This is a genomic window from Staphylococcus sp. EG-SA-15, from assembly GCF_017151895.1.
In the GTDB taxonomy this organism is placed as follows: domain Bacteria; phylum Bacillota; class Bacilli; order Staphylococcales; family Staphylococcaceae; genus Staphylococcus; species Staphylococcus aureus.
In genome coordinates this window covers 1-57,671 of sequence record NZ_JACVZN010000005.1, presented here as the reverse complement: position 1 = coordinate 57,671, position 57,671 = coordinate 1, and the positions used below count along the sequence as shown (strand labels likewise).

Below are 57,671 nucleotides of genomic sequence, written 5' to 3'. Positions count from 1 at the left end.
CAAAAGAAATAATCCAGAACGTGTTGAAATGAAGAAATTCTGTTCACGTGAAAACAAACAAACTTTACACCGTGAAACAAAATAATCATTAAAATTAAATTTAAATTAACAATAAAAAAGGTGAAATCTCAAAATAAGAGGTTTCACCTTTTTAATTATGCACACGTATGAAATGATAAAAGAATTTCAATTGAAATAATAAATTTTAGAATTGTCGCATAATTCATCATGACAACATAATGACATGTATTGTTATTAACGATATAATAGAATTGAATAAAGTGGGTGATAATGTGACTAAAAATGAGATTAGAAAATACATTTTACATAAAATGAAGAATTTTAATAAAGCTGAAAAGCGAAAAGCAGACACATGGTTAAGAAATCAATTTTTTGCAACTGAAGAATACAAAGAAGCAAACGCAATTGCGCTAGTTCTTTCTTTTAATCATGAAGTAGATACTTTTTCTATTATTGAACAAGCCTTAATGGATCATAAACGTATTTTTGTACCGAAAATGGATTATTTAAATCATCAAATGACTTTTAAAGAAATATTTAATCTCAAAGATATTGATGTCGATAATAAGGGGATTTACTATCCAACTTCAAAAGGTGAAACAACGAATAACCTAGATTTAATTGTTGTTCCTGGTGTTGGATTTCAAGACGATGGATATAGAATTGGGTATGGTGGTGGCTATTACGACAGGTTTTTAGCTAATTATCAGACAAAGACAATAAGCTTATTATACGATTTTCAAATAACATCATTTGAACCGGAATCATTCGATCAACCAGTCGATAAATTGATTATATATCAATCAGCATAGTGGAGGACTAAATGAACATAGACAAACAATTTTGGAAAACAATATATTATTGGATTAGGTACTTGAATTTTGATATTGTCAGTAGGGAAAAAGATGACCAAGAAATTTGGTTAGCCCATAAAAGAAAAAAACAAGTAGTCATTTTTAAACAACATATCAAGTCTACCCAAGAAATACGTTTTGACAAAGCGAAAGTGCTTGAACACAAAGATGAAATAGCAAATTTTATTTCTTTCGAACCACAAAGTTTTGAATTTTATTATTTTACAGAATCGGAATTTTCAGAAGAACAATTAAATGAAGTTTCGCCAATTAGAATTAAATTCAATGTTATAAGACACACAAAAGATTTGATAAAGCATATGCCGAATATATTTTTGGCTAGACTTATTTCAGAAGATAATGATAAAAAGACATATATGTTCTATAAACGCAAAGTATTAACCGATAACTTTTTAGATAAATATATGCAGAAATTTTCACCGGCAACATACACAATAATATTTGTAAATGTCTTAATATGGTTATGTATGATTTTATATTTAAATAATTTTTCGGATGTAAAATTATTAGATGTTGGCGGGTTAGTGCATTTTAATGTCGTACATGGTGAATGGTATCGAATTGTTACATCGATGTTTTTACATTTTAGTTTTGAACATATACTTATGAATATGCTTTCATTATTTATTTTTGGTAAAATAGTCGAAGCAATTATTGGTTCATGGCGGATGTTAACTGTATACTTTATTGCAGGGTTGTTTGGAAACTTTGTATCACTATCATTTAATACGACTACAATTTCAGTTGGGGCTAGTGGTGCTATATTTGGTCTGATTGGATCAATTTTTGCGATGATGTATGTTTCAAAAACATTTAACAAAAAAATGTTGGGACAGTTATTAATTGCATTAGTGATATTAGTTGGTGTTTCTCTGTTTATGTCAAATATAAATATTGTGGCGCATATTGGAGGATTCATTGGTGGTTTATTAATAACTTTAATTGGCTATTACTATAAAGTGAATCGTAATATTTTTTGGATTTTACTAATTGGTATGCTTGTTATATTTATTGCACTTCAAATTAGAATTTTTACAATTAAAGAAGATAATATTTATAATAAATTGATCAAAGATGATATGACTAGTGGTAATTATGATAATGCTCAAAATATTGTGAAGCAGACAATAAATAAAAATTATGCCGATGATCAAACATATTATTTAAGTGGTATGATTATGGCTACTATCAATTCTAAGTCTGAAGGTATGACAGAATGGGAGCGAGGACTTAGAATGTTTCCTAAATCAGGTTTATTAAATTTTGAGTTAGCGATAGCAAATCGTTCATTAAATGATGATGAAAAAGCATTAAAATATGTGCGTAAAGCATTAAATGCAGACCCTAAAAATACAGATTATATTAACTTAGAAAAAGAGTTGACTAAATCAAATGAGTCGAAAAATAAATAACTTTTATGATGTACAACAGTTATTGAAAAGTTACGGATTTCTAATATATTTTAAAAATCCAGAAGATATGTACGAAATGATTCAACAGGAGATTTCATCATTGTATCAATATGAACTGTTATCTAAGGAAGAATATTTGAAATGTACGTTGATAATTAATCAGAGAAGGAATGAACAGAAATGACAAAAATTATTTTAGCAGCTGATGTAGGCGGGACGACTTGTAAATTAGGTATTTTCACACCTGAATTAGAACAATTACATAAATGGTCTATTCACACTGATACATCTGATAGTACAGGATATACACTTTTGAAAGGAATTTATGATTCGTTTGTTGAAAAAGTAAATGAAAATAATTATAATTTTTCAAATGTACTTGGCGTAGGTATTGGTGTACCAGGTCCTGTTGACTTTGAAAAAGGTACAGTAAATGGAGCAGTAAACTTATATTGGCCAGAAAAAGTTAATGTACGTGAGATTTTTGAACAATTCGTTGATTGTCCAGTGTATGTAGATAATGATGCTAACATAGCTGCTTTAGGGGAGAAACACAAAGGTGCTGGTGAAGGTGCCGATGATGTTGTTGCCATCACACTTGGTACAGGTCTAGGTGGAGGAATTATTTCAAATGGTGAAATCGTACATGGTCATAATGGCTCTGGCGCAGAAATAGGTCATTTTAGAGCAGACTTCGATCAACGATTTAAATGTAATTGTGGTCGTTCTGGATGTATTGAAACAGTTGCTTCAGCGACAGGCGTTGTTAACTTAGTTAACTTCTACTATCCGAAGTTGACGTTTAGATCTTCTATATTAGAATTGATTAAAGAAAATAAGGTTACAGCAAAAGCTGTTTTTGATGCGGCAAAAGCTGGTGACCAATTCTGTATTTTCATTACTGAAAAGGTTGCAAACTATATTGGATATTTATGTAGTATTATTAGTATTACAAGTAATCCGAAATATATCGTTCTAGGTGGAGGAATGTCTACTGCAGGACCTATTTTAATTGAAAATATTAAAACAGAATATCATAATTTAACATTTGCACCTGCTCAATTTGAAACTGAAATTGTACAAGCGAAATTAGGTAATGATGCAGGTATTACAGGAGCAGCAGGATTAATCAAGACCTATGTATTAGATAAAGAGGGGGTAAAATAATGGCTATTGTTGATGTGGTTGTTATTCCAGTTGGAACGGAAGGTCCGAGTGTTAGTAAATATATTGCAGATATTCAGAAAAAACTTCAAGAATATAAAGCAATGGGTAAAATTGATTTTCAATTAACACCAATGAATACTCTAATTGAAGGTGAATTAAGCGATGTATTAGAAGTTGTGCAAGTGATACATGAATTACCTTTTGATAAAGGTTTAAGTAGAGTTTGTACAAATATCCGTATTGATGACCGACGAGACAAATCTAGAAAAATGAATGATAAACTAACATCAGTACAAAAACATTTAGAAAATAGTGGTGAAAACCTATGAGGATTTCAAGCTTAACTTTAGGCTTAGTTGATACTAATACGTATTTCATCGAAAATGACAAAGCTGTTATTCTGATTGACCCTTCAGGTGAAAGTGAAAAAATTATTAAAAAATTAAACCAAATAAATAAACCGTTAAAAGCTATTTTATTAACACATGCACACTTTGATCATATCGGAGCAGTCGATGATATAGTTGATCGATTCGATGTCCCGGTTTATATGCATGAAGCAGAGTTTGATTTTCTAAAAGATCCCGTTAAAAATGGGGCAGATAAATTTAAGCAATATGGATTACCAATTATTACAAGTAAGGTAACTCCTGAAAAGTTAAACGAAGGTAGCACAGAAATAGAAGGATTTAAGTTTAATGTGTTACACACACCTGGACATTCACCAGGAAGTTTAACATATGTGTTCGATGAATTCGCAGTTGTTGGAGATACATTATTTAATAATGGAATCGGACGTACAGATTTATATAAAGGTGATTATGAAACGCTAGTTGATTCTATTCAAGATAAAATATTTGAATTAGAAGGCGATTTACCTTTATTCCCTGGACATGGTCCATATACGACGGTTGATGATGAACAATTAAATCCATTTTTACACGGTTAAATTGAAGTAATAAAAACACCTCCTACGTGATTATATGTAGGAGGTGTTTTTTTGAAGATTCTATTTCAAGAAATAATTAATAAAGCGATAGAAATGAAAGCGAGTGATGTACATTTTATTCCAGTTAAAAATGAAGTAAGTATTAAATTTAGAATTAATGATAACTTGGAGCAGTATGAACAAATTGGGAATAGCATTTATCAAAAGTTATTAGTTTATATGAAGTTTCAAGCTGGGCTTGATGTTTCTACACAGCAAGTCGCACAGAGCGGTCGATATAGTTACCATTTCAATAAAATATATTTTTTGAGAATATCAACTTTACCATTGTCACTTGGCCAAGAAAGTTGTGTTATCAGAATTGTACCTCAATTTTTTCAACAACAGAAATCAACTTATAAATTCAATGATTTTAAACACCTCATGAATAAGAAACAAGGATTACTATTGTTTAGTGGGCCAACTGGTTCAGGAAAGAGTACATTAATGTATCAAATGGTCTCATACGCGAATAAAGCCTTGAATTTAAATGTAATTTCTATAGAGGATCCTGTAGAGATGCAAATTCCTGGTATCGTCCAAATTAATGTGAATGATAAAGCTGGCATTAACTATGTAAATTCGTTTAAAGCTATTTTAAGATGTGATCCTGATGTTATTTTAATAGGTGAAATCAGAGATAAAGATGTTGCCAAGTGTGTTATACAGGCTAGTTTAAGTGGTCACCTTGTTCTGACTACATTGCATGCAACTGATTGTAAAGGTGCTATTTTAAGGCTATTAGAAATGGGCATTTCTGTACAAGAATTGATACAGGCAACTAACTTAATTATAAACCAACGACTTGTAACTACTATTAAGCAACAGCGACAATTAGTATGTGAAATTCTATCTCAGCAACAACTCCGATATTTCTTTTCCCATAATCATTCATTACCATCATCATTTAAGAACTTAGAAGATAAACTTGATGATATGACAAAAGCAGGTGTCATTTGTGAAACTACAATGGATAAATACATTTAAACTACATTCTAAGAAGCGACAATTAAGTAAGGCCCAACAAATCGACTTACTTTCAAATTTATGTAATTTGTTGAAATATGGTTTCACTCTGTATCAAAGTTTTCAATTTTTAAATCTTCAAATGACATATAAAAATAAGCAATTAGGTACCACCATTCTAAGTGAAATTTCAAATGGTGCACCATGCAATCAAATATTATCACTGATAGGTTATAGCGATACTATCGTCATGCAAGTATATTTGGCAGAAAGATTTGGCAATATTATAGACGTTCTAGAAGAAACCGTAAATTATATGAAAGTGAATAGAAAGTCAGAACAACGATTGTTAAAGACACTGCAATACCCCTTAATACTAGTTTCTATCTTTATTGCTATGATTATTATATTAAACCTCACAGTAATTCCACAGTTTCAACAATTATATACTTCTATGAATATTCAACTATCTTCTTTTCAAAAAACATTGTCTTTTTTCATTACCAGCTTACCTACTATAATTGTAGTAATGCTCATAATAGTATCTATGTTGGCTATTATTATGAAATTAATTTATAACAATTTAAATATGCTCAATAAGATAAACTTTGTGATGAAACTACCGCTAATATCAGGCTATTTCCAATTATTTAAAACTTATTTTGTAACTAATGAATTAGTGTTGTTTTATAAAAATGGTATTACACTTCAATCAATAGTAGACGTTTATATTAACCATAGTAGTGATCCATTTAGACAGTTTCTAGGTAAATACTTATTAACTTATTCAGAAATGGGATATGGTTTGCCTCAAATTTTAGAAAAACTAAAATGCTTTAAGCCTCAATTAATTAAGTTTGTGCTACAAGGTGAAAAGAGAGGGAAGCTAGAAGTAGAACTAAAGTTATATTCGCAAATATTAGTAAAACAAATAGAAGATAAAGCGATAAAACAGACTCAGTTTTTACAGCCTATTTTATTTTTGATTTTAGGTTTATTTATTGTCGCAATTTATTTAGTAATTATGTTACCAATGTTTCAAATGATGCAAAGTATAAAATAATGGAGGTTAATATATGTTTAAATTTCTTAAGAAAACTCAAGCGTTTACATTGATAGAGATGCTATTAGTGTTATTAATCATCAGTTTATTATTAATTTTAATCATTCCAAATATTGCTAAACAAACTGCTCACATACAATCAACAGGTTGTAATGCACAGGTAAAAATGGTTAATAGTCAAATTGAAGCGTATGCATTGAAACATAATAGAAATCCATCGTCTATTGAAGACTTAATTGCAGATGGTTTTATAAAAGAAGCACAAAAGACATGTAAATCAGGAGAGACAATAACAATTAGTAATGGAGAAGCAGTTGCAAATTAGAAAGCAGTCAGCATTTACTATGATTGAGATGCTTGTGGTAATGATGTTAATCAGTATATTTCTACTTTTGACAATGACATCTAAAGGATTAAGCAATCTTAGAGTAATAGATGATGAGGCAAATATCATTTCTTTTATTACTGAATTGAATTATATTAAGTCGCAAGCTATAGCAAATCAAGGATATATCAATGTTAGATTTTATGAAAACAGTGACACTATTAAAGTAATAGAGAATAATAAAATACGATTTCTAAAATTAAAAGTAGGCAAAATAATTAATGTTGCAAAAGTTGATATTATTGCCTTTGATAAAAAAGGGAATATCAATAAATTTGGTAGTATAACAATTGACAATAACAATTCAATTTATAGAATAATATTCCATATTGAAAAAGGAAGAATTCGTTATGAAAAGCTATAAGTGTAAAGGATCATTCTTAATAGATAGTATGGCTGGATTTTTGCTAATTGGATTGATTACATTACTATTGATACCAATGATGAATCAAATGCAAGCGAGTATAAACCATAAACTACAAACAATTGATGCTTCTAAAGTAATTTTGACGACTGTATCTAAAATTAATAAAGAAGAACTTAAGAAGGGGGTAACTATAGGGAAGTATGATATTAAGCAAAGTGACCAACAAATTTGTGCTATTTCAAAAAATACCACTTCTTATCAAAAGACATGTATACAGTATTAATGTCAAAGCTTTTTCGCTCATTGAAATGTTAGTAGCGATGATGGTTATAAGTATAACTTTACTAATTGTTCCAGACTTAATTAGACTTAGCAAAACTTTTCTAATTGAAAGTAGGGAATTAACAAATGTAGATTTCGAATTTTTCTCAAGAGATATTCTAGAGGATTTTAAAGGAGTAGATAGAAACGATATTGAAATTAGGCAACAGCGTATCATTTTACATAAAGGTGAAGAAATGATCGAATACAAATTAATAAATAATAAAATTATTAAAGTTGTAAATGACAGAGGAAATATAACAATGATTAATAATGTTACAGCATTTACTGTAAATATCTACTATAAATCCATTATTAAAATAACGATAACAGTTAAAGTCGGTACAAATGTGCAGACTAAAACTATTTATGTATAACTTACTAGTATTTAAATGAGTACTATTAAAAAGGATGTGAAATAATTTATTAATTTTGATTTATATAAAGAAAAAGGATATGTTACGCCGTTCTTATTGATGCTAACAGCAATTTATTTTTCCATTTTCACTTTTTATATCAGTCAATATAGTTTAAAATTAAAGACATTATATAATATAGAAACTGACTATAACTATAAGATTGTTTTGTTATTGAAAGAAGGGAAAACGCATGAATCATGATAAATCACCAATAATTTTAATTGGTTTCATGGGTACCGGTAAATCTACGATTGGTAAATACGTTGCAGATGAGCAAAATTTATCATTTATTGATATAGATTCATATATCGAAGAAAAGTATAAGTTAACAATACCAGAAATATTTAGTAAACATGGTGAACAATATTTCAGGAATTTAGAGTTCACATGTTTGCAAGAATGTATTAACACTGCAGATATAATTGCTACTGGTGGTGGTATTATTGAAAGTGAAGAGGCATTTAATTTTTTGAAAAATCAAAAAAACATTATTTGGTTAGATTGTAATATTGATATTATATATAGTCGAATCAATGATGACCCACATCGACCTAATGCAAATAATAAGACAATCACGCAGTTAAATGACTTGTATTGCTCACGGATTTTAAGATATAATGAAATCGCATTCAAGAAATTTGATAGTCATTTGCTATCAATTTCAGAAATATATTATGAATTGCTAAATTTAATAAAAGCGAGTGATCAGTATTAGAGAGAATAGAGTATTAAGACTCTATCGCCGAAGGTGCAAGTAATTTATTACGAAACTCTCAGGCAAAAGGATAATACTGTAACGCGTTCCTGAATTGGTGATTTATAAACAGGGTAGCGATTGCTATCCTGTTTTTATAATTTTAAGGGGGTATTTCAATGTCAAGTGATTTAAAACAAACACCTTTATATCAAAATTATGTTGATAGAGGTGCAAAAATTGTGGAATTCGGAGGATGGGCGATGCCTGTTCAATTTTCAAGTATTAAAGAGGAGCATAATGCTGTTCGATACGAAATTGGCCTGTTTGATGTTAGTCATATGGGTGAAATTGAAGTAACAGGTAAAGATGCTAGTCAGTTTGTGCAATATTTATTATCAAATGATACTGATAATTTAACTACTTCAAAAGCATTATATACTGCTTTATGTAATGAAGAAGGCGGTATTATTGATGATTTAGTAATATATAAATTAGCTGACGACAATTATTTATTAGTTGTTAATGCTGCTAATACTGAAAAAGATTTTAATTGGATTTTAAAACACAAAGAGAAATTTGATGTTAAAGTACAAAATGTATCAAACCAATATGGTCAATTAGCAATACAAGGACCAAAAGCTAGAGATTTAATTAATCAATTAGTTGATGAAGATGTAACTGAAATGAAAATGTTTGAATTTAAACAGGGTGTCAAATTATTTGGAGCAAACGTCATTTTATCTCAGTCAGGTTACACAGGTGAAGATGGGTTTGAAATTTATTGTAATATCGATGATACTGAAAAAATTTGGGATGGTTTATTAGAGTATAATGTTATGCCATGTGGGTTAGGCGCTCGTGATACATTAAGATTAGAGGCTGGATTGCCATTACATGGACAAGATTTAACTGAATCAATTACACCATATGAAGGTGGTATCGCTTTTGCAAGTAAACCATTAATTGATGCTGATTTTATTGGTAAATCTGTATTAAAAGATCAAAAAGAAAATGGTGCACCAAGAAGAACAGTGGGATTAGAATTACTTGAAAAAGGAATTGCAAGAACTGGTTATGAAGTTATGGATTTAGATGGAAATATTATTGGAGAAGTAACTTCAGGAACACAGTCTCCATCATCAGGAAAATCAATTGCACTTGCAATGATAAAAAGAGATGAGTTTGAAATGGGTAGAGAGTTGCTTGTTCAAGTTCGTAAGCGTCAATTAAAAGCGAAAATTGTTAAGAAAAATCAAATTGATAAATAATTAAAAAGGGGTGTGCATTGTGAGTCATCGTTATATACCTTTAACTGAAAAAGACAAGCAAGAAATGTTACAAACAATTGGTGCAAAATCTATAGGAGAATTATTCGGTGATGTACCAAGTGACATTTTATTAAATAGAGATTTAAATATTGCTGAAGGCGAAGCGGAAACAACGTTACTTAGAAGATTAAATCGCATTGCAAGCAAGAATATCACTAAAGAAACGCATACATCATTTTTGGGTGCTGGTGTTTATGATCATTACGCGCCATCAGTTGTGGATGCTATGATTTCAAGATCAGAATTTTACACAGCATATACGCCATATCAACCGGAAATTTCTCAAGGTGAATTACAAGCCATTTTTGAGTTCCAAACTTTAATTTGTGAATTAACAGATATGGATGTAGCAAATTCTTCTATGTATGATGGGATGACTAGCTTTGCTGAAGCATGTATCTTAGCATTTAGTCAAACAAAGAAAAATAAAATTGTAGTCTCAAAAGGTTTACATTATCAAGCATTACAAGTACTTCATACTTATGCTAAGACGCGTAAGGAATTCGAAGTAGTGGAAATCGATTTAGATGGCACTGTTACAGATTTGAAAAAATTAGAAGCAGCAGTGGATGATGAAACAGCAGCTGTTGCAGTACAATATCCAAACTTCTACGGTTCAATTGAAGATCTTGAAAAGATTCATAGCTTTATTGAAGATAAAAAAGCATTATTTATCGTATATGCAAATCCATTAGCATTGGGATTACTTACACCTCCAGGTTCATTTGGTGCAGATATTGTTGTAGGTGATACTCAGCCATTCGGAATTCCTGCTCAATTCGGTGGGCCACATTGTGGATATTTTGCAACGACGAAAAAGTTAATGCGTAAAGTGCCAGGTAGATTAGTCGGTCAAACACAAGATGATGAAGGTAATCGTGGCTTTGTATTAACATTACAAGCACGTGAACAACATATTCGACGTGATAAAGCGACATCTAATATTTGTTCTAACCAAGCATTAAATGCTCTAGCGTCATCAATTGCAATGTCAGCACTTGGTAAACAAGGTATCTATGATATTGCAGTTCAAAATATAGAACATGCTAACTATGCTAAACAGCAATTTATTAAAAAAGGTTTTGAAGTATTAGATGGTACATCTTTCAATGAGTTTGTAGTCAAATTTGACAAACCAATTCAACAAGTTAACGAGGAATTAGTGAAGTACAATATTATCGGTGGTTTTGATTTAGGTGTTGTTTCAGACGACTTTAAAAATCACATGTTAATAGCTGTAACTGAATTAAGAACAAAAGATGAAATCGATACATTTGTAGAAAAGGCTGGTGAGTTAAATGACTAGTAAATCAAGTCCATTAATTTTTGAAAGATCTCGTGAAGGCAGATATGCATATTCATTACCAAAAAGTGATATTAAAACAAATTCTGTTGAGTCATTGTTAGATGATAAATTTATTCGTAAAAACAAAGCGGAGTTTCCTGAAGTTGCTGAACTAGACTTAGTACGTCATTATACTGAACTTTCAAATAAAAATTTCGGTGTAGACAACGGATTTTATCCATTGGGTTCATGTACGATGAAGTATAACCCTAAAATTAATGAAAAGGTTGCTAGAATACCAGGATTTAGTGAATCACATCCATTACAAGATGAAGATCAAGTTCAAGGTTCATTAGAAATTATTTATAGTTTGCAAGAAGAATTAAAAGAAATTACTGGTATGGATGAGGTGACATTACAACCAGCTGCTGGCGCACATGGTGAATGGACTGCATTGATGATATTTAAAGCTTACCATGAGAATAATGGTGAAGGTCATCGTGATGAAGTCATTGTGCCAGATTCTGCGCATGGTACGAATCCAGCCTCAGCTTCATTTGCAGGATTTAAATCAGTTACTGTAAAATCAAACGAACGTGGCGAAGTTGATATTGATGACTTGAAACGTGTTGTAAATGAAAATACAGCAGCTATTATGTTAACTAATCCAAACACTTTAGGTATTTTCGAAAAAAATATTATGGAAATCCGTGAAATCGTCCATAATGCTGGTGGTCTATTATATTATGATGGTGCGAATTTAAACGCTATTATGGACAAAGTTCGCCCAGGAGATATGGGATTTGATGCTGTTCATTTAAACTTGCATAAAACATTTACTGGTCCACATGGTGGTGGCGGTCCTGGTTCAGGTCCAGTCGGTGTAGTAAAAGAACTAGCAAGTTACTTACCAAAGCCAATGGTTATTAAAGATGGCGACAAATTTAAATATGATAATGACATTAAAAATTCTATCGGACGTGTAAAACCATTTTATGGTAACTTTGGTATTTACTTAAGAGCTTATACGTATATTCGAACTATGGGAGCAACTGGACTTAAAGAGGTTTCTGAAGCAGCGGTTCTTAATGCGAATTATATTAAAGCACGTTTATCTGAACACTTTGAAATACCTTATAAACAATATTGTAAACACGAGTTTGTGTTAAGTGGTGTGCGTCAAAAAGAATTTGGTGTACGTACTTTAGACATGGCTAAGCGATTATTAGATTTCGGTGTACATCCACCAACAATATACTTCCCATTAAATGTTGAAGAAGGTATGATGATTGAACCGACTGAGACAGAGTCTAAAGAAACACTTGATTATTTTATCGATACATTAATTAGTATTGCTGAAGAAGCTAAAAATGATCCTGATAAAGTGCTAGAAGCACCACATACAACTGTGATTGATCGATTAGACGAAGCTACAGCTGCTCGTAAACCAATATTAAAGTTTGAAAATCTTAAACAGGAAAAATAAAGTATTAAACACATATTCCGAGAATTATTATTCTAACTTTGTATGAAGATTTAAGGATAATGGTTTCAAAATCAATTGAAAAAGACAATTTCTATTTGAACAAGAAAACTAAACCGAAGTAATAACTCTTAGGGTTTGGTATTATTCTTTCATAGAAATTGTCTTTTCATTTTTTAGATTGCGGTAATTGAATCGTATTGAAAATGAGCTGAACTTTCTTTATTATGCTGAAACTAAGTTTAATGATTAGTGAAGCTAGAGAAATATAGTAACAGACTTTGTTAAAAAATTAAAATCTGAGTATTGTTATTGATGATCAATTAACACTCAGATTTTATTAAATCGTATATTAAATTTACAAAACTATTTTTTAGACTTTATTTTTCCAGTCCATTTTTTATAGCCGCCTTTTAACATATAGATATCTGTATATCCATTTTTTTTCAAAATACGAGCGGCTCTATAGCTAGCAATCCCATTGGCATCACATAAGTATACCGGTTGGTCTTTTCTTAATCCTTGGAATCGTTGCCTGAACATTGTCATAGGAATATTGCGAGACCCATTAATGTGACCGTAGTCATAGTCAACTTTCTCTCTAACATCGATGACTTGAGCTTTTCTAATCCCATTATGGAATTCATTTTGATCTAATTCTTTAACAGCTCGCTTGTTAAGAATTTGTTGAACAATCATATAAGCAATAATTGCTATAACTAAAATTATTGCGATGTACAAACTAGCACTCATCTTGCATCCTCCCTAATTAAACGATAATATAATTATAAGACTGTTAGGTCAAATTATCAAAATATTTCACTAAAGAATTGCAATTATTATTCATTTAGTTAAATTGATTAATTAGCGAATCAAATATTATACATTTTGCTGATAGGAGTTCTTGAATATGACTGAAACTTGGAATTTTATTAATACAGGAAGTAAAGACCCATATTATAATATGGCAATGGATGAAGCGTTATTAAATTTTGTCTCTAGAGGTGAAATTGATCCAGTTATACGTTTTTACACATGGAATCCTGCAACATTATCAATAGGGTATTTCCAAAGGCTACAAAAAGAAATTGATATTGATAAGGTTAAAGAGAAAGGTTTTGGTCTCGTAAGGCGTCAAACTGGTGGCCGTGGGGTGCTACATGATAAAGAGTTAACTTACAGTGTGATTGTGCCTGAATCGCATCCGAATATGCCTTCTACAGTTACAGAAGCGTACAGAGTGATTTCACAAGGATTATTAGAAGGATTTAAAAACTTAGGATTTAATACTTATTTTGCGGTACCTAAAACGCCTGAAGAGCGTCAAAAATTAAAACAACCTCGAAGTTCAGTGTGTTTTGATGCACCAAGTTGGTATGAGCTAGTTGTTGAAGGCCGTAAGATTGCTGGGAGTGCTCAAACGAGACAAAAGGGCGTAATCCTCCAACACGGTTCGATTTTACAAGATATTGATATTGATGAACTGTTTGATATGTTTATTTATAAAAATGAAAGATTAAAATTAAAAATGAAAGAGGCATTCGTTGAAAAAGCAGTTGCCATCAATGATATTTCAGATAAACACATTACTATTAGTCAAATGGAAGAAGCTTTCGAGAAAGGTTTTAAGAAAGGTTTAAATATAGAATTAAAGCCACTTGAATTAACAGAAGCTCAATTGGCAGAAGTGGAAGAATTAACTGAAAAATATCGTTCAGATGAATGGATGTTTAGAAAGTAGTTTTTAGAATAAAAAATGGAAGCACGTAGACTATTTTACCTACAAGTGCTTCCGTTTTTTTATCTATTTTCTTCTTTGATTTCTTTTATACTTACGCATTGCTTTGCGATATTTGCGTTGGTCTTCAGTTAAGATGAAGAAATAATAAATCAGATAAATAATACCAGCTATTACAGCAAAGCTGATTAACATTCTGACGATTGAAAAAATAAAGGCATCTAGATTCATTACTAATCCAATCGCAGCAATAATAAGTACAAGATAAAATATTATATTACGCATTAAAAGACTCCTATCATGATTTTGCATTTAAGTTTAATTTTGACAACGCTTGTTGTCCTTTTGTAAGTTGTTTTTTATCTTTATTTTGGTAGCCATTTTTAATATCATCAAATGCATGATTCAAATCAGAGTTTAATTTATCGATATTTTTAGACGTTTTTTTATTATCATCACTAAGTGATAAACCATCGATAGCATCTTTGTATGAAGTGTGAGCACTTTGAATATCATTAGAAATTTGATTTAATTTCGATTGAACATTCTTATCGCCTTTGTTTTTACTTACATCCTTCTCAATATCGTTATAGGATTTCAAAGCTTTAGCAACTTTGTCGTAGTATGTTGATGTAACATTCATCAATTTAATTTTCGTATTATTAGATGCAGTTTTTTTACTGTTTTCTTTATCCTTTTCAAGCCCTTTAATTTTAGATTTAGAATCACTAATTTGTTGATTAAGTTCTTGAATATCTAGTTTGAGTTGATGATTATCTTCTCTTAAATCTGTTGTTTTTTCTTCTAATGGTGCTAAATTTTGTGATCCACATCCAGCTAACAATAATGTTGCGCCAACAATTGAAACCAATTTTTTCATTACTATCTCCCTAAAATCAATATCTATTATTTTTTATCCTTATTATGATATTATTTTAATGTATAAAGTTGAAATGCACAAACGTTTCACTAGGAGGTAATAAGATGAGCAGAATAACACAAGTGCATCGTATTTTAGAACAAAAACATTTAGATGCGATTATCATTCTTTCGGATTACAATAGAAGATATTTATCAGGTTTTACTGGTACCAGTGGAGCACTTATCATATCTAAAGATAAACAATATTTGATAACAGACTTTAGATATATTGATCAAGCAACTAAGCAGGCGCCAAATTATGAAATTATTAATCGTAAATCTACTATTATTGGTGAGATTAAAGAATTGCTACACCAAGAAAATTTTGAAAATGTAGGTTTTGAGGGGCATCATGTAAGTTATGATACATACCTTGAATTAAATAAAAGCCGTATATCATTAATAAGCATTTCTAATACTGTAGATAAAATTAGAGACGTCAAAGATGCTGACGAAATTGCTTTAATTCAAAAAGCAGCTAATATTGTTGATGAAACATATGAATATATTTTAACTGTTGTAAAAGCAGGCATGACTGAAAAAGAATTAAAGGCAATATTAGAAAGCAAAATGCTAGAATTAGGAGCAGATGGACCATCATTCGATACGATTGTAGCATCTGGTCATAGAGGTGCATTACCACATGGTGTTGCAAGTGATAAAATTATTGAAAAAGGCGACATGATTACATTAGATTTTGGCGCGTATTATAACGGCTATTGTTCAGATATTACTAGAACATTTGCTATTGGAGAACCAGATCCTAAACTGAAAGAAATATATCAAATAGTACTTGAATCTCAAATGAAAGCAATTAATGAGATTAGACCTGGCATGACTGGTGCAGAAGCTGATGCCATTTCAAGAAACTATTTAGAGTCAAAAGGGTATGGAAAAGAATTTGGACATTCACTAGGACATGGTATTGGTTTAGAAATCCATGAAGGGCCAATGCTGGCTCGTACGATACAAGATAAACTTCAAGTTAACAACTGTGTTACAGTAGAACCTGGTGTTTATATAGAAGGTTTGGGCGGTATAAGAATAGAAGATGATATTTTAATTACAGAAAATGGTTGTCAAGTCTTTACTAAATGCACAAAAGACCTTATAGTTTTAACATAAGCGTGTAAAATGAGGAGGAAACTGAATGATTTCGGTTAATGATTTTAAAACAGGTTTAACAATTTCTGTTGATAACGCTATTTGGAAAGTTATAGACTTCCAACATGTAAAGCCTGGTAAAGGTTCAGCATTCGTTCGTTCAAAATTACGTAATTTAAGAACTGGTGCAATTCAAGAGAAAACGTTTAGAGCTGGTGAAAAAGTTGAACCAGCAATGATTGAAAATCGTCGCATGCAATATTTATATGCTGACGGAGATAATCATGTATTTATGGATAATGAAAGCTTTGAACAAACAGAACTTTCAAGTGATTACTTAAAAGAAGAATTGAATTACTTAAAAGAAGGTATGGAAGTACAAATTCAAACATACGAAGGTGAAACTATCGGTGTTGAATTACCTAAAACTGTTGAATTAACAGTAACTGAAACAGAACCTGGTATTAAAGGTGATACTGCAACTGGTGCCACTAAATCGGCAACTGTTGAAACTGGTTATACATTAAATGTACCTTTATTTGTAAACGAAGGTGACGTTTTAATTATCAACACTGGTGATGGAAGCTACATTTCAAGAGGATAATCTCTAATTTGTTAACAAATAGCTTGTATTCACTATACTGATTTAACGTAAGATATTCTAAATAAGTCTCATAAAGCTATTGCCTAAAATGATTATAGGTTATATGCTGATATGAGGCTTTTTATTTTTAAAATAATTTTTAAAATATAAAACGAATCGTCTAATTGGTAGTGAAAAAACATAGACATGAGTAAAGGTATATATCTACATATCATATTGTTGAGGATAAAACATAATAGCTAATAAAAATAACATTGATATGTTTAACTGAATGCATAAAATTTTTAATCAAGAGTTAAGATGAGTCAATGTTAAGTAATAAATACACAAGTGTTTTTAATTTAAAATGTGGTTTTATTATAACTTTGGGATAGACTTATAATGTCGCCAGCAATATGAACATGCTTGAATTGAAGAGTTGTCTCAAGTAAAATAGACGGGTAGATGAAAACAAACTGAAGGAGTCAGTAATAATGAACTTTAAAGAAATCAAAGAATTAATTGAAATTCTGGATAAATCAACTTTAACGGAAATCAATATTGAAGATACTAAAGGCAAAGTGACGCTTAAGAAAGAAAAAGAAACTGAGATTATCACGCCACAAATCTCACAAATGCCAGTTGAAGCTGCGGCAATGCCTATGCCTCAAGCACAATCAACTGATAGCAATAAAACTGAAGCTCCAAAGCCAACTTCAGATAATCACAAAACAATTAATGCACCTATGGTAGGTACATTTTACAAATCGCCATCTCCAGACGAAGAAGCATATGTGCAAGTTGGGGACACTGTTTCAAATGAAACAACAGTGTGTATTTTAGAGGCAATGAAACTATTTAATGAAATTCAAGCAGAAATTTCAGGTGAAATTGTTGAAATCTTAGTAGAAGACGGACAAATGGTAGAGTATGGCCAACCGTTATTTAAGGTGAAATAATGAAAAAGGTTTTAATTGCAAACCGCGGTGAAATCGCAGTTAGGATTATTCGCGCTTGTCGTGATTTAGGCATCCAAACTGTTGCAATCTATTCTGAAGGGGATAAAGATGCGCTACATACTCAAATTGCTGATGAAGCATATTGCGTAGGTCCCACTTTGTCTAAAGATTCATATTTAAATATTCCGAACATCTTATCTATTGCAACTTCTACAGGTTGTGATGGCGTTCATCCGGGTTATGGCTTTTTAGCTGAAAATGCTGATTTTGCAGAATTATGCGAAGCATGCCAATTGAAGTTCATTGGACCAAGTTATCAATCTATCCAAAAAATGGGTATCAAAGATGTTGCTAAGGCAGAAATGATCAAAGCCAATGTTCCAGTTGTTCCTGGTAGTGACGGTTTAATGAAAGACGTCTCAGAAGCTAAGAAAATCGCTAAGAAAATTGGCTATCCGGTCATCATTAAAGCTACTGCTGGTGGTGGCGGAAAAGGTATCCGTGTTGCTCGTGATGAAAAAGAACTTGAAACTGGCTTCCGAATGACAGAACAAGAAGCTCAAACTGCATTTGGTAATGGTGGACTTTATATGGAGAAATTCATCGAAAACTTCCGCCATATTGAAATCCAAATTGTTGGGGACAGCTATGGTAATGTAATTCATTTAGGAGAACGTGATTGTACAATTCAAAGACGTATGCAGAAATTAGTGGAAGAAGCACCTTCCCCAATTTTAGATGATGAAACACGTCGTGAAATGGGAAATGCCGCAGTTCGTGCAGCGAAAGCTGTAAATTATGAAAATGCGGGAACAATTGAGTTTATATATGATTTAAATGATAATAAATTTTATTTTATGGAAATGAATACACGTATTCAAGTAGAACATCCTGTAACTGAAATGGTAACAGGAATTGATTTAGTTAAATTACAATTACAAGTTGCTATGGGTGACGTGTTACCGTATAAACAAGAAGATATTAAATTAACAGGACACGCAATTGAATTTAGAATTAATGCTGAAAATCCTTACAAGAACTTTATGCCATCACCAGGTAAAATTGAGCAATATCTTGCACCAGGTGGATATGGTGTTCGAATAGAGTCAGCATGTTATACTAATTATACGATACCGCCATATTATGATTCGATGGTAGCGAAATTAATCATACATGAACCGACACGAGATGAAGCGATTATGGCTGGCATTCGTGCACTAAGTGAATTTGTGGTTCTTGGTATTGATACAACTATTCCATTCCATATTAAATTATTGAATAACGATATATTTAGAAGCGGTAAATTTAATACAAACTTTTTAGAGCAAAATAGCATTATGAATGATGAAGGTTAATAGGAGGTCAATCCATGGTCAAAGTAACTGATTATTCAAATTCAAAATTAGGTAAAGTAGAAATAGCGCCAGAAGTGCTATCTGTTATTGCAAGTATAGCTACTTCGGAAGTCGAAGGCATCACTGGCCATTTTGCTGAATTAAAAGAAACAAATTTAGAAAAAGTTAGTCGTAAAAATTTAAGCCGTGATTTAAAAATCGAGAGTAAAGAAGATGGCATATATATAGATGTATATTGTGCATTAAAACATGGTGTTAATATTTCAAAAACTGCAAACAAAATTCAAACGTCAATTTTTAATTCAATTTCTAATATGACAGCGATAGAACCTAAGCAAATTAATATTCACATTACACAAATCGTTATTGAAAAGTAATGTCATACCTAATTCAGTAATTAAATAAAGAAAAATACAAACGTTTGAAGGAGTTAAAAATGAGTCGTAAAGAATCCCGAGTGCAAGCTTTTCAAACTTTATTTCAATTAGAAATGAAGGACAGTGATTTAACGATAAATGAAGCGATAAGCTTTATTAAAGACGATAATCCAGATTTAGACTTCGAATTTATTCATTGGCTAGTTTCTGGCGTTAAAGATCACGAACCTGTATTAGACGAGACAATTAGTCCTTATTTAAAAGATTGGACTATTGCACGTTTATTAAAAACGGATCGTATTATTTTAAGAATGGCAACATATGAAATATTACACAGTGATACACCTGCTAAAGTCGTAATGAATGAAGCAGTTGAATTAACAAAACAATTCAGTGATGATGATCATTATAAATTTATAAATGGTGTATTGAGTAATATAAAAAATAAAATTGAGTGATGTTATATGTCAGATTATTTAAGTGTTTCAGCTTTAACGAAATATATTAAATATAAATTTGATCAAGATCCACATCTCCAATCTGTATTGATTAAAGGTGAGCTTTCAAATTTTAAAAAGCATTCAAGTGGTCATTTATACTTTAATGTGAAAGATAAAGAGAGCGTTATAAGTGCCATGATGTTCAAAGGTAGTGCTTCTAAATTAAACTTCGAACCTAAAGAAGGAGATGAAGTCTTATTAGAAGCACGTGTTTCTGTTTTTGAACGTCGTGGAAACTATCAAATTTATGTAAATAAAATGCAATTAGATGGTATAGGGAACTTATATCAAAAATTAGAAGCATTAAAGAAAAAATTAACTGAAGAAGGTTGTTTTGATAAAGCGAATAAGAAATCAATACCTAAGTTTCCTAAAAAAATTGCAGTTTTAACAGCGAGTACAGGTGCCGCAATTCGAGATATCCATTCAACGATAAATAGTCGTTTTCCATTAGCTGAACAAATACAAATTAGTACTTTGGTTCAAGGTGAAAAAGCAAAAGACGACATTATTGAAAAAATTGAATATGCAGATAGTTTAGGTGTAGATACCATTATTGTAGGTCGAGGTGGTGGATCCATAGAAGATTTATGGAATTTCAACGAAGAAGCTGTCGTCCGTGCAATATATAATTGTAAGACACCGATTATATCAGCAGTAGGTCATGAAACAGACTTTACATTAAGTGATTTTGCTGCAGACATCAGAGCTGCGACTCCAACTCAAGCTGCTGTTATTGCAACACCAGACCAATATGAATTGCTGCAACAAATACAGCAATATCAGTTTACATTGACTCGTTTCATCAAGAAACATTTAGAACAACAACGTAAACATGTTGAACATTTGTCATCGTATTACAAGTTTAAACAACCAACTTTATTGTATGATCAACAGATACAACGTCGAGATGATTTAGAAAAGAGACTGAAACAACAAATTCAGGCAACTTTTGAACAACAGAGACATCGATTAATGCTGTTGCAACAACGTTATAATTTAAAAGCATTACTAAGTAGTGTTAATCAAGAACAACAAAATAATCTTCAATTGACAAACCAACTTGTTAAATTATTGAATTCTAAGATATTAAGTTATAAAAATGATTTGAAAAATAAAGTAGAAAACTTAAACAATTTAAGTCCAACTAATACAATGTTGCGTGGATATGCAATTGTTAATAAAAAAGACGAAGTCATTACGAGTACTAAAGATTTAACAGAAAATGATCAATTGACGTTAACAATGAAAGATGGCTTAGTAGATGCAAAAGTTACGAAAGTAAGGTGTAATAATGACTAAAGAAACGCAAAGTTTTGAAGAAATGATGCAAGAATTAGAGCAAATTGTTCAAAAATTAGATAATGAAACAGTATCTTTAGAGGAATCATTAGATTTATATCAACGTGGTATGAAACTATCAGCAGCTTGTGACACAACTTTAAAAAATGCCGAAAAAAAGGTGAATGACTTAATAAAAGAAGAAGCTGAGGATGTAAAAAATGACGAATCTACCGATGAATAAATTAATAGATGAAGTCAATAATGAATTATCGGTTGCGATAAATAAATCAGTAATGGATACTCAGCTAGAAGAAAGTATGTTGTATTCATTAAATGCTGGAGGTAAACGCATCCGACCAGTTCTGTTATTACTCACTTTAGATTCACTAAATACCGAGTATGAGTTAGGTATGAAGAGCGCAATTGCACTAGAAATGATTCATACATATTCACTTATTCATGATGACCTACCAGCGATGGATAATGATGATTATCGACGAGGAAAATTAACAAATCATAAAGTATATGGTGAGTGGACTGCGATATTAGCAGGTGATGCTTTATTAACTAAAGCATTTGAACTTATTTCAAGTGATGATAGATTAACTGATGAAGTAAAAATAAAAGTTCTACAACGGCTGTCAATAGCAAGTGGTCATGTTGGAATGGTCGGCGGTCAAATGTTAGATATGCAAAGCGAAGGCCAACCAATTGATCTTGAAACTTTGGAAATGATACACAAAACAAAAACAGGAGCATTATTAACTTTTGCGGTTATGAGTGCAGCAGATATCGCTAATGTCGATGATACAACTAAAGAACATTTAGAAAGTTATAGTTATCATTTAGGTATGATGTTCCAGATTAAAGATGATTTATTAGACTGCTATGGTGATGAAGCAAAGTTAGGTAAAAAAGTGGGCAGCGATCTTGAAAATAATAAAAGTACGTACGTGAGTTTATTAGGGAAAGATGGCGCAGAAGATAAATTGACTTATCATAGAGACGCAGCAGTGGATGAACTAACGCAAATTGATGAACAATTCAATACAAAACACTTATTAGAAATCGTTGATTTATTTTATAGCAGGGATCACTAAAAGCAAATATATCGATTAGCAACAATTGTAAAGTTTGAAATGTCTCAAAAGGCATATTCAACTGACGTTGTTTGTTAATCGATTTTTCTCATGTTGAAACTTAAAATTATGTTGAAGACTTTCATTTAAAAAATAGAATTTTCAATTTCTATACGACAATATTCGTATCTGTGATATCAATGTGATTTTAATTAAATATGTTCAAACAATTGACGCTTATTAAATCTAATAATTAGCAAGTTTATTACACATATATTCATTTTTATACATATTTTAAGCAATTGTTATGCGTAATATGAAAAATATTTATAAATAGATAACCAAGATAGATAAACCATGTTTACCCTTTTTACGTAAAGGTGTTTAGTAGTCGTAAATCAGTGCATGTGTTAAAATAAATGTATAAATATTCGTAATCAGAGGTGTTTACTGTGCCCAAAAAATCGGTTAGGCATATAAAAATTAGAGAAATTATTTCAAATGAACAGATAGAGACACAAGATGAATTAGTTAAACGATTAAACGATTATGATTTAAATGTCACTCAAGCAACTGTTTCTCGTGATATTAAAGAACTACAACTTATTAAAGTACCTATACCTTCAGGTCAATATGTTTATAGTTTACCAAATGATAGAAAATTCCATCCTTTAGAAAAATTGGGACGTTATTTAATGGATTCCTTTGTTAATATAGATGGTACTGATAATTTACTTGTTCTAAAAACATTACCTGGTAATGCACAATCTATTGGAGCTATATTAGACCAAATCAATTGGGAAGAAGTACTAGGCACAATTTGTGGTGATGATACTTGTTTAATTATTTGTCGAAGCAAAGAGGCAAGTGATGAAATCAAGTCAAGAATTTTCAATTTGTTATAAGGATGCGATGAGTTTATGTTACAAACCTTATCAATCAAGCAATTTGCTATTATTGAAGAATTAGAAATTCAATTTTCTGATGGTTTAACTGTTTTAAGTGGTGAAACGGGTTCAGGTAAGTCAATTATTATAGATGCAATTGGACAATTAATTGGAATGAGAGCTTCATCTGATTTTGTAAGACATGGTGAAAAAAAGGCTGTCATCGAAGGTATATTTGATATTGACGAGAGTAAAGATGCTATACATATATTGAAAAATATGGATATTGATGTAGATGAAGATTTTTTATTAGTTAAACGGGAAATTTTCAGCTCTGGTAAAAGTCTTTGTAAAATTAATAATCAAACAGTTACTTTACAAGATTTACGAAAAGTTATGCAAGAATTATTAGATATTCATGGCCAACATGAAACGCAGTCTTTGTTGAAACAAAAATACCATTTAACATTATTGGATAATTACGCAGAATCACGTTATCAAGATTTGTTGGATAAATATCACCAAACTTTTCAAAATTATAAAGCCAAAAAGCAAGAGTTAGAAGATTTAGAATCAGCAGACCAAGCATTGCTACAGCGTTTAGATTTAATGAAATTCCAATTAGAAGAATTGTCTGAAGCACATCTAAAAGAAGGCGAAATAGAGCAACTTGAAATAGATATTAAACGCATTCAAAACTCTGAAAAATTAAGCTTAGCGCTTAATAACGCACATATGACATTAACGGATGAAAATGCTATCACTGATCGTTTATATGAACTAAGCAACCATTTGTTAACAATAAACGATATAGTTCCAAACAAATATGACAAATTAAAAGAAGATATTGATCAATTTTACTACATTTTAGAAGATGCAAAACATGAGTTATATGATGAAATGGCTAATACAGAATTCGACGAACAAGTGTTAAACGAGTATGAATCTCGTATGAATTTGCTGAATAATTTAAAACGTAAATATGGAAAAGATATTTCAGAATTAATCGCATATCAAGAAAAGCTTAATAATGAAATCAATAAAATTGAAAACTATGAACAAAGTACATCGCAGTTACGAGAAGAAATAAATGCATTGTATAATCAAGTTATAGAGGTTGGACAAGCGTTATCAAAGCAGCGTCGTATAGTCGCTAGGGAGTTAAGAGACCACATTGTATCGGAAATTCAAAACTTACAAATGAAAGACGCAAATCTTGAGATTTCATTTAAAAAATTAGAAGAACCGAATATTGATGGAATCGAATTTGTAGAATTTTTAATCAGTCCAAATAAAGGGGAACCATTAAAAAGTTTAAATAAAATTGCGTCAGGTGGAGAACTTTCTAGAATTATGTTAGCGTTAAAAAGTATTTTTGTTAAATCGAGAGGTCAAACTGCAATTTTATTCGATGAGGTTGACTCAGGTGTATCTGGACAAGCTGCACAAAAAATGGCAGAGAAAATGCGAGATATAGCAGAATATATACAAGTTATTTGTATCTCTCACTTACCACAAGTTGCATCGATGAGCGACCATCATTTATTAATTTCGAAATCATCAAAAGATGATCGTACAACAACACAAGTTCAAGAGTTAATTAGCGATGATAAAGTAGATGAAATTGCACGAATGATTTCAGGTGCAAGTGTTACTGATTTAACTCGAGAAAATGCAAGAGAAATGATACAACACAATCAAAGACGTAGATAATTTCCAAAGTGTGTTGAATACTCATTTATGGATTTATTTATGTGCATTCAAACTAAATAGACAATCATGTAAAATAGGTAATTAATGGACATGAAAACTATGTATTAATAAATTTTCAATGGATATATATCATTAGTTAGGAGTAAGAACATGTCAGAGAAACAATATGATTTAGTCGTTCTCGGTGGAGGTACTGCAGGATATGTTGCTGCGATACGTGCGTCTCAATTAGGTAAAAAAGTGGCAATAGTAGAACGACAACTATTAGGAGGTACTTGTCTCCATAAAGGTTGTATTCCTACTAAATCGCTGCTTAAATCTGCTGAAGTATTTCAAACAGTAAAACAGGCAGCAATGTTTGGCGTTGATGTCAAAGATGCTAATGTTAATTTTGAAAATATGTTGGCACGAAAAGAAGACATTATTAATCAAATGTATCAAGGTGTAAAGCATTTAATGCAACACAATCACATTGACATTTATAATGGCACGGGACGTATTCTAGGTACATCTATATTTTCACCTCAAAGTGGCACAATTTCTGTCGAATATGAAGATGGTGAATCAGACTTATTACCCAACCAATTTGTATTAATTGCAACTGGTTCTTCGCCTGCAGAGTTGCCATTCTTATCATTTGATCATGATAAAATTTTATCTAGCGATGATATATTATCATTAAAGACGTTACCATCAAGTATTGGTATTATTGGTGGTGGTGTTATCGGAATGGAATTTGCATCATTGATGATAGATTTAGGTGTTGACGTAACAGTTATAGAAGCAGGTGAAAGAATTTTACCAACTGAAAGTAAACAAGCTTCACAACTATTAAAAAAATCATTGTCAGCACGTGGTGTTAAATTCTATGAGGGAATAAAACTTTCTGAAAATGATATAAATGTTAACGAAGATGGTGTTACGTTTGAAATTTCCTCAGACATAATTAAAGTAGATAAAGTGTTGCTATCGATTGGTAGAAAACCTAACACATCAGATATTGGTTTAAACAACACTAAAATAAAACTTTCAACATCAGGACATATTTTAACGAACGAATTTCAACAAACTGAAGATAAACATATTTATGCAGCTGGTGATTGTATAGGAAAATTACAATTGGCACATGTTGGATCAAAAGAAGGTGTTGTGGCTGTTGATCATATGTTTGAGGGGAACCCAATCCCAGTAAACTATAACATGATGCCTAAGTGTATTTATTCACAACCTGAAATTGCTTCTATCGGTTTAAACATTGAACAAGCAAAGGCAGAGGGAATGAAAGTTAAAAGTTTTAAAGTACCATTTAAAGCAATTGGTAAAGCAGTGATTGATAGCCATGACACAAACGAAGGGTATAGCGAAATGGTGATTGATCAATCAACTGAAGAAATTGTGGGTATTAATATGATTGGTCCACATGTAACAGAATTGATTAATGAGGCATCACTGTTACAGTTCATGAATGGCTCGGCATTAGAATTAGGACTAACAACACACGCACATCCTTCCATCTCTGAAGTGTTGATGGAATTAGGATTGAAAGCAGAAAGTAGAGCTATTCACGTATAAATAGGAGGATTTAACATGATTGATTATAAATCATTAGGCCTTAGCGAAGAAGACCTAAAAGTAATATATAAATGGATGGATTTAGGTAGAAAAATAGATGAAAGACTGTGGTTATTGAACCGTGCAGGTAAAATTCCATTTGTTGTAAGTGGTCAAGGACAAGAAGCAACTCAGATTGGGATGGCATACGCATTAGAAGAAGGTGATATTACAGCGCCTTATTATAGAGATCTAGCTTTCGTTACTTATATGGGTATCTCAGCGTATGATACGTTTTTATCAGCGTTTGGAAAGAAAGACGATGTTAACTCTGGTGGAAAACAAATGCCATCACACTTTAGTAGTAGAGCTAAGAATATTTTGTCTCAAAGTTCACCGGTAGCAACTCAAATACCCCATGCTGTTGGTGCTGCTTTAGCTTTAAAAATGGATGGTAAGAAGAAAATTGCAACAGCAACTGTTGGTGAAGGTAGCTCAAACCAAGGTGACTTCCATGAAGGTTTAAACTTCGCGGGTGTACACAAACTTCCTTTTGTATGTGTCATTATAAATAATAAATATGCAATTTCAGTACCTGATTCATTACAATACGCAGCTGAAAAATTATCGGATAGAGCACTTGGTTACGGTATACATGGTGAACAAGTAGATGGTAATGATCCATTAGCAATGTATAAAGCGATGAAAGAAGCAAGAGATCGAGCTATTTCTGGTCAAGGTTCAACTTTGATTGAAGCAGTAACAAGTCGTATGACAGCTCATTCATCAGATGATGACGACCAATATCGTACGAAAGAAGAGCGTGAAGCGCTTAAAAAAGCAGACTGCAATGAAAAGTTCAAAAAAGAGTTGCTTTCAGCTGGCATTATCGATGATGCTTGGTTGGCAGAAATAGAAGCGGAGCATAAAGACATCATCAATAAAGCGACAAAGGCTGCTGAAGACGCGCCATATCCAAGTGTCGAAGAAGCCTATGCATTTGTGTACGAAGAAGGGAGTCTTAACTAATGGCTAAATTATCTTATTTAGAGGCGATACGCCAGGCACAAGACTTAGCATTACAACAAAATAAAGATGTGTTTATTCTTGGTGAAGATGTTGGTAGAAAAGGTGGCGTATTTGGTACTACTCAAGGACTGCAACAAAAATATGGTGAAGACAGAGTTATCGATACGCCATTAGCTGAGTCAAATATTGTTGGAACTGCCATTGGTGCAGCTATGGTAGGTAAAAGACCAATTGCAGAAATTCAATTTGCAGATTTTATTTTACCTGCGACAAATCAAATTATTAGTGAAGCTGCGAAAATGCGTTATCGTTCAAATAATGATTGGCAATGCCCATTAACGATTCGTGCACCATTTGGTGGCGGTGTTCACGGAGGACTATATCATTCACAAAGTATTGAAAGTATATTTGCTTCATCGCCAGGTTTAACAATTGTTATTCCTTCCACACCGTATGATGCTAAAGGGCTTTTATTATCATCTATCGAATCAAATGATCCAGTATTGTACTTTGAGCATAAAAAAGCTTATCGTTTCTTAAAGGAAGAAGTGCCAGAAGAATATTACACTGTACCTTTAGGAAAAGCAGATGTGAAACGTGAAGGTGAAGATTTAACAGTATTTTGTTATGGATTAATGGTCAATTATTGTTTACAAGCAGCGGATATTTTAGCTGCAGACGGTATCAATGTTGAAGTCGTTGATTTACGAACTGTTTATCCATTAGATAAAGAAACAATTATTGATCGTGCTAAACATACAGGTAAAGTTTTACTTGTAACTGAAGATAATTTAGAAGGTAGTATTATGTCAGAAGTGTCAGCGATTATTGCAGAGCATTGCTTGTTCGATTTAGATGCACCAATCATGCGTTTAGCTGCTCCAGATGTACCATCTATGCCATTTTCTCCTGTATTAGAAAATGAAATTATGATGAATCCAGAAAAAATCTTAAATAAAATGCGTGAATTAGCAGAATTCTAGGGAGGGAAAGTCATGGAAATAACAATGCCTAAGTTAGGTGAGAGTGTTCATGAAGGCACCATTGAACAATGGTTAGTTTCTGTTGGTGATCATATTGATGAATATGAACCATTATGTGAAGTTATTACAGATAAAGTGACAGCTGAAGTCCCTTCCACGATATCAGGAACAATTACAGAAATTTTAGTTGAAGCGGGGCAGACAGTAGCTATTGATACAATTATCTGTAAAATTGAAACTGCTGATGAAAAGACAAATGAAACAACTGAAGAGATACAAGCAAAAGTGGATGAGCATACTCAGAAATCTACTAAAAAAGCTAGTGCAACAGTGGAACAGACATCTACTGCTAAACAAAATCAACCACGTAATAATGGTCGCTTTTCACCTGTTGTATTTAAACTCGCTTCAGAGCATGACATTGATTTATCACAAGTTGTAGGTAGTGGATTTGAAGGTCGTGTAACTAAGAAGGATATAATGTCAGTTATTGAAAATGGTGGTACCACAGCTCAATCTGACAAACAAGTTCAAACAAAATCAACATCAGTAGATACATCAAGTAACCAATCATCTGAAGACAATAGTGAAAACAGCACAATACCAGTAAATGGTGTGCGTAAAGCAATTGCGCAAAATATGGTTAATAGTGTAACAGAGATTCCACATGCATGGATGATGATTGAAGTAGATGCTACAAATCTTGTGAATACGAGAAATCATTATAAAAACAGCTTTAAAAATAAAGAAGGATATAATCTAACGTTCTTTGCTTTCTTTGTAAAAGCTGTAGCAGATGCTTTAAAAGCATATCCTTTATTAAATAGTAGCTGGCAAGGAAATGAAATTGTCTTACATAAAGACATTAATATTTCAATTGCTGTTGCTGATGAAAATAAATTATACGTACCTGTGATTAAGCATGCAGACGAAAAGTCAATCAAAGGTATAGCTAGAGAAATTAATACTTTAGCAACGAAAGCGCGTAATAAGCAATTGACAGCTGAAGATATGCAGGGCGGTACATTTACGGTAAATAATACTGGTACATTTGGTTCAGTATCATCAATGGGTATTATAAATCATCCACAAGCAGCGATTTTACAAGTAGAATCAATCGTTAAAAAGCCAGTAGTAATTAATGATATGATTGCAATTCGTAACATGGTTAATTTATGTATTTCAATTGATCATCGTATTTTAGATGGTTTACAAACAGGTAAATTTATGAATCATATTAAACAGCGTATCGAACAGTATACTTTAGAAAATACAAATATATATTAGTGATAACATAGATGCATCTATCGACAACTTGTTTTATCTTGTTCTTGTCGATGGATGTATTATTTTTTGGCACTAAAATATGTGCAATATATTCAAAAAAGATAAAGAACAATAATCAACATGGTTGAATGCATTTTTGCAGTAAAGTCAAAATAATACATCATACTTGAAACATATTAATGAAAACAGGTGAACAAATTAGTTACCATGATTTTAAGCACAATAATGTTTGGTATATTGTTAAAATTGTGTCTAAATATAGGTGTGATTCAGATTAGTTTATTGAACAATATGTTATTAATTAGTAGAATGAGGATAGTTTAAATATAAAGGGATAGGTGATTGAACTTATGGACATGAATTTCGATTTATACATGAACGGTGTTGTAGAACAAGCAAGGAATGAAATTGAATCTGCGGGATATGAGCAATTAACTACTGCAGAAGATGTTGACAAAGTTCTTAAACAAGATGGTACAACACTAGTTATGATCAATTCTGTATGTGGTTGTGCAGGTGGTATCGCAAGACCAGCAGCATCACATGCTTTACATTATGACGTATTACCTGATCGTCTAGTGACAGTATTTGCTGGACAAGATAAAGAAGCGACACAAAGAGCGCGTGAATACTTCGAAGGTTATGCGCCTTCAAGTCCGTCATTTGCATTAGTAAAAGATGGAAAGATTACAGAAATGATTGAAAGACATCAAATCGAAGGTCATGATGTGATGAACGTAATTAATCAATTACAAACATTATTCAATAAATATTGTGAAGAAAGATAAGAGGCGCTAACCCATGTTAAAGTTAAATCCTTACAAGATTGGATTTAGAACAATAAAAACAGCAGTGGGTATGACTTTAGGTGTAATTATTAGTAAGCTGTTAGGTTTAGATAATTATGCTTCAAGCGCCATATTAGTCGTATTATGTATTAAACATACAAAAGTACATTCGCTACAAGCGATTATTTCAAGATTAGTATCATGTTTTTTAGTATTGTTTTTAGGTTCAGCAATATTTAGTTTATTAGGTCAGAGTCCAATTGTACTCGGTATTATCGTATTGTTATTTATACCATTAACTGTCGTATTAAAAGTACAAGAAGGTGTCATTACGAGTTGCGTTATATTACTTCATGTTTTTAATGCAAAATCAATTGATGCACATTTAATTGTTAATGAAACATTATTACTGTTAATTGGACTAAGCATTGCATTTACAATGAATTTAATGATGCCAAGTTTAGACAAACAACTAGACGAATACAAATGTAAAATTGAGCAACAAATTGCTGATATTTTTAGTAAATATAGTTATATTTGTGAAAAATATGAAGATACCATTGCGATTGAATTTGAAGTGTTACTTTTAAATATTAAAAAGGCGAAGTCTATCGCGTTCCGAGATGTTAAAAATCATTTTGTTAGAAACGAAAATTCATACTATCATTATTTTGATATGCGAGAAGAGCAAGTGGAATTGTTAATGAGAATGAAACCGCTCATCGAAAGTATCTGTCATAAAGATCCGCTTTTAAATGATGTTGCGTCACTGCTGAAAGAAATTGGTCTAAATGTGAATAGTAATGACTATACAGCAATGCGTTTACACAATTTGTATGAGACGCGTTTGAAATTGGATGAACTGCCATTGCCAACAACACACAAAGCGCTTAACTCGAGAGCAAGTATTATTCAAATATTAAATGAATTAGAAGAATATTTACAAATCAAATCGCAATTTGGTTCATTGAAAATGCATAGTGAAGTAGCTTAAAAAATAATCCATCCGTATGACCCATGTTTGAAAGTAATCGTTGCAATACGATAACTTATTAATACATGCGTTTATAATGGATGGATTTTTAATTGTATGATTTTGTATAGGTAGTTGAGATATAGTTTATAAAATTGGAATGATACTCGTTAATAACAATGCTAATACAACTGATACAAGCATAACGATAATGATAATTCTTAAAACTTTATTTTGCATTTTGTGTGCCTCCAAATGAATAACCTTTGTATTAATAATTACGACATAAGATATAAAACTTTTAACTTGAGACGATATAACTAGCAATCATCATAAAGGAATATAATAAAAAACATGAGTAAGTTTGCTTATGTCATTTTCCTCATTATACGATATCTTTGAAAAATCAATCAATATATTTTTGACAAAGCTTAGTTTGAGTTACAATAATTATATATAATAAATTGAAAATAATATGACACAATTTACAAACCTGATAAATCTGTGTAACGTCAATTACTGTAACATTTTATTTCATCAATTTTTACCGTTTGGCGTACATGAAAATTTTGATAAAAGGGGTTCCATTATGATTAATGAGCAAAGATTACTTAATACGTTTTTAGAACTTGTACAAATCGATTCTGAGACAGGGAATGAATCAACAATCCAACCTATTTTAAAAGAAAAATTCATAGCATTAGGGTTAGATGTTAAAGAAGATGAAGCGGCTAAACATCCTAAATTAGGTGCCAATAATCTAGTGTGTACAATGAATAGTACTATCGAAGAAGGCGAAGTACCTAAATTATATTTGACGAGCCATATGGATACTGTTGTACCCGCAATTAATGTAAAGCCAATTGTAAAAGATGACGGCTACATATACTCTGATGGTACGACTATACTAGGTGCAGATGATAAAGCAGGATTAGCAGCGATGCTTGAAGTTTTGCAAGTGATAAAGGAACAACAAATCCCACATGGACAAATTCAATTTGTGATTACTGTTGGAGAAGAATCAGGTTTAATTGGTGCTAAAGAATTAAATTCAGAGTTGTTGGACGCGGACTTTGGTTATGCTATTGATGCAAGTGCTGATGTCGGCACTACGGTTGTAGGTGCACCGACGCAAATGTTAATTTCAGCTAAAATTTTTGGCAAAACGGCTCATGCAAGTACGCCAAAAGAGGGTGTTAGTGCTATTAATATTGCGGCGAAAGCAATTAGTCGAATGAAATTAGGACAAGTTGATGAAATAACTACTGCCAATATTGGTAAGTTTCATGGCGGTTCAGCTACGAATATTGTTGCAGATGAAGTCATTTTAGAAGCAGAGGCACGTTCTCACGATCCAGAAAGAATAAAAACACAAGTCAAACATATGACTGATGTGTTTGAAACTACTGCATCAGAATTAGGTGGGAAAGCAGTAGTAACAGTGGAGCAAAGTTATCCAGGATTTAAAATTAATGATAATGAAACGGTTGTTAAAATTGCACAAGAAAGTGCTCGTAATTTAGGATTATCTGCAAATACAATTATTTCTGGTGGCGGTTCAGACGGCAGTATTATTAATACATTTGGTATTCCTTCAGTCATTTTAGGAGTGGGTTATGAAAAAATCCATACAACAAATGAGAGAATGCCGATTAAATCATTGAACTTGCTTGCAAGTCAAGTGTTAGAAATAATCAAAATAGTTGCGCGACAATTGAAATGATTTAGTGTAGTGTATGTCTATTTTGTGATACAATACTAATGAAAAATCAACAAGTGAGGTAAGTAATATGACACAACAAATTGGAGTTATTGGTTTAGCCGTTATGGGTAAAAACCTAGCTTGGAATATTGAATCACGCGGATATAGTGTATCTGTATTTAACCGCTCAAGTGAAAAAACTGATTTAATGGTTGAAGAATCAAAAGGGAAAAATATTCATCCAACGTACTCATTGGAAGAATTTGTTAATTCTTTAGAAAAACCACGTAAAATTTTATTAATGGTTCAAGCAGGTAAAGCTACGGATGCAACGATTGATAGTTTGTTACCTTTATTAGATGATGGAGATATTTTAATTGATGGTGGTAATACAAACTATCAAGATACTATCAGACGTAATAAAGCATTAGCACAAAGTGCAATCAACTTTATTGGTATGGGCGTTTCTGGTGGTGAAATTGGAGCGTTAACTGGTCCGTCATTAATGCCGGGTGGACAAGAAGAAGCTTATAACAAAGTTGCAGATATTCTTGATGCAATTGCTGCAAAGGCAAAAGACGGTGCTTCATGTGTTACTTATATTGGACCTAATGGTGCTGGACACTATGTGAAAATGGTACACAATGGTATCGAATATGCTGACATGCAATTAATTGCAGAAAGTTATGCTATGATGAAAGAATTATTAGGCATGTCTCATGAAGACATTGCTCAAACGTTCAAAGACTGGAATGCTGGTGAATTAGAAAGTTATTTAATTGAAATCACTGGTGATATTTTCATGAAATTAGATGAAAATAAAGAAGCATTAGTTGAAAAAATTCTTGATACTGCAGGTCAAAAAGGTACAGGAAAATGGACTTCAATTAACGCATTAGAATTAGGTATTCCATTAACAATCATTACTGAATCTGTATTTGCACGTTTTATCTCTTCAATCAAAGAAGAGCGCGTAAATGCTTCTAAAGAATTAAATGGTCCAAAAGCATCATTTGATGGTGACAAGAAAGACTTTTTAGAAAAAATTCGTAAAGCATTATATATGAGTAAAATTTGTTCTTATGCACAAGGTTTCGCGCAAATGCGTAAAGCAAGTGAAGATAATGAATGGAATTTAAAACTTGGTGATTTAGCTATGATTTGGAGAGAAGGTTGCATTATCCGTGCACAATTCTTACAAAAGATCAAAGATGCTTACGATAATAATCCAGGATTACAAAACTTATTGCTAGATCCTTACTTTAAAAACATCGTTACTGAATATCAAGATGCGTTACGTGATGTTGTCGCAACTGGTGTTCAAAATGGTGTACCAACACCTGGTTTCTCATCAAGTATTAATTACTATGATAGTTACCGTGCAGCTGATTTACCTGCAAACTTAATTCAAGCACAACGTGACTACTTCGGTGCTCACACGTACGAAAGAAAAGATAAAGAAGGCGTATTCCATACACAATGGATTGAAGAATAATATTGATTAAAGGATAGTTGAAAGATACTATCCTTTTTTATATCTTTTGATAAATATAAAAGAGAGTGTGATAGAGTAGCTACAACCTATAAAAAATTACACAAGTATTATCTTTGACCTTAAAAGCATCCCGCCATATTTTTAAGCATTTTGTGAAGTAATAAAATATTTACTGTGTTATGATAGCATGTACTATAGAGAAATAGAGGTATTAACTTATGGAAAAGTTAAATCAAGTTATGTTATATGTTGATGATGTTGACAAAGCGAAAGCATTTTGGACAGAAACTTTAGAATTTGTTGTTGTAAGTGAAACACCGTTAGCTGAGGACTATGTTGCAGTTGAAGTATCACCTACGAAAGATGCTGAAACGTCATTGACGATTATGGCAAAAGAATTTATTGAAAAGTATAGCCCGGAAGTGAACCTAGGAACACCATCTTTAATGTTTAAAGAGAAAAACTTTGATGCATTATACTCAAAATTAAATGATTTAGGTTTAACTGTGCATGATATAGTAGAAATGAATGGTCAACGTGTATTTAATTTTCAAGATGGCCAAGGTAACTATTTTGCAGTTAGTGACTAAAAAATCGATTTTAATATTTATACAAACCTTTATATTGATTTTCGGATTGAATTTCAGTATGAAGGTTTTATTTTTATCGCTTTATGCAATCGTTTGCACAAATCTTTTGACTTTTTTAGAAAGAGTGACTAAACTGTTATTATATAGAGGTTGGAAGCGTTTTCCAATGCAGAAATTAACAGGAGGTGATTAAATGGTTACGATTAAAGATGTTGCACTAAAAGCCGGTGTTTCTCCTTCGACAGTTTCAAGAGTTATAAAAGGAAATAAACGTATTAGCGAAGCGACAATTTCAAAAGTGAAGAAAGTTATGGAAGAATTGAATTATTTTCCTAATACCGCTGCTAGAACTTTAATTACAAACCAAACATATAAAATTGGTTTAGTGTTAAAAGGGTCTGAGGAGCCTATTCGACTGAATCCATTCTACATCAATGTATTGCTAGGGATTTCTGAAACATGTAACCAGCATGGCTATGGTACACAAACGACAGTCTCAAATAATATGAATGATTTAATGGATGAAGTTTATAAAATGATTAAACAACGAATGGTTGATGCGTTTATACTGCTCTATTCAAAAGAAAATGATCCGATTAAACAAATGTTAATTGATGAAAGCATGCCATTTATTGTGATTGGTAAGCCTACATCGGATATAGATCATCAATTTACACATATAGATAATGATAATATATTAGCTTCTGAAAATTTGACACGACATGTTATTGAACAAGGTGTAGATGAATTAATATTTATTACAGAAAAAGGCGATTTTGAAGTTTCGAAAGACAGGATTCAAGGATTTGAAACAGTTGCATCACAATTTAATCTGGATTATCAAATTATTGAGACTAGTAATGAAAGAGAAGTTATTTTTAATTACATGCAAAATCTACATACGCGTTTGAAGGACCCAAATATTAAACAGGCAATCATTTCGTTAGATGCTATGTTACATTTAGCGATTTTAAGTGTCCTATATGAACTTAATATTGAAATTCCGAAAGATGTAATGACAGCAACGTTCAATGATTCTTATTTAACCGAAATTGCGTCACCACCTCAAACCTGTATTGACATCAAGCCTCGAATGTTAGGTCAACAGGCTGGTTCAGCAATTTTAAATATATTGAAAAACAAAGCACAGGATGTTATTGAACTCGTCATTATAGATACAGAATTAAAAATAAGAAAATCAACACAGCGATAGCAAAGGAGTTTTAAAATGAATAAGCAATGGTGGAAAGAAGCAGTAGCATATCAAGTATATCCAAGAAGTTTTAATGATAGTAATCACGATGGTATTGGGGATTTACCTGGAATGATTGATAAATTGGACTACTTAAAAGATTTAGGTATCGATGTCATTTGGCTCAGTCCAATGTTTAAATCACCTAATGATGACAATGGTTATGATATTAGTGACTATCAAGAAATTATGGATGAATTTGGAACGATGGAAGACTTTGATTGTTTATTAAAAGGTGTTCATGATAGAGGCATGAAGCTTATTTTAGATTTAGTTGTAAATCATACATCTGATGAACATCCTTGGTTTATAGAATCTAAATCTAGTAAAGACAATCCCAAACGTGATTGGTATATTTGGCAAGATCCAAAGCCAGATGGCTCTGAACCTAACAACTGGGAAAGTATCTTTAATGGATCTACATGGGAATATGATGCTAATACTGAGCAATATTATTTCCATTTATTCAGTAAAAAACAACCTGATTTGAATTGGGGTAATCCAGAAGTTAGAGATGCTGTATTTGAAATGATGAACTGGTGGTTTGATAAAGGCATTGATGGATTTAGAGTAGATGCAATTACGCATATTAAGAAGACGTTTGAAGCGGGTGACTTACCTGTACCTGAGGGTAAAACATATGCCCCAGCATTTGATGTAGATATGAATCAGCCAGGTATACAAACTTGGTTACAAGAGATGAAAGATCGCTCATTAAGTAAGTATGACATTATGACTGTCGGTGAAGCGAATGGTGTAAGCCCTGATGATGCTGATGACTGGGTCGGGGAAGAAAATGGTAAATTTAATATGATATTCCAATTTGAACATTTGGGACTGTGGAATAGTGGTGATTCTCACTTTGATGTAAATTCGTATAAATCTGTATTAAATAGATGGCAAAAACAACTTGAAAATAAAGGTTGGAATGCGTTGTTTATTGAAAATCACGACCAACCACGACGTGTATCGACGTGGGGTGACGATGACAAGTATTGGTATGAATCAGCAACAAGTCATGCAGCTGTTTATTTCTTGCAACAAGGTACGCCATTCATTTATCAAGGTCAAGAAATTGGTATGACGAATTATCCATTTGAAAGTATTGAAACGTTTAACGATGTTGCTGTTAAAAATGACTATCAAATAGTGAAAGCTCAAGGTGGAGATGTAGACGCTTTACTTGCGAAATATAAAGATGAGAACCGAGATAATTCTCGCACACCAATGCAATGGGATGATACGTTAAATGGAGGATTTACAAATGGTGAACCGTGGTTCCCAGTGAATCCGAATTATAAAACTATCAATGTTGCACAACAATTAGAAGATGAGCATTCAGTATTACAATTTTATAAAGATTTAATTCAATTAAGAAAGTCTAATGATGTATACGTATATGGTCAATTTGATTTAGTAGATGCTGAAAATTCACAAGTTTTTGCGTACACGAGAACATTAAATGAAAAGCAAGTTCTTATTGTAGGTAATCTTACTAACCACGAAGCAGAATTAACTGTACCATTTGATTTAAGCCATGGAGAAGTAAAGCTATTTAATTATGATGCCAAAGTTAATTTAAAACAGTTACGTCCATATGAAGCATGTGTTATCGAACTAAATTAACATATTAATATGCCCCCTAATAGAATCTGAGGCCATTTGTAGACCTATAGATATATTAGGGGGCTTCTTTGTTTTTAATTTTTAATCTTCGTCATAAGGACTCTGTTTAACAGGAATCCAAAGCTGAATTTTAGTGAATGGGTCATTAAATGAAATATCGAGAGGGTACACTTCAACATATAAATCATTTCGTTCATATGGCAATGTTAACTGCAAACTTGATTCAATATAGTACCAAGCTTCATTAGTTGCATAATCAATTTCACCTTGTAAATTGAATTTCGCACAATGTTTGCCAGGTAAAAATCGACTTTCTAAGTGTGCAGGATAACGTTCACTTGGTACACCTACAAATATTTCTAAACCATTTTCAAGAGGACAACTAATAACAAATAGTTCAAATGGACTAACGTCATTATATCGTCGTAACTCTTTAATTTTACCATCAATGAGCAAGTCTTCTAAAAAATCCGGAACATTAAAAGGATGTGACAAATACTTAGTGTCTATAAATCGTGCATATCCAACCAATGAAATATCATCTGTCTCTTCTAATCTGTATGGATAGGGTGCTCTCTCAGTAGTTGATAATTTGATATATAATCGCTCTTGAATTTGTAATTCATCTTTTTTAGTAGAAGCTTGAATAGGTGATACGCCGTGAAAATCACTAAAATCATTTGCAAAATCATTTGAATTTGCATAGTGATATTTTTTAGCGATATCTACAAGTCGTGTAGCACCATTAATCACATCATTTGCAGCGAGTGTCATTTTACGCGCGCGTGCATAAGCTTCTGGAGATAAGCCGACAATCATTTTAAATGATTGATCAAGATGGTATGGCGAAAGACCAACGTAATCACTTAATTCTTGCAAATTGAAAGGCTCTAATAAACGATCTTCAATATAAACAATTGCCTGTTGTATTTGCTTGATAACGTCCAAAACTTTCACTCCAATTAATTCAATCATTTATTTTTATTCTACATTATTTCTATAAATTATACACCCATTTATTCAATGATTATTAAAATAGTTTTGGGCATTGTAAAATATAATTTCATAATATAGTCTAGAAAAAAAGCGAATGATAGAACAATTGATTTACTTGATTCGTAATCAATCCTTGTCATTCGCTCATTTATTTTTGTTTAACATGTGCGTTTTAATTCAATTATTGAATATCGTCCCACCAATGGTTACCATCACGAGCAAGTAGTAAATCACTTTCTAATGGACCATTAGTACCTGATTCATAGTTAGGGAATTCTGGATCAACCATATTCCATTCATCTTGAATTGCATCAACAAATTTCCATGTTGATTTTAATTCTTCCCAGTGCGTGAAGTTAGTGGCATCACCTTTAAGACAATCGAATAATAGATTTTCATATGCATCTACAGTATTCATTTTATCTTGAGCGCTCATTGAATAAGACAATTGAACAGGTTCAGTTTCGATACCTTGTGTATTTTTCTTAGCATTTAGATGTAAAGATACACCTTCATTAGGTTGGATATTGATTACTAATAGGTTTGAATCTAATAGTTTATCAGTTTCATAGTATAAGTTCATTGGTACTTCTTTAAATTCAACGACAACTTGAATTGTTTTAGATTTCATACGTTTACCAGTACGAATATAGAATGGTACACCAGCCCATCTAAAGTTATCAATTGTTAATTTACCTGAAACAAAGGTAGGTGTGTTAGAGTCATCTGCAACGCGATCTTCATCACGGTATGCTTTAACTTGTTTACCATCGATATAGCCTTCGCCATATTGACCACGAACAAAGTTCTTTTTAACATCTTCAGATTGGAAATGACGTAGTGATTTAAGTACTTTTACTTTCTCAGCACGGATATCTTCACTATTTAAACTAATAGGTGCTTCCATAGCTAATAATGCAACCATTTGTAACATGTGATTTTGCACCATATCTTTTAGTGCACCACTTGATTCATAATAACCACCACGATCTTCAACACCTAGTATTTCAGAAGATGTAACTTGGATGTTTGAAATATATTTGTTATTCCATAATGGTTCAAACATCGCATTCGCAAAACGTAATACCTCGATATTTTGAACCATGTCTTTTCCTAAATAGTGGTCAATACGATAAATTTCTTCTTCTTTAAATGATTTACGAATTTGATTGTTTAATGCTTCGGCTGATTTTAAATCACTACCGAATGGTTTTTCGATAACAAGGCGTTTAAATCCTTTTGTATCAGTAAGACCAGAAGATTTTAGATAATCAGAAATAACGCCAAAGAATTGTGGTGCCATTGCTAAATAGAATAGTCGATTACCTTTTAATTCAAATTGGCTATCTAATTCATTACTAAAATCTAGTAATTCTTGATAGCTTTCTTCATTACTAACATCATGTCTATGATAGAAGACATGTTCCATAAACGCGTCAATTTTGTTTGTATCTTTTACGTGCTTTTGAATTGATGATTTTACTTGATTACGGAAATCATCATTAGTAATGTCACGACGTCCAATACCGATGATGGCAATATGTTCATCTAAATTGTCTTGTTGGTAGAGATGGAATATTGATGGAAACAACTTACGATGGCTTAAGTCACCAGTTGCACCAAAGATTGTGATTAAACAAGGGATGTGTTTGTTTTTAGTACTCAAGATTAAAACCTCAATTCTTAATTAGATATATGATTTATTATTATAAGATAATCCATTCAGCAGGTCATTCAATATGCTCGACAGTATGCAGTGTCTTAAATGAAATATCGATTCATGTATCATGTTTAATGTGATACTTATTAATGATAAGTATAACGTAATTGTCAAAATTTATATAGTTATGTCTACGTTAAAGTTAGAAAAATTAACTAGCAAAGACGAATTTTTAACAGATTTTGATTCAAGTATAAATTAAAACTAAATTGATACAAATTTTATGATAAAATGAATTGAAGAAAAGGAGGGGCATATATGGAAGTTACATTTTTTGGAACGAGTGCAGGTTTGCCTACAAAAGAGAGAAATACACAAGCAATCGCCTTAAATTTAGAACCATATTCCAATTCCATATGGCTTTTCGACGTTGGTGAAGGTACACAGCACCAAATTTTACATCATGCAATCAAATTAGGAAAAGTGACACATATATTTATTACTCATATGCATGGCGATCATATTTTTGGTTTGCCAGGATTACTTTCTAGTCGTTCTTTTCAGGGCGGTGAACAAAAGCCGCTTACATTAGTTGGACCAAAAGGAATTAAAGCATATGTGGAAATGTCTATGAATTTATCAGAGTCACATTTAAACTATCCAATTACATATATTGAAATCGATGATCATCTAACATATCATCATGATGGTTTTACTGTAGAAGCGCATTTACTTAATCATGGTATTCCATCATATGGATATAGAGTAATGGCACCTGAAACTACAGGTACAATCAATGTTGAAGCGTTAAAAAACATTGGTCTTGAACCAGGTCCTAAATATCAAGAAGTAAAATCTCATGATACATTTGAACATAATGGTCAAGTTTATCAATCAAAAGATTTTAGAGGTGAGTCCAAACAGGGTCCAGTTGTAGCAATTTTTGGTGATACAAAACCATGTTCTAATGAACATGTGATTTCTAGAAATGCTGATTTGATGGTACATGAAGCGACCTATATTGATGGTGAAAAGCATTTAGCCAACAATTATCATCATAGCCATATTGAAGACGTATTTGCATTGATAAAAGAAGCCAATGTTAAACGTACGTTGATTACACATTTGAGCAATCGCTATAATACAGAAGATATAAATGAAATTTATCAAACATTGATACAAAATGAAGATACACCTAATTTTAATTTTGTAAAAGATTTTGATAGTTTTAAAATCTAATGACAAAGTAATAAACAATGCTTGCCAAATAACAATAAATTATAAAAATAACCCGTCAAACACAGTGCTTGCGATGATGCATACATGTGTTGGCGGGTTTGTTTTTATTGGTCTTCTATATTAGAAAGTTCAATACTACGGTCGACGGCAGCGTTTAGACAATCTTCGAAAATAGATACTAAATCATATTGTGACAATGTATCAAGGCCAGCTTGTGTCGTACCACCTTTAGAGGTAATATTTTTTCTTAATTGAGCCATGCTCAAATCTGAACGTTCAATCATCTTACTTGTACCTATAATAAGGTTGCGTATAGATTCTTCAACTTGTTCTTTTTCTAGACCAAGTTTCGTACCAGCTTTAACATATTGCTCGAATACATGATATAAAAATGCTGGGCCGCTTCCGGTGATAGCTGTTACTTGATGTAAATGATCTTCTGATACTTCAATTACAGAACCAAATGCTTTAACTAAATCGTTAATTTCATCTTTAGATTTAGGGTCAAAGTTGTTTGAAAAACTAATGCCAGTAACAGAGTGTCCAACTTGCGCATTTGTGTTTGGCATAATTCTAGCAACTGGATTTTGGCATTCTAATTGTTGTTTAATATAATCAATCGGAATACCTGCCATAATTGAAATGAAGCAATTGTCTTTTGTAATATGTGGTTTGATGCGTGTTGCTAGAGCATCAAAGTCATGTGGTTTGGTACCTAAAAATACATAATCTGCATCTTTTAATAATGTCGCATCATCATAACTATAGTTAACACCTAGTTTTTCAGCGAATGCTTTTAAAGCTTGTTCATTAGATTTATTTGTTAAATATATATCATTGGCATCTAAGTTGCTTGAGTTAATAATTCCTGTAAATATAGCTTGTGCCATATTACCAGCTCCATAAAATACGAGTTTCATTAACGTCACATCCCTTTAGTTTTTGATTTGTATGTTATATTTTCTTATTATTGTATATATATTAGGAAAGATAATCAACTTGTCTCAATTATACAGAGACGATAAATTGCATTCTATATAATTGAAAAGGAAGGTTAATTGATGAAAGGACAACATTTTATAGTGACTGGTGGTACGAGTGGTTTAGGTTTATCGATTGTCCGAAAGTTACTAGAAAATAAAGTGCATGTAACGTTGTTGGTGCGTGATGTTGATAAAGCAACTAGAATCTTTGAACAAGAATTGGGGAAAACTATAAATGTTATTCCTTGTGACTTAAATGATTTGAAGTCGATACAGGCACTGCAATTTGAAGACAATACATCATTCGATGGATTCATTTATAGTGCAGGTTTAGGTTATTTCAAATCTATTTCAGACCATAGTTTTTCAGAAATGATTGAAACGTATCAGCTTAATTTAATTAGTTTTAATGTTTTATATACTGTGTTGAGACCATATTTAACATCTAACGCACATATTGTAGGTATTTCAAGTCAAGCTGCATTTTCCACACAAGCAAATGCTGCACATTATGGGGCATCGAAAGCAGGGTTTTATGCATTAATGAATGCTTTAAGACTAGAGTCACCAAACTTACATATCATGACAGTTAATGTTGGCCCGATTGATACACCTTTTCATCAAAAAGCCGACCCATCAATGAAGTATGCTAAAAAGATGGGGGAAATTATGCTTGATGCTAATCAGCTTGCAGAAGATATCATTTATGGCATTAAAACAAAACAATTGGAAATTAATCGGCCTAAATGGATGCATCATGCGTTGAAAATGTATCAAATTGCGCCTAGATTTTTTGAACGATGTTTCCCTAAATTATTTAAAAATAAAGCATAAATAGGTGGGATGGCAATGAACTGTCAATCGGAGAGTGTGGTAAGACTTTGTGTACGATATGCGGAACAACTATCAGTATTTGAAGAATTTACAGTGCTGGATATTTTAGGCGATATTTCTGTAGACCAAATTTCAGACGGTACATTATATTATACTTGTGAAAAATTCAAACTACTTGTGTTGCAAGGAAATGTGCTGGGTGTACAAATAATAACTAATAATGATGAATCAACATGCGAAGTGAAATATAGAAAGATGTTTTAATAAAATTATTAAGAGATGAAGTGGCAGAAGTTTGCTTAAGGCAATGCCGCAAGGCGAAATTACTAAATACTGATGCGTGAGGACAACGCTTTAATTTCTATCATAAGTGAGTAATCATAATCATAAATTATAGCGAATTGTACATAAACAACAGCAGTAAGGCATTTTTATAATGAAACGCCTCATGCTGCTGTTTTTATTACTGAAAATGACTTCTACACTAAATGATTGGTATATTCCAAATCCTTTACACGAGCTCTTGCTGTTTTAATCTGATCTAAACTAACTTTAGTATGATAGTTTTCAATATTTTCTTTTAATTGGTCGACGCTACTTGCACCTACAATGATGGAACCAAGCACGTCATGTGATGTTAAATAACTAAATGTCAATGCAGATAAATTACTTTCAATTTCTTTAATAGAGGCTATTGTTTCACCCAATTCATCATGAGAATAATCAAAAATACCATCTTTAAATTTATTGTCGAGCACATTAACACTGTTTGAAGTTAATAATCCTTTAGACACAGGTCCTCTTGCCAATACTTTAACATCATTGTTGTGAATTGCATCTAATAATGATTCTGGACGATTATCAATCAAATTGAATTGAGACATTATCGTTTCGATTTGACTATGTTTTAAATAATAATCAATTACATTTGGGCGAATAGAAGAAATACCGTAAGCACGTATAATTCCTTCTTGTTTCAATTCATCAAATGCGCTTATTGTTTCGTCTAATGGGTCATCAATGGTTCCGCCATGAAGTTGATATAAATCGATATGATCGATACCTAAACGCTTTAGTGAACCTTTAACTGCCTCTTTAATATAGGATTTACTCGGATCCCATTTTGTACTGCCATCTTTTGTTAAACGATTGCCTACTTTTGTACCAATGACAATATCATCGCGTTGTTGATATTTAAGAAGTGCCTTACCAACAACTGATTCATTTATACCTTTATCGTACATATCTGCTGTATCAAAATAAGTGATACCATTTTCAACAGCACAATCTATAATTTGTTCGGCTTTTTTTAAATCTGTACCTAAACTCATGCAACCTAGACCTAATTCAGATAATGAAATACCACTTTTTAATATATTTTTTTGCATGTCTGTTCTCCTTTCGATACACTTTAGCTAACAAGCATAGTGTATCAATATATAATATGAATTTAAAGGAACGTGATTATAATGGATTTAAATGAAAAAACAATTGATCGAACAGTTATTTATAATGGCAAAATTGTAGATGTAGAAATTCATACAGTGACATTACCAAACGGTGAAACGTCAACAAGAGAATTAGTTTATCATAATGGTGCAGTTGCTGTTTGTGCAGTGACACCTAAAAAAGAAGTCGTATTAGTGAAACAGTATCGTAAACCAGTAGAAAAACCATTGCTAGAAATTCCAGCTGGTAAATTAGAAGATGATGAAGATAGAGTCGAAGCGGCAAAGCGTGAATTAGAAGAAGAAACAGGATATATTGCCAAAGAGTTAACACATGTTGTAGATATGTATGGTTCACCAGGTTTTTGCGATGAACAATTATCAATATATTTTACGGATAATTTAGAAGAAGGTACAGTTCACTTAGATGAAGATGAATTTGTCGAAGTCATTAAAGTTCCGATTGAGAATGTTAAATCGATGCTAATGAATAAAGAAATAGAAGATGCGAAGACTATCATTGCATTGCAACACCTATTATTAAATTATAATCATTCTAAATAACAAATGAGAAAAGCTTGCATTTTATTGAGAAAACTGTTAGTTTTAATTGTGAAGTTTGAAATAATTTGTAATGATTTTAATTATTAGTAGGGGAGTGGACATCGTTGGAAGAACGATTAAATCGCGTTAAGCAACAATTACAACAATCATCATATAAGCTAACGCCACAACGCGAAGCTACTGTTAGAGTTCTAATTGAAAATGAAAAAGATCATCTAAGTGCTGAAGACGTATATCTGAAAGTAAAAGATAAAGCGCCTGAAATTGGCTTGGCGACAGTATACAGAACGTTAGAGTTGTTAGCTGAACTAAAAGTTGTCGACAAAATTAACTTTGGTGATGGCGTCGCTCGTTTTGATTTAAGAAAAGAAGGCGCAAAACATTTCCACCATCATTTAGTATGTATGGAATGTGGTCGTGTAGATGAAATCGATGAAGATTTGTTACCAGAAGTTGAAAATCGAGTTGAAAATGAGTTCAATTTTAAAATTTTAGATCATCGTTTAACTTTCCATGGTGTGTGTGAAACGTGCCAAGCTAAAGGTAAAGGATAGTAAATTGCGTAGGTTAAATTAACCTTCGCTTTTTTTAGAGGTGTGGTTATGGAAACAATTATTGAAGAATATTTGCGTTTTATACAAATTGAAAAAGGACTAAGTTCTAACACAATTGGTGCTTATAGACGTGATTTGAAAAAGTATCAAGATTATATGACTGAACATCATATCTCGCATATTGATTTTATAGATCGACAATTAATTCAAGAGTGTTTGGGGCATTTAATAGACCAAGGGCAATCTGCTAAATCTATTGCGCGATTTATTTCAACAATCCGTAGTTTTCATCAATTTGCTATAAGAGAAAAATATGCGGCGAAAGATCCAACGGTATTATTAGATTCACCAAAATATGACAAAAAATTGCCTGACGTTTTAAATGTTGACGAAGTGTTGGCTTTATTAGAAACGCCGGATCTAAATAAAATTAATGGTTATCGTGATCGTACGATGTTAGAACTTCTGTACGCAACGGGAATGCGTGTATCTGAATTGATACATTTAGAGTTAGAGAACGTGAACTTAATAATGGGATTTGTACGCGTATTTGGTAAAGGCGATAAAGAAAGAATTGTACCATTAGGCGACGCAGTCATTGAGTACTTAACTACTTATATTGAAACGATTAGACCGCAACTTTTAAAAAAGACTATTACCGAAGTCTTATTTTTAAATATGCATGGTAAACCTTTATCGCGACAAGCAATATGGAAAATGATTAAACAAAATGGTGTAAAGGCAAACATTAAAAAGACGTTAACGCCACATACGTTACGCCACTCTTTTGCGACACATTTATTGGAAAATGGCGCAGATTTAAGAGCAGTGCAAGAGATGTTAGGTCACTCTGACATATCTACTACCCAACTCTATACACATGTTTCGAAATCTCAAATTAGAAAAATGTATAACCAATTTCATCCTAGAGCATAAAGTGAACCATAACTCAAAAGTCACAATACACATGACTAAAAATGTCTGTGCTATTGTGGCTTTTTTAAATTGGTTGATTAATTACTTCTATGTTTTCTTAATTGAATCGCTTCTTCTTTTGCTGCAATCACTTCTGAACGATCACGGCGCATGTGATGGTCTACAATAAAAGGATCTGTTGCTGTTTCCTGATTATAATCATAGTCTGGATAGTTGGCCTTGATGATGCGTTCAAAGACTGGAGTTATTGGTAATATAACAGATGAAAAAGGCTTTGCTGCATTCAATTTTGCAATCTGTTGCTCAATTAACAACTGATAATCATTTAAATTAAGGTATAACGTATCTCTGTCTTTAGCATTTTGTATTATTTCTTTAGATTTATTAAAAGACTTATAGGCGCCTTTTAAATTATTGCGGCGATAATGGTAACAAGCAGTTGCAAACAAGATTAAACTAACAACTGCATCTTGCTTACTGTAGTTATTTTCAGCTTTCCATGCATCTTCTAAAATGTCATGACATAGGAAATAATGTTGCTTAGTATGAAATTGATAATAGAAATTTATCAGTGCCTGTTGCATTTTGTTATCACCCCAATTTAAAAGTAAGTTATTTTCATGCTATAATATTTTAGAGAATTATGCACATATGACGCAATACGAGGTAGATATTATGTATGAAGTTAAATTAGATGCTTTCAATGGACCATTAGATTTATTGTTGCATCTTATCCAAAAATTTGAAATAGATATTTATGATATTCCTATGCAAGCATTAACAGAGCAGTATATGCAGTACGTTCATGCAATGAAACAGCTTGAAATTAATATTGCAAGTGAATACCTAGTATTAGCGTCAGAACTCTTAATGATTAAAAGTAAGATGCTATTACCACAATCAACATCAGATATGGATGTTGATGATGACCCACGGGAAGATTTAGTTGGGCGTTTAATAGAATATCAAAATTATAAAGAATATACTGCTATTTTAAATGACATGAAAGAAGAAAGAGATTTTTATTTTACAAAAAGACCGACAGATTTATCTCATTTGGAAACAGATGAATCTTGGGATCCAAATCATACGATTGATTTAACTGAATTAATTGTAGCTTATCAAAGAGTTAAAAATAGAGTTGAGTTAAATACACCTAAATCTGTTGAAATCCGAAAAGAGACATTTACCATTCAACAAGCTACAGAACAAGTGACATCGAGATTGAAAGATAAAGATCATTTTAACTTCTTTAGTCTGTTTACGTTTTCTGAGCCAATTGAACAAGTAGTCACTCACTTTTTAGCTATTTTAGAGATGTCAAAAGCAGGAATAATTAATATTGAGCAACAACGTAATTTTGAAGATATTAACATTATTAGAGGAGTGAACTACCATTTTGGATAATCATGGTATATTAGAGTCGCTTTTATTTACAGCTGGCGATGAAGGTTTAGATGAAAAACAACTATTAGAAATATTAGATATGTCGAAAGACCAACTCGTTGAATTAATTGAAAATTATTCATCACATGGATTAATGATACAACGATTTGGAACGACGTATGTTTTAACGACTAAAAAAGAAGCGGCAACGTATATTGAACAATTAATTGAACAAAAGTCACAAATGAAATTATCACAAGCAGCAATGGAAGTACTATCAATTATTGCTTATAACCAGCCATTATCAAGAAGTGATATTGAATTAATTCGTAGTATCAATTCAGATGGTGCAGTTAAGACATTGATTGCCAAAGGACTAGTTGAGGCTAAAGTGGTTAATGAACAGCGTAGCCAACAGTTAATTACTACTGATTTATTTTTAAATGTATTTGGTATTTCCAATATAGAAGATTTGCCGACAACTGAAGAAGACGATGAAGAAATGGATGCTTTTTTCAGTAATCTAGTCAATCAAAAAGGAGAAAATAATGACTAAAGAATTAGAACGATTACAAAAACGTATAGCTAATAGCGGTTATACTTCAAGACGTAAGGCAGAAACTTTAATTTCTGAAGGAAAAGTGAAAGTGAATGGTACGACTGTCACTGAATTAGGAACAAAAGTGAAGCCATCAGATACGATTGAAGTTGAAGGTATTAAAATAGAACTAGAAGACAAAATTTACATTTTATTCCATAAACCAACTCAAGTGATAACAAGTGTATCTGATGATAGAGGACGTACAGTGGTTACAGATTACTTTAAAGATATAGAAGCACGTATTTATCCTGTTGGTCGTTTAGACTATGATACTTCTGGATTGTTATTACTCACAAATGATGGTGAATTTACTAATTTAATGACACATCCAAGATATCAAATTAAGAAAAAATATGTTGCGAAATTAAAAGGTTATTTAATGAGAGAAGAAGTGAAAGCGCTAGAAAAAGGTATTGAATTAGAAGATGTTATGACGCAACCGGCTGAAGTGAAAGTTAAGAAACAAGATAAAGATAAAAACACAACATTGGTTGAAATTACAATTACAGAAGGTCGTAATCGCCAAGTCAGAAGAATGTTCGAACATTTTGGTCATCAAGTGACGAAACTGTCTCGTATTGAATATGGGCCTTTAAATGTTGTCGGTTTGAATGCTGGTGAAGGACGTGTATTGACGCCTCATGAAGTAAAAGTGATGCGTCATTTAGCAGAACATGGGAAATAATTAAATAAAATATGTATTTATCACAAAGTTTGAGAATTTTTTCACAAAATTTTAGGTTTTTAATAACTGTATGCGCTTTCCTGTGATATAATACTTTTGTAAAGAAAAGCATGTGTGGGAGGTATGACCTGTATGTCGAACGAAATACTTATCGTAGATGATGAGGATAGAATCAGAAGATTACTTAAAATGTATTTAGAAAGAGAATCTTTTGAAATCCATGAAGCAAGTAATGGCCAAGAGGCTTATGAACTTGCAATGGAGAATAATTATGCTTGCATACTACTAGATTTAATGTTGCCTGAAATGGATGGTATCCAGGTGGCAACTAAATTGCGTGAACATAAACAAACACCGATTATTATGTTGACTGCTAAAGGTGAAGAAACAAACCGTGTTGAAGGTTTTGAATCTGGTGCAGATGATTATATCGTCAAACCATTTTCACCAAGAGAAGTAGTCTTAAGAGTTAAAGCACTTCTAAGAAGAACGCAATCTACAACTGTAGAACAAAGCGAACCTCACGCACGTGATGTGATTGAATTTAAACATTTAGAAATAGATAATGATGCACATCGCGTACTTGCTGATAATCAAGAAGTTAATTTGACTCCTAAAGAGTACGAATTATTAATATATTTAGCTAAAACACCAAATAAAGTATTTGACCGTGAACAATTATTAAAAGAAGTTTGGCATTATGAATTCTATGGTGATTTAAGAACAGTTGATACTCATGTTAAACGACTTAGAGAAAAGTTAAATCGTGTGTCTAGTGAAGCTGCGCATATGATTCAAACAGTCTGGGGCGTTGGGTATAAATTTGAGGTTAAATCTAATGATGAGCCGGCTAAATAGTGTCGTAATTAAACTGTGGTTAACTATTATTTTAATAGTGACGACAGTTTTAATTTTATTAAGTATTGCTTTAATTACCTTTATGCAATACTATTTCACACAAGAAACCGAAAATGCCATAAGAGAAGATGCTAGACGTATAAGTTCACTGGTCGAACAATCACATAATAAAGAAGAAGCAATAAAATATAGTCAAACATTAATTGAAAATCCTGGTGGGTTGATGATTATAAATAATAAACATCGTCAATCAACGGCTTCACTTTCTAATATTAAAAAGCAAATGTTGAATGAAGTAGTCAACAACGACCATTTTGACGATGTGTTTGATAAAGGTAAATCTGTTACTCGAAATGTAACGATTAAAGAAAAGGGCTCATCTCAAACATATATTTTGTTAGGCTATCCAACAAAAGCACAGAAGAATAGTCATAGCAAATATAGTGGAGTCTTTATATATAAAGACTTGAAATCAATCGAAGATACAAATAATGCTATTACGATTATCACTATAATTACGGCTGTTATTTTCTTAACAATTACAACAGTCTTTGCGTTTTTCTTATCATCAAGAATTACAAAACCTTTAAGACGTTTAAGAGACCAAGCTACACGTGTATCTGAAGGGGATTACTCTTATAAACCTTCTGTCACAACGAAAGATGAAATTGGTCAATTATCGCAGGCATTTAATCAGATGAGTACAGAAATCGAAGAGCATGTCGACGCATTATCCACATCTAAAAATATTAGAGACAGCTTAATTAACTCTATGGTAGAAGGTGTCCTAGGTATTAATGAGAGTCGACAAATTATCTTATCTAATAAGATGGCGAATGATATTATGGACAATATTGATGAAGATGCTAAAGCTTTCTTATTAAGACAAATTGAAGATACTTTTAAATCAAAACAAACGGAAATGCGTGATTTAGAAATGAATGCACGATTCTTTGTTGTGACCACAAGCTATATCGACAAGATTGAACAGGGAGGTAAAAGTGGTGTTGTTGTGACAGTTCGTGATATGACTAATGAGCACAATCTAGATCAAATGAAGAAAGATTTCATTGCTAATGTATCACATGAATTACGTACACCGATATCATTACTTCAAGGTTATACTGAATCAATTGTAGATGGTATTGTTACAGAACCGGATGAAATAAAAGAATCGCTTGCCATTGTCCTTGATGAATCGAAACGTTTAAATCGTTTAGTTAATGAATTGTTAAATGTCGCACGCATGGATGCTGAAGGGTTATCCGTAAATAAAGAAGTTCAGCCTATTGCAGCGTTACTAGATAAGATGAAAATTAAGTATCGCCAACAAGCTGATGATTTAGGTCTAAATATGACTTTTAATTATTGTAAGAAGCGTGTTTGGAGTTATGATATGGATCGCATGGACCAAGTACTAACGAACTTAATTGATAATGCATCACGTTATACGAAACCTGGAGATGAAATTGCAATTACTTGTGATGAAAATGAAAGCGAAGATATTTTATACATTAAAGATACAGGCACAGGCATTGCACCAGAACATTTACAACAAGTATTTGATCGTTTTTATAAAGTTGATGCAGCGAGAACGCGAGGTAAACAAGGTACCGGTTTAGGTTTGTTCATTTGTAAAATGATTATCGAAGAGCATGGTGGTTCCATAGATGTTAAAAGCGAATTAGGAAAAGGCACAACATTTATTATTAAACTACCAAAACCAGAATAAAACTGAATATAGTTATTTAAGAACGCATGTTATTGATTAGAGACTCTAATTTATAGCATGCGTTTTTTGATTGATGTGGGGAATTTTGTATGTGGATTACGATTTAGGATTTTTGTGAATAACAACTATTAAATATATTACTAATTTATACAAAAATATAAAGTTTGATAAAGTTATTTATTTGATTATAAAAATAGGGTAAAATATAGATATATTGTAATAATTAAATTATTCGAGGTGTCATATGAAAAAATTCATTGGATCAGTTTTAGCTACGACATTAATTTTAGGGGGATGTTCCACGATGGAAAATGAATCAAAAAAAGACACAAAAACAGAAACAAAATCTGTACCAGAAGAAATGGAAGCTTCAAAATATGTAGGTCAAGGCTTCCAACCACCTGCAGAAAAAGATGCGATTGAATTTGCGAAGAAGCATAAAGATAAAATTGCCAAACGAGGCGAACAATTTTTTATGGATAACTTCGGTCTAAAAGTTAAAGCTACCAATGTTGTAGGTAGTGGCGACGGTGTAGAAGTTTATGTGCATTGCGATGACCACGATATCGTATTTAATGCGAGTATTCCATTTGATAAATCAATTATTGACAGTGATAGCTCATTAAGAAGTGAGGATAAGGGCGATGATATGAGTACTTTAGTTGGTACAGTACTCAGTGGATTTGAATATCGAGCACATAAGCAAGAGTTGGATAGTTTAACAGAAGTTTTGAAAGAATATAAAAGTAAATATAAATATACTGGTTATACAGAAAATGCAATTATGAAAACGCAGAATAGTGGTTTTAGAAATGAATATTATTATTTGACTGCAATTCCATATACTTTAGATGAATATAAAAAGTATTTTCAACCCTTAATCAAAGAGGATGATAAGACTTTTAGGGACGGTATGAAAAACTCAAAAAAACAACTTAAAGATAAATCTCGTCCATATGTTGTTACAACTTTATTTAGCACTAAAGACAATTACACTAAAGATAATACAATAGACGAGATGATTGATTTTTCTGAAGTACTAAAAAAGAAAAAGAATATTCCTCATGATTTGAATGTTTCTCTTCAAATTACTGATAAATATATAAATTCAGCAAGACCTAGTTACAGTAAGAAAGATTCAATAGAAGTAGGAGTATTTAATCATGAAAAAAATTAATGATAGAGATTTAGCAGAATTAAGTGGATACTGGGCATATCAAGATTTGGACAAAAGATATGTAATTAGAGTAAATAATAATAAATATAGACTAATTGAAGATTATTCAGATAATCCTAATTCTAAAAGTTTTGGTGGTACAGATGCAAAAGTTTTTGAATTGGTAAATAGCAATAATGAATTAACAGGACAACAAGCTATTATCTTCCAAGGTACAAATAATAATAAGAGTATCGGAAGCAACAATCCTTTTCGTGGGAAGGTTGCTGATGATTGGATTGAAAATATAAAGTTAATGAATGATAAAAATAAGTCAACTTCTTTATTAGAACAAAATAATGCTTATATTAAATCGTATGAACAGAAACTAAAAGATGCAGATACACTTAAAAGCTCTGATTTTTTAAGGAAATATAAGCAAAATCCGTCTACGTATAAAAACAAAACTATTAAGTCTGATGGAGGCAATTCTCAAGGGGGAGCAAGTGCTAACCATCAAGGTTTGATTAATCCGGATAAAAATATAGTTTCGACAAACCCTGCCATGTTACCAAAGTCAATATGGGAAAATTTCAAATCTCAAAATTTTAAAAATATGATTAATTATCATAGCAAGTTTGATATTTTATCTTGGCTACAGGATCCATTTGCCACTCCGACACTAGGAAAACGAGTGAATTTAGAAACTGGTGTGCCAACGATGGATGGATTAGTAAATAGTCATTTAGGTTATAAAAGAAAATTACATCCAAGATATAATACTTATACGGATTTAGCAGTTTATAAAATTAAATCAGTTAAAGATACTATGATTAAAAATGGTAAAAAAGTCAAAAAAACTATTGAAATCGATATAAATATGGATGATAGAATTCCAATTAATGTGTGGACAGGAGATTCAATAGCGAGAACGGGTAAAGGGACTCCTATAAAATTAAATCTAGAAAATCTTAGTGCATTAAGTAATTTGGTAACTGGTGAAACAAGTAATATGTTAACCGATTGTGTAAATTATTTGAATGAGAGCTATAATATTTCACAGGTTGAAAATTCTAATTTTGGAGAAAGAAAACATAAACTTAAACAAGATTTTAAAAAGATTGTCGAAGTTGATATCCTTGAAGGAATGAGTAGGGAATTAACTTCTTTTAAACAGGATGTATTTAGCGCAATTGATGATGTCAAAAAAAATCTTGTCGTAATAATCTTAATAGCTCCAGCAGCTGGAGTCCTTATTCTTGAATTAAATACTATTGAAGAAATTCTTGAAGATTTAGATAAAAAATTACAACGTGGCATAGAAAGTTTACATGATTCACTTGATAACGTAATTAAAGAAATGTTTAAAAATTTAGATCATGATTTTGAAGATGGCGTGACAGAGGAAATGATGAAGCATTTAAATGTTGTGAATAATAATATAAATTTTGTGAAAAAGCAAAATGATGTATATGGAGAGCAGATAACCGATATTAAAAATATAATGTCTCATCAAGATGCAACGGTAATGGATGGAAACTTATCTATTAATTATAGTGGTGAACATATGATTTCGGGTCAAGTACAATCTTCTAATTATTTAACTAGAAAAATGACAATTTTAAAAAACCATATTGATAATGCAGTTAACAAAATTAGTGATTATGTTCAAGAAACTTACAATAATTATTTTGAACCAGTATTAAACTACATTCTTGAAGTTATACATTCGGTAGAAACAGCTGTGAGACATATTTATGAAATAAGCAGTTTAATATATAAATCAGGAATGAAAATAAAGATAAAGGCAATGGGAATAAATGTTGACGAAATTGATAAAATGCTTGAAGTTTTAAAAAGTAAACTTAAAAACTTAGACGAATTTTTAAATAATTTAAAAATAGCTTCGCCGATTTTAGAAAATCACTTAGATGATATAGTTAGAAATATGAAACCGTTAATTGTTAATCAGATTTTTGAACCATCTCATTATGATGATATGTTTATTTCAAGAAAAGCTTTAACGCCAGTGTTCTCAAGCGTTTTATAAAGCTTATAAAAAATATAAGGGCAAAAAAAGGGCAGATTTAAGCTAACTTGGAATGTTTTCGAGTTTTTGAGTTAGTTCTCTATCCATTTTTTCAGTTACATGAGTATATATGCGAATGGTTGTTTTTTCATCTACATGTCCTACCCTTTTCATAATTGCTTTTAAAGAAACATTCATTTCTACTAATAAAGTTATGTGTGTATGTCTAAATGTGTGCGTGGTAACTTTCTTATTCATATTTAAAGCTTTTGTAGTTTTCTTAAGCACACCGGCGATTTGATTATTACATAAAGGATTCCCTTTTTTTGTTGTGAATATGAACCCTCTGTCAACATAGCTCGAATTCCATCTTTTCAACATTTTGTTTTCCAGTATTATCTTTTTAAAAATTTCTACGGTTCTAGAATTGATGCTGATACTTCTTTTTGAACTTATAGTCTTTGTAGTGTCTTTGTATCCGAATCCTTCCTCGTATTTAATGCGGTGAATTGTACCTGTTATATTGATAGTTTTGTTTAATAAATCTATTATCTTTTTCCTGCAGTGCTTGTAGTTCTCCTATGCGCATACCAGTTAAAGCCTGTACTTCTAAGATGCTGGCAATTAAAATGCGATTTCGCTTGTGTAACTTATTATCATTTAGTATATGATCACGTATCTGTAGGACTTGGTTCATTTCTAAATAGTTGTACATTTTAGATTCATCTTTTTCGATATCCTCTATTGTTTTTCTTCTTTTAGGAATTTTGACATTAGTTAACAAATATTCATTTGGATAATTGTAAAATTTAACTGCATATTTAATAGCTCCTTTCATATCTCCGAGTTGACGGGTTACTTGATTTTGAGAATAGATATCTGATAATTTATTAATAAATATCTGCATATATTTTGTATCAAGTTTGTTTAAAAGCAAGTTCTCAGAGCAGTATCGTTTAATGTTTTTAATTCTTATTTTTATATTATTAAGAGTAGTCAACTTTGAACCTGATGTTTTTATATGATATTCAAGCCATTCATCTAATAGCGCGTGAAAAGTCAAAGTTTTTAATTCGCTTGACGACTTGTTGTTCAGTTTTTCTTTTATTTTTTCTTCTAAACGAAACATTGCTTCTTTTTGAGATTGTTTTGTATTCTTGTTCAACACAACACTTACGCGCTTCCATTTATCTGTGTATGGATCTTTGTACTTCTCGTAATATCTGTATTTAGTTTCGTTATTTTTGTTTTTAAATTTTTCAATCCACATGTTTATACCTCCTGAGAGAACGTACGTTCTGTAAATTTGTAAAAAATAATAAGGGTAGGTGGGCTACCCAAAATTTAGTACTAGGTACTAAATATGTTATAATAAAATAAAAAGTAGGTGATAAGATGACTCAATTTCTAGGGGCGCTTCTTCTTACAGGAGTTTTAGGTTACATACCATATAAATA

General features: G+C 31.8%; 65 protein-coding genes, 1 pseudogene and 1 riboswitch (1 of these 67 running past the window's edge). Of the genes and pseudogenes, 56 read left to right on the top strand and 10 right to left on the bottom strand.

The features are described 5' to 3' along the window. The 18 genes from rpmG to gcvPB form a co-directional block, all read left to right on the top strand. Positions 1-85: the 3' portion of a 50S ribosomal protein L33 gene (gene rpmG, locus IDG64_RS04640; RefSeq protein WP_206171287.1), read on the top strand. It extends 65 nt beyond the left edge of the window; the window shows 85 of its 150 coding nt (coding positions 66-150); the start codon falls outside the window, past its left edge; its stop codon occupies positions 83-85. Positions 86-293: 208 nt separating this feature from the next. Beyond that, positions 294-833: a 5-formyltetrahydrofolate cyclo-ligase gene (locus tag IDG64_RS04635; RefSeq protein WP_000164546.1), complete on the top strand. Its 540-nt coding sequence runs from the start codon at positions 294-296 to the stop codon at positions 831-833. An 11-nt stretch (positions 834-844) separates the two neighbouring features. Then, entirely contained in the window at positions 845-2,308 is a 1,464-nt protein-coding gene (locus tag IDG64_RS04630; protein ID WP_001017867.1) for a rhomboid family protein, read from the top strand. Next, positions 2,289-2,492, top strand: coding sequence for a YqgQ family protein (locus IDG64_RS04625; RefSeq protein ID WP_000087561.1), 204 nt, complete (start codon positions 2,289-2,291; stop codon positions 2,490-2,492). The genes IDG64_RS04630 and IDG64_RS04625 overlap by 20 nt, the downstream gene beginning before the upstream one ends. Further along, positions 2,489-3,475 carry an ROK family glucokinase gene (locus tag IDG64_RS04620; protein ID WP_000161312.1) on the top strand — a complete coding sequence of 329 codons (987 nt, stop codon included), beginning with the start codon at positions 2,489-2,491 and terminating at the stop codon, positions 3,473-3,475. The genes IDG64_RS04625 and IDG64_RS04620 overlap by 4 nt, the downstream gene beginning before the upstream one ends. After that, a complete protein-coding gene (locus IDG64_RS04615) occupies positions 3,475-3,804 on the top strand; it encodes an MTH1187 family thiamine-binding protein (protein WP_001018871.1) in 330 nt (109 codons plus the stop codon). Before IDG64_RS04620 ends, IDG64_RS04615 begins: the two co-directional genes overlap by 1 nt. Further along, complete coding sequence (locus IDG64_RS04610) at positions 3,801-4,424, top strand: MBL fold metallo-hydrolase (protein ID WP_001223008.1); 624 nt, start codon at positions 3,801-3,803, stop codon at positions 4,422-4,424. The genes IDG64_RS04615 and IDG64_RS04610 overlap by 4 nt, the downstream gene beginning before the upstream one ends. A 51-nt stretch (positions 4,425-4,475) precedes the next feature. Beyond that, entirely contained in the window at positions 4,476-5,450 is a 975-nt protein-coding gene (gene comGA, locus IDG64_RS04605) for a competence type IV pilus ATPase ComGA (protein WP_000697220.1), read from the top strand. Further along, positions 5,422-6,492, top strand: a complete 1,071-nt coding sequence (gene comGB, locus IDG64_RS04600; protein WP_000776422.1) for a competence type IV pilus assembly protein ComGB — start codon at positions 5,422-5,424, stop codon at positions 6,490-6,492. The genes comGA and comGB overlap by 29 nt, the downstream gene beginning before the upstream one ends. 13 nt (positions 6,493-6,505) lie before the next feature. After that, positions 6,506-6,817, top strand: coding sequence for a competence type IV pilus major pilin ComGC (comGC, locus tag IDG64_RS04595; RefSeq protein ID WP_000472256.1), 312 nt, complete (start codon positions 6,506-6,508; stop codon positions 6,815-6,817). Beyond that, positions 6,795-7,241: a competence type IV pilus minor pilin ComGD gene (gene comGD / locus IDG64_RS04590; protein WP_001788899.1), complete on the top strand. Its 447-nt coding sequence runs from the start codon at positions 6,795-6,797 to the stop codon at positions 7,239-7,241. Before comGC ends, comGD begins: the two co-directional genes overlap by 23 nt. Beyond that, positions 7,228-7,527 carry a hypothetical protein gene (locus tag IDG64_RS04585; protein ID WP_000844413.1) on the top strand — a complete coding sequence of 100 codons (300 nt, stop codon included), beginning with the start codon at positions 7,228-7,230 and terminating at the stop codon, positions 7,525-7,527. The genes comGD and IDG64_RS04585 overlap by 14 nt, the downstream gene beginning before the upstream one ends. Further along, entirely contained in the window at positions 7,445-7,942 is a 498-nt protein-coding gene (locus IDG64_RS04580; protein WP_029263717.1) for a competence type IV pilus minor pilin ComGF, read from the top strand. The genes IDG64_RS04585 and IDG64_RS04580 overlap by 83 nt, the downstream gene beginning before the upstream one ends. Positions 7,943-8,038: 96 nt before the next feature. Further along, positions 8,039-8,185, top strand: a complete 147-nt coding sequence (locus tag IDG64_RS04575) for a hypothetical protein (RefSeq protein WP_001789879.1) — start codon at positions 8,039-8,041, stop codon at positions 8,183-8,185. After that, positions 8,175-8,699, top strand: coding sequence for a shikimate kinase (locus IDG64_RS04570; RefSeq protein WP_001015123.1), 525 nt, complete (start codon positions 8,175-8,177; stop codon positions 8,697-8,699). Before IDG64_RS04575 ends, IDG64_RS04570 begins: the two co-directional genes overlap by 11 nt. After that, positions 8,686-8,783: riboswitch (glycine riboswitch) on the top strand. It overlaps the preceding gene by 14 nt. A gap of 74 nt (positions 8,784-8,857) precedes the next feature. After that, positions 8,858-9,949 carry a glycine cleavage system aminomethyltransferase GcvT gene (gene gcvT / locus IDG64_RS04565; protein WP_000093353.1) on the top strand — a complete coding sequence of 364 codons (1,092 nt, stop codon included), beginning with the start codon at positions 8,858-8,860 and terminating at the stop codon, positions 9,947-9,949. Between the two features lie 19 nt (positions 9,950-9,968). After that, complete coding sequence (gene gcvPA / locus IDG64_RS04560; RefSeq protein WP_000019687.1) at positions 9,969-11,315, top strand: aminomethyl-transferring glycine dehydrogenase subunit GcvPA; 1,347 nt, start codon at positions 9,969-9,971, stop codon at positions 11,313-11,315. After that, the gene (gene gcvPB, locus IDG64_RS04555; protein ID WP_000202188.1) at positions 11,308-12,780 is read left to right on the top strand and encodes an aminomethyl-transferring glycine dehydrogenase subunit GcvPB; all 1,473 of its coding nucleotides are present in this window, start codon (positions 11,308-11,310) and stop codon (positions 12,778-12,780) included. The genes gcvPA and gcvPB overlap by 8 nt, the downstream gene beginning before the upstream one ends. A 363-nt stretch (positions 12,781-13,143) precedes the next feature. Here gcvPB and IDG64_RS04550 read toward each other — a convergent pair whose 3' ends face one another. Beyond that, a complete protein-coding gene (locus tag IDG64_RS04550; RefSeq protein ID WP_001276571.1) occupies positions 13,144-13,530 on the bottom strand; it encodes a rhodanese-like domain-containing protein in 387 nt (128 codons plus the stop codon). Between the two features lie 157 nt (positions 13,531-13,687). On the opposite strand from IDG64_RS04550, the gene IDG64_RS04545 reads away from it, so the two are divergent. Next, a complete protein-coding gene (locus IDG64_RS04545; protein ID WP_000141113.1) occupies positions 13,688-14,518 on the top strand; it encodes a lipoate--protein ligase family protein in 831 nt (276 codons plus the stop codon). Positions 14,519-14,581: 63 nt separating this feature from the next. Here IDG64_RS04545 and IDG64_RS04540 read toward each other — a convergent pair whose 3' ends face one another. Both IDG64_RS04540 and IDG64_RS04535 read right to left on the bottom strand, forming a co-directional pair. After that, a complete protein-coding gene (locus tag IDG64_RS04540) occupies positions 14,582-14,800 on the bottom strand; it encodes an SA1362 family protein (RefSeq protein WP_001244298.1) in 219 nt (72 codons plus the stop codon). A gap of 13 nt (positions 14,801-14,813) precedes the next feature. Continuing rightward, positions 14,814-15,395, bottom strand: a complete 582-nt coding sequence (locus IDG64_RS04535; protein WP_000737690.1) for a hypothetical protein — start codon at positions 15,393-15,395, stop codon at positions 14,814-14,816. Positions 15,396-15,499: 104 nt separating this feature from the next. Between IDG64_RS04535 and IDG64_RS04530 the strand changes: the two genes are divergently transcribed. The 17 genes from IDG64_RS04530 to IDG64_RS04450 all read left to right on the top strand — a co-directional run bounded on the left by IDG64_RS04530 (position 15,500) and on the right by IDG64_RS04450 (position 31,909). Beyond that, entirely contained in the window at positions 15,500-16,561 is a 1,062-nt protein-coding gene (locus IDG64_RS04530) for a M24 family metallopeptidase (RefSeq protein ID WP_000087107.1), read from the top strand. Positions 16,562-16,586: 25 nt separating this feature from the next. Next, on the top strand, positions 16,587-17,144 hold the full coding sequence (efp, locus tag IDG64_RS04525) for an elongation factor P (RefSeq protein WP_000626504.1): 558 nt from the start codon (positions 16,587-16,589) through the stop codon (positions 17,142-17,144). Between the two features lie 473 nt (positions 17,145-17,617). After that, a complete protein-coding gene (gene accB, locus IDG64_RS04520) occupies positions 17,618-18,082 on the top strand; it encodes an acetyl-CoA carboxylase biotin carboxyl carrier protein (protein WP_001009516.1) in 465 nt (154 codons plus the stop codon). Continuing rightward, entirely contained in the window at positions 18,082-19,437 is a 1,356-nt protein-coding gene (gene accC, locus IDG64_RS04515; RefSeq protein ID WP_000756612.1) for an acetyl-CoA carboxylase biotin carboxylase subunit, read from the top strand. Before accB ends, accC begins: the two co-directional genes overlap by 1 nt. Positions 19,438-19,451: 14 nt before the next feature. Further along, positions 19,452-19,814: an Asp23/Gls24 family envelope stress response protein gene (locus IDG64_RS04510; protein WP_000241588.1), complete on the top strand. Its 363-nt coding sequence runs from the start codon at positions 19,452-19,454 to the stop codon at positions 19,812-19,814. Positions 19,815-19,873: 59 nt separating this feature from the next. Next, complete coding sequence (gene nusB, locus IDG64_RS04505) at positions 19,874-20,272, top strand: transcription antitermination factor NusB (RefSeq protein WP_000087386.1); 399 nt, start codon at positions 19,874-19,876, stop codon at positions 20,270-20,272. A gap of 6 nt (positions 20,273-20,278) precedes the next feature. Then, positions 20,279-21,616: an exodeoxyribonuclease VII large subunit gene (gene xseA, locus IDG64_RS04500; protein ID WP_001286928.1), complete on the top strand. Its 1,338-nt coding sequence runs from the start codon at positions 20,279-20,281 to the stop codon at positions 21,614-21,616. Next, positions 21,609-21,839 (top strand): exodeoxyribonuclease VII small subunit, encoded by a 231-nt coding sequence (locus tag IDG64_RS04495; RefSeq protein WP_000159865.1) that lies wholly within the window; start codon positions 21,609-21,611, stop codon positions 21,837-21,839. Before xseA ends, IDG64_RS04495 begins: the two co-directional genes overlap by 8 nt. Next, positions 21,817-22,698 carry a polyprenyl synthetase family protein gene (locus IDG64_RS04490; RefSeq protein ID WP_000183378.1) on the top strand — a complete coding sequence of 294 codons (882 nt, stop codon included), beginning with the start codon at positions 21,817-21,819 and terminating at the stop codon, positions 22,696-22,698. Before IDG64_RS04495 ends, IDG64_RS04490 begins: the two co-directional genes overlap by 23 nt. Positions 22,699-23,129: 431 nt before the next feature. Next, the gene (gene ahrC / locus IDG64_RS04485; RefSeq protein WP_001124985.1) at positions 23,130-23,582 is read left to right on the top strand and encodes a transcriptional regulator AhrC/ArgR; all 453 of its coding nucleotides are present in this window, start codon (positions 23,130-23,132) and stop codon (positions 23,580-23,582) included. A gap of 15 nt (positions 23,583-23,597) precedes the next feature. Next, positions 23,598-25,277 carry a DNA repair protein RecN gene (gene recN / locus IDG64_RS04480; RefSeq protein WP_000942211.1) on the top strand — a complete coding sequence of 560 codons (1,680 nt, stop codon included), beginning with the start codon at positions 23,598-23,600 and terminating at the stop codon, positions 25,275-25,277. A gap of 150 nt (positions 25,278-25,427) precedes the next feature. After that, on the top strand, positions 25,428-26,849 hold the full coding sequence (lpdA, locus tag IDG64_RS04475) for a dihydrolipoyl dehydrogenase (RefSeq protein WP_001291535.1): 1,422 nt from the start codon (positions 25,428-25,430) through the stop codon (positions 26,847-26,849). 15 nt (positions 26,850-26,864) lie between these two features. Then, positions 26,865-27,857, top strand: a complete 993-nt coding sequence (locus IDG64_RS04470; RefSeq protein ID WP_000568351.1) for a thiamine pyrophosphate-dependent dehydrogenase E1 component subunit alpha — start codon at positions 26,865-26,867, stop codon at positions 27,855-27,857. After that, positions 27,857-28,840 carry an alpha-ketoacid dehydrogenase subunit beta gene (locus tag IDG64_RS04465; RefSeq protein WP_001096642.1) on the top strand — a complete coding sequence of 328 codons (984 nt, stop codon included), beginning with the start codon at positions 27,857-27,859 and terminating at the stop codon, positions 28,838-28,840. The genes IDG64_RS04470 and IDG64_RS04465 overlap by 1 nt, the downstream gene beginning before the upstream one ends. 12 nt (positions 28,841-28,852) lie before the next feature. After that, the gene (locus tag IDG64_RS04460) at positions 28,853-30,127 is read left to right on the top strand and encodes a dihydrolipoamide acetyltransferase family protein (protein ID WP_000406843.1); all 1,275 of its coding nucleotides are present in this window, start codon (positions 28,853-28,855) and stop codon (positions 30,125-30,127) included. A 350-nt stretch (positions 30,128-30,477) separates the two neighbouring features. Then, on the top strand, positions 30,478-30,915 hold the full coding sequence (brxB, locus tag IDG64_RS04455) for a bacilliredoxin BrxB (protein ID WP_000367419.1): 438 nt from the start codon (positions 30,478-30,480) through the stop codon (positions 30,913-30,915). 13 nt (positions 30,916-30,928) lie between these two features. Beyond that, the gene (locus IDG64_RS04450) at positions 30,929-31,909 is read left to right on the top strand and encodes an aromatic acid exporter family protein (RefSeq protein ID WP_000916195.1); all 981 of its coding nucleotides are present in this window, start codon (positions 30,929-30,931) and stop codon (positions 31,907-31,909) included. 126 nt (positions 31,910-32,035) lie between these two features. Here the strand turns inward: IDG64_RS04450 and prli42 are convergent, their stop codons facing one another. Next, positions 32,036-32,215: a stressosome-associated protein Prli42 gene (gene prli42, locus IDG64_RS04445; protein ID WP_001789875.1), complete on the bottom strand. Its 180-nt coding sequence runs from the start codon at positions 32,213-32,215 to the stop codon at positions 32,036-32,038. Between the two features lie 262 nt (positions 32,216-32,477). Between prli42 and IDG64_RS04440 the strand changes: the two genes are divergently transcribed. The 6 genes from IDG64_RS04440 to IDG64_RS04415 all read left to right on the top strand — a co-directional run bounded on the left by IDG64_RS04440 (position 32,478) and on the right by IDG64_RS04415 (position 38,553). Next, positions 32,478-33,611, top strand: a complete 1,134-nt coding sequence (locus tag IDG64_RS04440; RefSeq protein ID WP_000606690.1) for a tripeptidase T — start codon at positions 32,478-32,480, stop codon at positions 33,609-33,611. 67 nt (positions 33,612-33,678) lie between these two features. Further along, positions 33,679-35,085 carry an NADP-dependent phosphogluconate dehydrogenase gene (gene gndA, locus IDG64_RS04435; RefSeq protein WP_000193707.1) on the top strand — a complete coding sequence of 469 codons (1,407 nt, stop codon included), beginning with the start codon at positions 33,679-33,681 and terminating at the stop codon, positions 35,083-35,085. 218 nt (positions 35,086-35,303) lie between these two features. Continuing rightward, the gene (locus IDG64_RS04430) at positions 35,304-35,675 is read left to right on the top strand and encodes a VOC family protein (RefSeq protein WP_000413428.1); all 372 of its coding nucleotides are present in this window, start codon (positions 35,304-35,306) and stop codon (positions 35,673-35,675) included. Continuing rightward, entirely contained in the window at positions 35,614-35,868 is a 255-nt protein-coding gene (locus IDG64_RS04425) for a hypothetical protein (RefSeq protein WP_077477288.1), read from the top strand. Before IDG64_RS04430 ends, IDG64_RS04425 begins: the two co-directional genes overlap by 62 nt. Further along, the gene (locus IDG64_RS04420; protein ID WP_000256317.1) at positions 35,869-36,888 is read left to right on the top strand and encodes a LacI family DNA-binding transcriptional regulator; all 1,020 of its coding nucleotides are present in this window, start codon (positions 35,869-35,871) and stop codon (positions 36,886-36,888) included. A gap of 15 nt (positions 36,889-36,903) precedes the next feature. Then, positions 36,904-38,553 carry a glycoside hydrolase family 13 protein gene (locus IDG64_RS04415; RefSeq protein ID WP_001041916.1) on the top strand — a complete coding sequence of 550 codons (1,650 nt, stop codon included), beginning with the start codon at positions 36,904-36,906 and terminating at the stop codon, positions 38,551-38,553. An 81-nt stretch (positions 38,554-38,634) separates the two neighbouring features. Here the strand turns inward: IDG64_RS04415 and IDG64_RS04410 are convergent, their stop codons facing one another. After that, the gene (locus IDG64_RS04410; RefSeq protein WP_000382585.1) at positions 38,635-39,501 is read right to left on the bottom strand and encodes an AraC family transcriptional regulator; all 867 of its coding nucleotides are present in this window, start codon (positions 39,499-39,501) and stop codon (positions 38,635-38,637) included. A 229-nt stretch (positions 39,502-39,730) separates the two neighbouring features. Then, positions 39,731-41,215, bottom strand: coding sequence for a glucose-6-phosphate dehydrogenase (gene zwf / locus IDG64_RS04405; RefSeq protein ID WP_000105070.1), 1,485 nt, complete (start codon positions 41,213-41,215; stop codon positions 39,731-39,733). 312 nt (positions 41,216-41,527) lie between these two features. On the opposite strand from zwf, the gene rnz reads away from it, so the two are divergent. Then, positions 41,528-42,448, top strand: a complete 921-nt coding sequence (rnz, locus tag IDG64_RS04400) for a ribonuclease Z (RefSeq protein WP_000454061.1) — start codon at positions 41,528-41,530, stop codon at positions 42,446-42,448. 104 nt (positions 42,449-42,552) lie between these two features. Here rnz and proC read toward each other — a convergent pair whose 3' ends face one another. Then, positions 42,553-43,368 carry a pyrroline-5-carboxylate reductase gene (gene proC / locus IDG64_RS04395; protein WP_000779748.1) on the bottom strand — a complete coding sequence of 272 codons (816 nt, stop codon included), beginning with the start codon at positions 43,366-43,368 and terminating at the stop codon, positions 42,553-42,555. A gap of 141 nt (positions 43,369-43,509) precedes the next feature. On the opposite strand from proC, the gene IDG64_RS04390 reads away from it, so the two are divergent. Both IDG64_RS04390 and IDG64_RS04385 read left to right on the top strand, forming a co-directional pair. Beyond that, on the top strand, positions 43,510-44,265 hold the full coding sequence (locus tag IDG64_RS04390; protein ID WP_000678232.1) for an SDR family NAD(P)-dependent oxidoreductase: 756 nt from the start codon (positions 43,510-43,512) through the stop codon (positions 44,263-44,265). Positions 44,266-44,280: 15 nt separating this feature from the next. Beyond that, on the top strand, positions 44,281-44,529 hold the full coding sequence (locus IDG64_RS04385) for a hypothetical protein (protein ID WP_000995800.1): 249 nt from the start codon (positions 44,281-44,283) through the stop codon (positions 44,527-44,529). 215 nt (positions 44,530-44,744) lie between these two features. Here the strand turns inward: IDG64_RS04385 and IDG64_RS04380 are convergent, their stop codons facing one another. Beyond that, positions 44,745-45,653, bottom strand: coding sequence for an aldo/keto reductase (locus tag IDG64_RS04380; RefSeq protein WP_001171352.1), 909 nt, complete (start codon positions 45,651-45,653; stop codon positions 44,745-44,747). A gap of 81 nt (positions 45,654-45,734) precedes the next feature. On the opposite strand from IDG64_RS04380, the gene IDG64_RS04375 reads away from it, so the two are divergent. From IDG64_RS04375 to xerD, 3 genes are all read left to right on the top strand, one after another. Continuing rightward, complete coding sequence (locus IDG64_RS04375) at positions 45,735-46,277, top strand: NUDIX hydrolase (RefSeq protein WP_000365246.1); 543 nt, start codon at positions 45,735-45,737, stop codon at positions 46,275-46,277. A 104-nt stretch (positions 46,278-46,381) separates the two neighbouring features. Beyond that, entirely contained in the window at positions 46,382-46,831 is a 450-nt protein-coding gene (fur, locus tag IDG64_RS04370; protein WP_000392691.1) for a ferric iron uptake transcriptional regulator, read from the top strand. Positions 46,832-46,879: 48 nt separating this feature from the next. Further along, a complete protein-coding gene (gene xerD, locus IDG64_RS04365; protein ID WP_000447732.1) occupies positions 46,880-47,767 on the top strand; it encodes a site-specific tyrosine recombinase XerD in 888 nt (295 codons plus the stop codon). Positions 47,768-47,844: 77 nt separating this feature from the next. On the opposite strand, the gene IDG64_RS04360 is transcribed toward xerD, so the two are convergent. Next, positions 47,845-48,351: a DUF309 domain-containing protein gene (locus IDG64_RS04360; protein WP_001183437.1), complete on the bottom strand. Its 507-nt coding sequence runs from the start codon at positions 48,349-48,351 to the stop codon at positions 47,845-47,847. 91 nt (positions 48,352-48,442) lie between these two features. Between IDG64_RS04360 and IDG64_RS04355 the strand changes: the two genes are divergently transcribed. From IDG64_RS04355 to IDG64_RS04325, 7 genes are all read left to right on the top strand, one after another. Further along, the gene (locus tag IDG64_RS04355) at positions 48,443-49,174 is read left to right on the top strand and encodes a segregation and condensation protein A (RefSeq protein WP_000273371.1); all 732 of its coding nucleotides are present in this window, start codon (positions 48,443-48,445) and stop codon (positions 49,172-49,174) included. Continuing rightward, complete coding sequence (gene scpB / locus IDG64_RS04350; protein WP_000368656.1) at positions 49,167-49,709, top strand: SMC-Scp complex subunit ScpB; 543 nt, start codon at positions 49,167-49,169, stop codon at positions 49,707-49,709. Before IDG64_RS04355 ends, scpB begins: the two co-directional genes overlap by 8 nt. Beyond that, on the top strand, positions 49,702-50,439 hold the full coding sequence (locus IDG64_RS04345) for a pseudouridine synthase (RefSeq protein WP_000159578.1): 738 nt from the start codon (positions 49,702-49,704) through the stop codon (positions 50,437-50,439). Before scpB ends, IDG64_RS04345 begins: the two co-directional genes overlap by 8 nt. 132 nt (positions 50,440-50,571) lie before the next feature. Beyond that, on the top strand, positions 50,572-51,297 hold the full coding sequence (srrA, locus tag IDG64_RS04340; protein WP_000064078.1) for a two-component system response regulator SrrA: 726 nt from the start codon (positions 50,572-50,574) through the stop codon (positions 51,295-51,297). Further along, positions 51,278-53,029 (top strand): two-component system sensor histidine kinase SrrB, encoded by a 1,752-nt coding sequence (srrB, locus tag IDG64_RS04335; RefSeq protein ID WP_000987769.1) that lies wholly within the window; start codon positions 51,278-51,280, stop codon positions 53,027-53,029. Before srrA ends, srrB begins: the two co-directional genes overlap by 20 nt. A gap of 244 nt (positions 53,030-53,273) precedes the next feature. Then, on the top strand, positions 53,274-54,206 hold the full coding sequence (locus IDG64_RS04330) for a DUF1672 domain-containing protein (protein WP_014533165.1): 933 nt from the start codon (positions 53,274-53,276) through the stop codon (positions 54,204-54,206). Next, entirely contained in the window at positions 54,193-56,235 is a 2,043-nt protein-coding gene (locus tag IDG64_RS04325; RefSeq protein WP_001813812.1) for a hypothetical protein, read from the top strand. The genes IDG64_RS04330 and IDG64_RS04325 overlap by 14 nt, the downstream gene beginning before the upstream one ends. A gap of 42 nt (positions 56,236-56,277) precedes the next feature. Here the strand turns inward: IDG64_RS04325 and IDG64_RS04320 are convergent. After that, a pseudogene (locus IDG64_RS04320) lies at positions 56,278-57,484 on the bottom strand (tyrosine-type recombinase/integrase). 125 nt (positions 57,485-57,609) lie between these two features. On the opposite strand from IDG64_RS04320, the gene IDG64_RS15140 reads away from it, so the two are divergent. Then, a partial coding sequence (locus IDG64_RS15140) for a hypothetical protein (RefSeq protein ID WP_234097802.1) occupies positions 57,610-57,671 on the top strand: 62 nt, incomplete at its 3' end.

Coding starts and splice junctions, on each gene's coding strand:
- IDG64_RS04630 (WP_001017867.1), top strand. CDS start 845: ATGAACATAGACAAACAATTTTGGAAAACAATATATTATTGGATTAGG.
- IDG64_RS04625 (WP_000087561.1), top strand. CDS start 2,289: ATGAGTCGAAAAATAAATAACTTTTATGATGTACAACAGTTATTGAAA.
- IDG64_RS04620 (WP_000161312.1), top strand. CDS start 2,489: ATGACAAAAATTATTTTAGCAGCTGATGTAGGCGGGACGACTTGTAAA.
- IDG64_RS04615 (WP_001018871.1), top strand. CDS start 3,475: ATGGCTATTGTTGATGTGGTTGTTATTCCAGTTGGAACGGAAGGTCCG.
- IDG64_RS04610 (WP_001223008.1), top strand. CDS start 3,801: ATGAGGATTTCAAGCTTAACTTTAGGCTTAGTTGATACTAATACGTAT.
- comGC (WP_000472256.1), top strand. CDS start 6,506: ATGTTTAAATTTCTTAAGAAAACTCAAGCGTTTACATTGATAGAGATG.
- comGD (WP_001788899.1), top strand. CDS start 6,795: ATGGAGAAGCAGTTGCAAATTAGAAAGCAGTCAGCATTTACTATGATT.
- IDG64_RS04585 (WP_000844413.1), top strand. CDS start 7,228: ATGAAAAGCTATAAGTGTAAAGGATCATTCTTAATAGATAGTATGGCT.
- IDG64_RS04580 (WP_029263717.1), top strand. CDS start 7,445: ATGATATTAAGCAAAGTGACCAACAAATTTGTGCTATTTCAAAAAATA.
- IDG64_RS04570 (WP_001015123.1), top strand. CDS start 8,175: ATGAATCATGATAAATCACCAATAATTTTAATTGGTTTCATGGGTACC.
- gcvT (WP_000093353.1), top strand. CDS start 8,858: ATGTCAAGTGATTTAAAACAAACACCTTTATATCAAAATTATGTTGAT.
- gcvPB (WP_000202188.1), top strand. CDS start 11,308: ATGACTAGTAAATCAAGTCCATTAATTTTTGAAAGATCTCGTGAAGGC.
- IDG64_RS04550 (WP_001276571.1), bottom strand. CDS start 13,530: ATGAGTGCTAGTTTGTACATCGCAATAATTTTAGTTATAGCAATTATT.
- IDG64_RS04545 (WP_000141113.1), top strand. CDS start 13,688: ATGACTGAAACTTGGAATTTTATTAATACAGGAAGTAAAGACCCATAT.
- IDG64_RS04540 (WP_001244298.1), bottom strand. CDS start 14,800: ATGCGTAATATAATATTTTATCTTGTACTTATTATTGCTGCGATTGGA.
- IDG64_RS04535 (WP_000737690.1), bottom strand. CDS start 15,395: ATGAAAAAATTGGTTTCAATTGTTGGCGCAACATTATTGTTAGCTGGA.
- IDG64_RS04530 (WP_000087107.1), top strand. CDS start 15,500: ATGAGCAGAATAACACAAGTGCATCGTATTTTAGAACAAAAACATTTA.
- efp (WP_000626504.1), top strand. CDS start 16,587: ATGATTTCGGTTAATGATTTTAAAACAGGTTTAACAATTTCTGTTGAT.
- accB (WP_001009516.1), top strand. CDS start 17,618: ATGAACTTTAAAGAAATCAAAGAATTAATTGAAATTCTGGATAAATCA.
- accC (WP_000756612.1), top strand. CDS start 18,082: ATGAAAAAGGTTTTAATTGCAAACCGCGGTGAAATCGCAGTTAGGATT.
- IDG64_RS04510 (WP_000241588.1), top strand. CDS start 19,452: ATGGTCAAAGTAACTGATTATTCAAATTCAAAATTAGGTAAAGTAGAA.
- nusB (WP_000087386.1), top strand. CDS start 19,874: ATGAGTCGTAAAGAATCCCGAGTGCAAGCTTTTCAAACTTTATTTCAA.
- xseA (WP_001286928.1), top strand. CDS start 20,279: ATGTCAGATTATTTAAGTGTTTCAGCTTTAACGAAATATATTAAATAT.
- IDG64_RS04495 (WP_000159865.1), top strand. CDS start 21,609: ATGACTAAAGAAACGCAAAGTTTTGAAGAAATGATGCAAGAATTAGAG.
- IDG64_RS04490 (WP_000183378.1), top strand. CDS start 21,817: ATGACGAATCTACCGATGAATAAATTAATAGATGAAGTCAATAATGAA.
- recN (WP_000942211.1), top strand. CDS start 23,598: ATGTTACAAACCTTATCAATCAAGCAATTTGCTATTATTGAAGAATTA.
- lpdA (WP_001291535.1), top strand. CDS start 25,428: ATGTCAGAGAAACAATATGATTTAGTCGTTCTCGGTGGAGGTACTGCA.
- IDG64_RS04470 (WP_000568351.1), top strand. CDS start 26,865: ATGATTGATTATAAATCATTAGGCCTTAGCGAAGAAGACCTAAAAGTA.
- IDG64_RS04465 (WP_001096642.1), top strand. CDS start 27,857: ATGGCTAAATTATCTTATTTAGAGGCGATACGCCAGGCACAAGACTTA.
- IDG64_RS04460 (WP_000406843.1), top strand. CDS start 28,853: ATGGAAATAACAATGCCTAAGTTAGGTGAGAGTGTTCATGAAGGCACC.
- brxB (WP_000367419.1), top strand. CDS start 30,478: ATGGACATGAATTTCGATTTATACATGAACGGTGTTGTAGAACAAGCA.
- IDG64_RS04450 (WP_000916195.1), top strand. CDS start 30,929: ATGTTAAAGTTAAATCCTTACAAGATTGGATTTAGAACAATAAAAACA.
- IDG64_RS04440 (WP_000606690.1), top strand. CDS start 32,478: ATGATTAATGAGCAAAGATTACTTAATACGTTTTTAGAACTTGTACAA.
- gndA (WP_000193707.1), top strand. CDS start 33,679: ATGACACAACAAATTGGAGTTATTGGTTTAGCCGTTATGGGTAAAAAC.
- IDG64_RS04430 (WP_000413428.1), top strand. CDS start 35,304: ATGGAAAAGTTAAATCAAGTTATGTTATATGTTGATGATGTTGACAAA.
- IDG64_RS04425 (WP_077477288.1), top strand. CDS start 35,614: ATGGTCAACGTGTATTTAATTTTCAAGATGGCCAAGGTAACTATTTTG.
- IDG64_RS04420 (WP_000256317.1), top strand. CDS start 35,869: ATGGTTACGATTAAAGATGTTGCACTAAAAGCCGGTGTTTCTCCTTCG.
- IDG64_RS04415 (WP_001041916.1), top strand. CDS start 36,904: ATGAATAAGCAATGGTGGAAAGAAGCAGTAGCATATCAAGTATATCCA.
- rnz (WP_000454061.1), top strand. CDS start 41,528: ATGGAAGTTACATTTTTTGGAACGAGTGCAGGTTTGCCTACAAAAGAG.
- proC (WP_000779748.1), bottom strand. CDS start 43,368: ATGAAACTCGTATTTTATGGAGCTGGTAATATGGCACAAGCTATATTT.
- IDG64_RS04390 (WP_000678232.1), top strand. CDS start 43,510: ATGAAAGGACAACATTTTATAGTGACTGGTGGTACGAGTGGTTTAGGT.
- IDG64_RS04385 (WP_000995800.1), top strand. CDS start 44,281: ATGAACTGTCAATCGGAGAGTGTGGTAAGACTTTGTGTACGATATGCG.
- IDG64_RS04380 (WP_001171352.1), bottom strand. CDS start 45,653: ATGCAAAAAAATATATTAAAAAGTGGTATTTCATTATCTGAATTAGGT.
- IDG64_RS04375 (WP_000365246.1), top strand. CDS start 45,735: ATGGATTTAAATGAAAAAACAATTGATCGAACAGTTATTTATAATGGC.
- xerD (WP_000447732.1), top strand. CDS start 46,880: ATGGAAACAATTATTGAAGAATATTTGCGTTTTATACAAATTGAAAAA.
- IDG64_RS04360 (WP_001183437.1), bottom strand. CDS start 48,351: ATGCAACAGGCACTGATAAATTTCTATTATCAATTTCATACTAAGCAA.
- IDG64_RS04355 (WP_000273371.1), top strand. CDS start 48,443: ATGTATGAAGTTAAATTAGATGCTTTCAATGGACCATTAGATTTATTG.
- IDG64_RS04345 (WP_000159578.1), top strand. CDS start 49,702: ATGACTAAAGAATTAGAACGATTACAAAAACGTATAGCTAATAGCGGT.
- srrA (WP_000064078.1), top strand. CDS start 50,572: ATGTCGAACGAAATACTTATCGTAGATGATGAGGATAGAATCAGAAGA.
- srrB (WP_000987769.1), top strand. CDS start 51,278: ATGATGAGCCGGCTAAATAGTGTCGTAATTAAACTGTGGTTAACTATT.
- IDG64_RS04330 (WP_014533165.1), top strand. CDS start 53,274: ATGAAAAAATTCATTGGATCAGTTTTAGCTACGACATTAATTTTAGGG.
- IDG64_RS04325 (WP_001813812.1), top strand. CDS start 54,193: ATGAAAAAAATTAATGATAGAGATTTAGCAGAATTAAGTGGATACTGG.